The 54,992-nt window shown below is 61.3% G+C and carries 67 protein-coding genes and 5 tRNA genes (2 of these 72 only partly in view); 15 read left to right on the top strand and 57 right to left on the bottom strand.

Annotated elements, in window-relative coordinates:
- The 29 genes from rpoA to R3E49_RS08100 form a co-directional block, all read right to left on the bottom strand.
- On the bottom strand, positions 1-388 hold the 5' portion of the coding sequence (rpoA, locus tag R3E49_RS07960; RefSeq protein WP_290742660.1) for a DNA-directed RNA polymerase subunit alpha. The gene continues 617 nt to the left of window position 1, outside the view; only the first 388 of its 1,005 coding nucleotides appear in the window; the start codon lies at positions 386-388; its stop codon lies beyond the left edge, outside the window.
- A 38-nt stretch (positions 389-426) separates the two neighbouring features.
- Positions 427-1,047: a 30S ribosomal protein S4 gene (rpsD, locus tag R3E49_RS07965; RefSeq protein WP_290742657.1), complete on the bottom strand. Its 621-nt coding sequence runs from the start codon at positions 1,045-1,047 to the stop codon at positions 427-429.
- A gap of 33 nt (positions 1,048-1,080) precedes the next feature.
- Positions 1,081-1,473, bottom strand: a complete 393-nt coding sequence (rpsK, locus tag R3E49_RS07970; protein WP_027950920.1) for a 30S ribosomal protein S11 — start codon at positions 1,471-1,473, stop codon at positions 1,081-1,083.
- A gap of 75 nt (positions 1,474-1,548) precedes the next feature.
- Positions 1,549-1,905 (bottom strand): 30S ribosomal protein S13, encoded by a 357-nt coding sequence (gene rpsM / locus R3E49_RS07975; RefSeq protein WP_290742653.1) that lies wholly within the window; start codon positions 1,903-1,905, stop codon positions 1,549-1,551.
- Between the two features lie 149 nt (positions 1,906-2,054).
- The gene (rpmJ, locus tag R3E49_RS07980; RefSeq protein ID WP_084639065.1) at positions 2,055-2,171 is read right to left on the bottom strand and encodes a 50S ribosomal protein L36; all 117 of its coding nucleotides are present in this window, start codon (positions 2,169-2,171) and stop codon (positions 2,055-2,057) included.
- A gap of 32 nt (positions 2,172-2,203) precedes the next feature.
- Positions 2,204-3,526, bottom strand: coding sequence for a preprotein translocase subunit SecY (gene secY, locus R3E49_RS07985; RefSeq protein ID WP_371294566.1), 1,323 nt, complete (start codon positions 3,524-3,526; stop codon positions 2,204-2,206).
- The gene (gene rplO, locus R3E49_RS07990; protein ID WP_371294654.1) at positions 3,527-3,961 is read right to left on the bottom strand and encodes a 50S ribosomal protein L15; all 435 of its coding nucleotides are present in this window, start codon (positions 3,959-3,961) and stop codon (positions 3,527-3,529) included.
- 15 nt (positions 3,962-3,976) lie between these two features.
- Positions 3,977-4,159, bottom strand: coding sequence for a 50S ribosomal protein L30 (gene rpmD / locus R3E49_RS07995; protein ID WP_371294567.1), 183 nt, complete (start codon positions 4,157-4,159; stop codon positions 3,977-3,979).
- A gap of 18 nt (positions 4,160-4,177) precedes the next feature.
- Positions 4,178-4,690 (bottom strand): 30S ribosomal protein S5, encoded by a 513-nt coding sequence (gene rpsE / locus R3E49_RS08000; RefSeq protein WP_290742641.1) that lies wholly within the window; start codon positions 4,688-4,690, stop codon positions 4,178-4,180.
- Between the two features lie 9 nt (positions 4,691-4,699).
- Complete coding sequence (gene rplR, locus R3E49_RS08005; RefSeq protein ID WP_339637967.1) at positions 4,700-5,050, bottom strand: 50S ribosomal protein L18; 351 nt, start codon at positions 5,048-5,050, stop codon at positions 4,700-4,702.
- 10 nt (positions 5,051-5,060) lie between these two features.
- A complete protein-coding gene (gene rplF, locus R3E49_RS08010; protein ID WP_371294568.1) occupies positions 5,061-5,588 on the bottom strand; it encodes a 50S ribosomal protein L6 in 528 nt (175 codons plus the stop codon).
- Positions 5,589-5,612: 24 nt separating this feature from the next.
- Positions 5,613-6,008, bottom strand: a complete 396-nt coding sequence (gene rpsH, locus R3E49_RS08015) for a 30S ribosomal protein S8 (protein WP_371294569.1) — start codon at positions 6,006-6,008, stop codon at positions 5,613-5,615.
- A gap of 15 nt (positions 6,009-6,023) precedes the next feature.
- Positions 6,024-6,329: a 30S ribosomal protein S14 gene (gene rpsN, locus R3E49_RS08020; RefSeq protein WP_027950929.1), complete on the bottom strand. Its 306-nt coding sequence runs from the start codon at positions 6,327-6,329 to the stop codon at positions 6,024-6,026.
- 10 nt (positions 6,330-6,339) lie between these two features.
- Positions 6,340-6,879, bottom strand: coding sequence for a 50S ribosomal protein L5 (gene rplE, locus R3E49_RS08025; RefSeq protein ID WP_339637960.1), 540 nt, complete (start codon positions 6,877-6,879; stop codon positions 6,340-6,342).
- Positions 6,880-6,902: 23 nt separating this feature from the next.
- Entirely contained in the window at positions 6,903-7,217 is a 315-nt protein-coding gene (gene rplX, locus R3E49_RS08030) for a 50S ribosomal protein L24 (protein ID WP_290742625.1), read from the bottom strand.
- A 26-nt stretch (positions 7,218-7,243) separates the two neighbouring features.
- Positions 7,244-7,612, bottom strand: coding sequence for a 50S ribosomal protein L14 (rplN, locus tag R3E49_RS08035; RefSeq protein ID WP_027950932.1), 369 nt, complete (start codon positions 7,610-7,612; stop codon positions 7,244-7,246).
- A gap of 40 nt (positions 7,613-7,652) precedes the next feature.
- Complete coding sequence (gene rpsQ / locus R3E49_RS08040; protein ID WP_290742620.1) at positions 7,653-7,919, bottom strand: 30S ribosomal protein S17; 267 nt, start codon at positions 7,917-7,919, stop codon at positions 7,653-7,655.
- Positions 7,920-7,921: 2 nt separating this feature from the next.
- Positions 7,922-8,113, bottom strand: a complete 192-nt coding sequence (gene rpmC, locus R3E49_RS08045; RefSeq protein ID WP_290742617.1) for a 50S ribosomal protein L29 — start codon at positions 8,111-8,113, stop codon at positions 7,922-7,924.
- Positions 8,113-8,526: a 50S ribosomal protein L16 gene (gene rplP, locus R3E49_RS08050; protein ID WP_290742613.1), complete on the bottom strand. Its 414-nt coding sequence runs from the start codon at positions 8,524-8,526 to the stop codon at positions 8,113-8,115. The genes rpmC and rplP overlap by 1 nt, the downstream gene beginning before the upstream one ends.
- Positions 8,527-8,537: 11 nt before the next feature.
- Positions 8,538-9,209: a 30S ribosomal protein S3 gene (gene rpsC / locus R3E49_RS08055; RefSeq protein WP_290742610.1), complete on the bottom strand. Its 672-nt coding sequence runs from the start codon at positions 9,207-9,209 to the stop codon at positions 8,538-8,540.
- 17 nt (positions 9,210-9,226) lie between these two features.
- Complete coding sequence (rplV, locus tag R3E49_RS08060) at positions 9,227-9,565, bottom strand: 50S ribosomal protein L22 (RefSeq protein ID WP_290742607.1); 339 nt, start codon at positions 9,563-9,565, stop codon at positions 9,227-9,229.
- Positions 9,566-9,593: 28 nt separating this feature from the next.
- Positions 9,594-9,869 carry a 30S ribosomal protein S19 gene (rpsS, locus tag R3E49_RS08065; RefSeq protein WP_027950938.1) on the bottom strand — a complete coding sequence of 92 codons (276 nt, stop codon included), beginning with the start codon at positions 9,867-9,869 and terminating at the stop codon, positions 9,594-9,596.
- A gap of 38 nt (positions 9,870-9,907) precedes the next feature.
- Positions 9,908-10,735 (bottom strand): 50S ribosomal protein L2, encoded by an 828-nt coding sequence (rplB, locus tag R3E49_RS08070; RefSeq protein ID WP_371294570.1) that lies wholly within the window; start codon positions 10,733-10,735, stop codon positions 9,908-9,910.
- 14 nt (positions 10,736-10,749) lie between these two features.
- A complete protein-coding gene (gene rplW, locus R3E49_RS08075) occupies positions 10,750-11,046 on the bottom strand; it encodes a 50S ribosomal protein L23 (RefSeq protein ID WP_027950940.1) in 297 nt (98 codons plus the stop codon).
- On the bottom strand, positions 11,043-11,660 hold the full coding sequence (gene rplD / locus R3E49_RS08080; protein ID WP_290742598.1) for a 50S ribosomal protein L4: 618 nt from the start codon (positions 11,658-11,660) through the stop codon (positions 11,043-11,045). Before rplD ends, rplW begins: the two co-directional genes overlap by 4 nt.
- Before the next feature lie 18 nt (positions 11,661-11,678).
- Positions 11,679-12,314 (bottom strand): 50S ribosomal protein L3, encoded by a 636-nt coding sequence (gene rplC / locus R3E49_RS08085; protein WP_290742595.1) that lies wholly within the window; start codon positions 12,312-12,314, stop codon positions 11,679-11,681.
- Positions 12,315-12,436: 122 nt separating this feature from the next.
- Positions 12,437-12,748: a 30S ribosomal protein S10 gene (gene rpsJ / locus R3E49_RS08090; RefSeq protein WP_206558412.1), complete on the bottom strand. Its 312-nt coding sequence runs from the start codon at positions 12,746-12,748 to the stop codon at positions 12,437-12,439.
- A 133-nt stretch (positions 12,749-12,881) separates the two neighbouring features.
- Entirely contained in the window at positions 12,882-13,205 is a 324-nt protein-coding gene (locus R3E49_RS08095) for a TraR/DksA family transcriptional regulator (RefSeq protein WP_371294571.1), read from the bottom strand.
- 1 nt (position 13,206) lies between these two features.
- Positions 13,207-13,449 (bottom strand): YdcH family protein, encoded by a 243-nt coding sequence (locus R3E49_RS08100; RefSeq protein WP_371294572.1) that lies wholly within the window; start codon positions 13,447-13,449, stop codon positions 13,207-13,209.
- A 208-nt stretch (positions 13,450-13,657) separates the two neighbouring features.
- Between R3E49_RS08100 and R3E49_RS08105 the strand changes: the two genes are divergently transcribed.
- Positions 13,658-14,059 (top strand): TM2 domain-containing protein, encoded by a 402-nt coding sequence (locus tag R3E49_RS08105; RefSeq protein WP_371294573.1) that lies wholly within the window; start codon positions 13,658-13,660, stop codon positions 14,057-14,059.
- 47 nt (positions 14,060-14,106) lie between these two features.
- Here the strand turns inward: R3E49_RS08105 and tuf (R3E49_RS08110) are convergent, their stop codons facing one another.
- The 19 genes from tuf (R3E49_RS08110) to R3E49_RS08200 form a co-directional block, all read right to left on the bottom strand.
- A complete protein-coding gene (gene tuf / locus R3E49_RS08110; protein ID WP_371294574.1) occupies positions 14,107-15,333 on the bottom strand; it encodes an elongation factor Tu in 1,227 nt (408 codons plus the stop codon).
- A 28-nt stretch (positions 15,334-15,361) separates the two neighbouring features.
- Positions 15,362-17,473: an elongation factor G gene (fusA, locus tag R3E49_RS08115; RefSeq protein ID WP_371294575.1), complete on the bottom strand. Its 2,112-nt coding sequence runs from the start codon at positions 17,471-17,473 to the stop codon at positions 15,362-15,364.
- A gap of 36 nt (positions 17,474-17,509) precedes the next feature.
- Positions 17,510-17,980 (bottom strand): 30S ribosomal protein S7, encoded by a 471-nt coding sequence (gene rpsG, locus R3E49_RS08120; protein ID WP_290744882.1) that lies wholly within the window; start codon positions 17,978-17,980, stop codon positions 17,510-17,512.
- Positions 17,981-18,096: 116 nt separating this feature from the next.
- Positions 18,097-18,468: a 30S ribosomal protein S12 gene (gene rpsL / locus R3E49_RS08125; RefSeq protein WP_027951188.1), complete on the bottom strand. Its 372-nt coding sequence runs from the start codon at positions 18,466-18,468 to the stop codon at positions 18,097-18,099.
- 269 nt (positions 18,469-18,737) lie between these two features.
- Positions 18,738-22,955, bottom strand: coding sequence for a DNA-directed RNA polymerase subunit beta' (rpoC, locus tag R3E49_RS08130; RefSeq protein ID WP_371294576.1), 4,218 nt, complete (start codon positions 22,953-22,955; stop codon positions 18,738-18,740).
- 77 nt (positions 22,956-23,032) lie between these two features.
- Complete coding sequence (gene rpoB, locus R3E49_RS08135) at positions 23,033-27,106, bottom strand: DNA-directed RNA polymerase subunit beta (RefSeq protein WP_371294577.1); 4,074 nt, start codon at positions 27,104-27,106, stop codon at positions 23,033-23,035.
- Positions 27,107-27,292: 186 nt separating this feature from the next.
- Entirely contained in the window at positions 27,293-27,673 is a 381-nt protein-coding gene (gene rplL / locus R3E49_RS08140) for a 50S ribosomal protein L7/L12 (protein WP_290744877.1), read from the bottom strand.
- Positions 27,674-27,712: 39 nt separating this feature from the next.
- Positions 27,713-28,240, bottom strand: coding sequence for a 50S ribosomal protein L10 (gene rplJ / locus R3E49_RS08145; protein WP_371294578.1), 528 nt, complete (start codon positions 28,238-28,240; stop codon positions 27,713-27,715).
- Between the two features lie 308 nt (positions 28,241-28,548).
- The gene (gene rplA, locus R3E49_RS08150; protein ID WP_290744874.1) at positions 28,549-29,244 is read right to left on the bottom strand and encodes a 50S ribosomal protein L1; all 696 of its coding nucleotides are present in this window, start codon (positions 29,242-29,244) and stop codon (positions 28,549-28,551) included.
- A complete protein-coding gene (gene rplK, locus R3E49_RS08155) occupies positions 29,244-29,678 on the bottom strand; it encodes a 50S ribosomal protein L11 (protein WP_290744872.1) in 435 nt (144 codons plus the stop codon). Before rplK ends, rplA begins: the two co-directional genes overlap by 1 nt.
- A gap of 135 nt (positions 29,679-29,813) precedes the next feature.
- Positions 29,814-30,347, bottom strand: a complete 534-nt coding sequence (gene nusG, locus R3E49_RS08160; RefSeq protein WP_371294579.1) for a transcription termination/antitermination protein NusG — start codon at positions 30,345-30,347, stop codon at positions 29,814-29,816.
- A 24-nt stretch (positions 30,348-30,371) separates the two neighbouring features.
- Positions 30,372-30,734 (bottom strand): preprotein translocase subunit SecE, encoded by a 363-nt coding sequence (secE, locus tag R3E49_RS08165; RefSeq protein ID WP_371294580.1) that lies wholly within the window; start codon positions 30,732-30,734, stop codon positions 30,372-30,374.
- 53 nt (positions 30,735-30,787) lie between these two features.
- Positions 30,788-30,863: transfer RNA gene (locus tag R3E49_RS08170), tRNA-Trp, on the bottom strand.
- Between the two features lie 90 nt (positions 30,864-30,953).
- Positions 30,954-32,180, bottom strand: coding sequence for an elongation factor Tu (gene tuf / locus R3E49_RS08175; RefSeq protein WP_371294574.1), 1,227 nt, complete (start codon positions 32,178-32,180; stop codon positions 30,954-30,956).
- Positions 32,181-32,277: 97 nt separating this feature from the next.
- A tRNA-Thr gene (locus tag R3E49_RS08180) sits at positions 32,278-32,353 on the bottom strand.
- Between the two features lie 16 nt (positions 32,354-32,369).
- Positions 32,370-32,443: transfer RNA gene (locus R3E49_RS08185), tRNA-Gly, on the bottom strand.
- A 75-nt stretch (positions 32,444-32,518) separates the two neighbouring features.
- Positions 32,519-32,602 (bottom strand) — tRNA-Tyr (locus tag R3E49_RS08190).
- Between the two features lie 104 nt (positions 32,603-32,706).
- Positions 32,707-33,120, bottom strand: coding sequence for an acyl dehydratase (locus R3E49_RS08195; RefSeq protein WP_371294581.1), 414 nt, complete (start codon positions 33,118-33,120; stop codon positions 32,707-32,709).
- Positions 33,117-33,665 carry a MaoC family dehydratase N-terminal domain-containing protein gene (locus tag R3E49_RS08200; protein ID WP_371294582.1) on the bottom strand — a complete coding sequence of 183 codons (549 nt, stop codon included), beginning with the start codon at positions 33,663-33,665 and terminating at the stop codon, positions 33,117-33,119. Before R3E49_RS08200 ends, R3E49_RS08195 begins: the two co-directional genes overlap by 4 nt.
- A 171-nt stretch (positions 33,666-33,836) precedes the next feature.
- Here R3E49_RS08200 and R3E49_RS08205 point away from each other — a divergent pair, with 171 nt between their 5' ends.
- Both R3E49_RS08205 and R3E49_RS08210 read left to right on the top strand, forming a co-directional pair.
- Positions 33,837-34,235: a Zn-ribbon domain-containing OB-fold protein gene (locus R3E49_RS08205; RefSeq protein WP_371294583.1), complete on the top strand. Its 399-nt coding sequence runs from the start codon at positions 33,837-33,839 to the stop codon at positions 34,233-34,235.
- Entirely contained in the window at positions 34,232-35,401 is a 1,170-nt protein-coding gene (locus R3E49_RS08210) for a lipid-transfer protein (RefSeq protein ID WP_371294584.1), read from the top strand. The genes R3E49_RS08205 and R3E49_RS08210 overlap by 4 nt, the downstream gene beginning before the upstream one ends.
- Positions 35,402-35,437: 36 nt before the next feature.
- Here R3E49_RS08210 and R3E49_RS08215 read toward each other — a convergent pair whose 3' ends face one another.
- Together R3E49_RS08215 and R3E49_RS08220 are read right to left on the bottom strand one after the other, a co-directional pair.
- The gene (locus R3E49_RS08215; RefSeq protein WP_371294585.1) at positions 35,438-36,799 is read right to left on the bottom strand and encodes an MFS transporter; all 1,362 of its coding nucleotides are present in this window, start codon (positions 36,797-36,799) and stop codon (positions 35,438-35,440) included.
- A complete protein-coding gene (locus R3E49_RS08220) occupies positions 36,772-37,221 on the bottom strand; it encodes a gamma-glutamylcyclotransferase family protein (RefSeq protein ID WP_371294586.1) in 450 nt (149 codons plus the stop codon). Before R3E49_RS08220 ends, R3E49_RS08215 begins: the two co-directional genes overlap by 28 nt.
- A gap of 152 nt (positions 37,222-37,373) precedes the next feature.
- On the opposite strand from R3E49_RS08220, the gene R3E49_RS08225 reads away from it, so the two are divergent.
- Positions 37,374-38,294, top strand: coding sequence for an NAD-dependent epimerase/dehydratase family protein (locus R3E49_RS08225; RefSeq protein WP_371294587.1), 921 nt, complete (start codon positions 37,374-37,376; stop codon positions 38,292-38,294).
- 98 nt (positions 38,295-38,392) lie between these two features.
- Positions 38,393-38,914, top strand: a complete 522-nt coding sequence (locus tag R3E49_RS08230) for a uracil-DNA glycosylase family protein (RefSeq protein ID WP_371294588.1) — start codon at positions 38,393-38,395, stop codon at positions 38,912-38,914.
- Positions 38,915-39,146: 232 nt separating this feature from the next.
- On the opposite strand, the gene R3E49_RS08235 is transcribed toward R3E49_RS08230, so the two are convergent.
- From R3E49_RS08235 to birA, 4 genes are all read right to left on the bottom strand, one after another.
- Entirely contained in the window at positions 39,147-40,229 is a 1,083-nt protein-coding gene (locus R3E49_RS08235; protein ID WP_371294589.1) for a hypothetical protein, read from the bottom strand.
- A gap of 578 nt (positions 40,230-40,807) precedes the next feature.
- Positions 40,808-40,883: transfer RNA gene (locus tag R3E49_RS08240), tRNA-Thr, on the bottom strand.
- Positions 40,884-40,967: 84 nt separating this feature from the next.
- Positions 40,968-41,717, bottom strand: coding sequence for a type III pantothenate kinase (locus R3E49_RS08245; RefSeq protein WP_371294590.1), 750 nt, complete (start codon positions 41,715-41,717; stop codon positions 40,968-40,970).
- The gene (birA, locus tag R3E49_RS08250; RefSeq protein ID WP_371294591.1) at positions 41,714-42,691 is read right to left on the bottom strand and encodes a bifunctional biotin--[acetyl-CoA-carboxylase] ligase/biotin operon repressor BirA; all 978 of its coding nucleotides are present in this window, start codon (positions 42,689-42,691) and stop codon (positions 41,714-41,716) included. The genes R3E49_RS08245 and birA overlap by 4 nt, the downstream gene beginning before the upstream one ends.
- Before the next feature lie 162 nt (positions 42,692-42,853).
- Here birA and R3E49_RS08255 point away from each other — a divergent pair, with 162 nt between their 5' ends.
- The 10 genes from R3E49_RS08255 (at position 42,854) to R3E49_RS08300 (ending at position 53,425) form a co-directional block, all read left to right on the top strand.
- Entirely contained in the window at positions 42,854-43,378 is a 525-nt protein-coding gene (locus R3E49_RS08255) for a nuclear transport factor 2 family protein (protein WP_371294592.1), read from the top strand.
- Positions 43,379-43,495: 117 nt separating this feature from the next.
- Complete coding sequence (locus tag R3E49_RS08260; protein ID WP_371294593.1) at positions 43,496-43,897, top strand: MerR family DNA-binding transcriptional regulator; 402 nt, start codon at positions 43,496-43,498, stop codon at positions 43,895-43,897.
- Between the two features lie 51 nt (positions 43,898-43,948).
- On the top strand, positions 43,949-45,118 hold the full coding sequence (locus tag R3E49_RS08265) for an isovaleryl-CoA dehydrogenase (protein WP_371294594.1): 1,170 nt from the start codon (positions 43,949-43,951) through the stop codon (positions 45,116-45,118).
- Positions 45,119-45,130: 12 nt separating this feature from the next.
- A complete protein-coding gene (locus R3E49_RS08270; RefSeq protein WP_371294595.1) occupies positions 45,131-46,738 on the top strand; it encodes a carboxyl transferase domain-containing protein in 1,608 nt (535 codons plus the stop codon).
- A gap of 514 nt (positions 46,739-47,252) precedes the next feature.
- Positions 47,253-48,041 (top strand): enoyl-CoA hydratase/isomerase family protein, encoded by a 789-nt coding sequence (locus R3E49_RS08275; RefSeq protein ID WP_371294596.1) that lies wholly within the window; start codon positions 47,253-47,255, stop codon positions 48,039-48,041.
- A 2-nt stretch (positions 48,042-48,043) separates the two neighbouring features.
- A complete protein-coding gene (locus R3E49_RS08280) occupies positions 48,044-50,050 on the top strand; it encodes an acetyl-CoA carboxylase biotin carboxylase subunit (protein WP_371294597.1) in 2,007 nt (668 codons plus the stop codon).
- A complete protein-coding gene (locus tag R3E49_RS08285; RefSeq protein WP_371294598.1) occupies positions 50,047-50,952 on the top strand; it encodes a hydroxymethylglutaryl-CoA lyase in 906 nt (301 codons plus the stop codon). The genes R3E49_RS08280 and R3E49_RS08285 overlap by 4 nt, the downstream gene beginning before the upstream one ends.
- A gap of 59 nt (positions 50,953-51,011) precedes the next feature.
- The gene (locus R3E49_RS08290) at positions 51,012-51,362 is read left to right on the top strand and encodes a hypothetical protein (protein WP_290746193.1); all 351 of its coding nucleotides are present in this window, start codon (positions 51,012-51,014) and stop codon (positions 51,360-51,362) included.
- Positions 51,363-51,463: 101 nt separating this feature from the next.
- Positions 51,464-52,888, top strand: coding sequence for an AlkA N-terminal domain-containing protein (locus R3E49_RS08295; protein ID WP_371294599.1), 1,425 nt, complete (start codon positions 51,464-51,466; stop codon positions 52,886-52,888).
- Between the two features lie 51 nt (positions 52,889-52,939).
- Complete coding sequence (locus R3E49_RS08300; protein WP_371294600.1) at positions 52,940-53,425, top strand: methylated-DNA--[protein]-cysteine S-methyltransferase; 486 nt, start codon at positions 52,940-52,942, stop codon at positions 53,423-53,425.
- A 24-nt stretch (positions 53,426-53,449) separates the two neighbouring features.
- Here R3E49_RS08300 and R3E49_RS08305 read toward each other — a convergent pair whose 3' ends face one another.
- The 3 genes from R3E49_RS08305 to cysQ form a co-directional block, all read right to left on the bottom strand.
- A complete protein-coding gene (locus R3E49_RS08305; RefSeq protein ID WP_371294601.1) occupies positions 53,450-54,397 on the bottom strand; it encodes an MBL fold metallo-hydrolase in 948 nt (315 codons plus the stop codon).
- A 34-nt stretch (positions 54,398-54,431) separates the two neighbouring features.
- On the bottom strand, positions 54,432-54,686 hold the full coding sequence (locus R3E49_RS08310; RefSeq protein WP_290746205.1) for a YdcH family protein: 255 nt from the start codon (positions 54,684-54,686) through the stop codon (positions 54,432-54,434).
- 92 nt (positions 54,687-54,778) lie between these two features.
- Positions 54,779-54,992 carry the end of a 3'(2'),5'-bisphosphate nucleotidase CysQ gene (gene cysQ, locus R3E49_RS08315; protein WP_371294602.1) on the bottom strand. 656 nt of this gene lie beyond the right edge of the window, so the window shows 214 of its 870 coding nt (coding positions 657-870); its start codon lies beyond the right edge, outside the window; its stop codon occupies positions 54,779-54,781.

Here is a 54,992-nt window from a genome sequence, read left to right on the forward strand (position 1 = left end):
TCACGTGGTCAGGATTGCGGATCTCGATATCATGGTCGACCTGGATATCGCCTGCGGTGACTACACCCGGGCCCTTGCGGCTCAGGGTCAGCTCGGCTTCATCCTTGCCGTTCATGACCAGCGCAACGCCTTTGAGGTTCAGCAGGATCTCAATAACGTCCTCCTGCACACCTTCGATGGCGCTGTACTCATGCTCCACGCCGTCAATTTCGACTTCGGTAATGGCGCAGCCGGGCATGGAAGACAGCAGTATGCGACGCAGGGCGTTGCCGAGCGTATGGCCAAAGCCCCGCTCCAGCGGCTCCAGGGTGACCTGCGCACGAGTGCTCGTCTTCTCTTCGACGTTGATAACCCGCGGAGTCAAAAATTCGTTTACTGCTGTCTGCATTCTGGCACCTGTATGAGTAGGTTAGTCCTAAGTCCGGATTACTTGGAGTACAGTTCCACGATCAGGTTTTCGTTGATCTCGGAAGACAGATCCTGGCGCTCAGGGGCTGACTTGAACACTCCTTCCAGCTTATCGCTATTGAAATCGATCCACTCGGCATCACCGCGCTGGGCGGCCAGTGCCAGGGCAGACTGCACGCGCAGTTGCTTCTTTGCCTTTTCCCGCAGGGACACCACATCGCCCGCCTTGACCTGGTAGGATGCGACGTTAACCACCGCACCGTTGACCAGAATGCCTTTGTGGGAAACCAGCTGGCGCGCTTCGGCACGCGTGGAGCCGAAGCCCATGCGATAAACAACGTTGTCCAGGCGGCTTTCCAGCAACTGCAGCAGGTTTTCACCGGTGGCGCCTTTCAGACGAGCGGCTTCCTTGTAGTAGTTGCGGAACTGTTTCTCCAGGATGCCGTAGATACGACGCACTTTCTGCTTTTCACGCAGCTGTACGCCGTAATCAGACAGACGGCCACGGCGCGCGCCGTGCTGGCCGGGGGCGGATTCGGGTTTGCACTTACTTTCGAGTGCGCGCACACCGCTCTTGAGGAACAGGTCTGTTCCTTCCCGGCGGGCCAGCTTGCACTTGGGTCCAATGTATCGAGCCATGTCAGTTGTTCCTGCTAAGCGCTTGTCTTGATGTTAGACGCGACGTTTCTTGGGCGGACGGCAGCCATTGTGCGGAATCGGCGTCACGTCAGTGATGTTGGTGATCTTGTAGCCACAGGCATTGAGCGCGCGCACTGCGGACTCACGGCCGGGGCCAGGGCCTTTCACCTGAACATCAAGGTTCTTCAGCCCATACTCCTTGGCTGCTTCACCGGCGCGCTCTGCAGCTACCTGGGCTGCGAAGGGCGTGCTCTTACGTGAGCCACGGAAACCGGAACCACCAGAAGTTGCCCAGCTCAGGGTGTTACCCTGGCGGTCAGTAATAGTGATGATCGTGTTGTTGAAAGACGCGTGAACGTGCGCAATGCCGTCCACCACGGTCTTGGTAATCTTCTTGCGAGTGGTCTTGCCACCTGGCTTGGCCATACTGTATTTCCTGCTTTAATATCAACACTGCACCCGGTGCAGCTACACTAAAAAGGATTCGCGGGTACGAGTCCCTTACTTGCGAATCGGCTTGCGCGGACCCTTGCGGGTACGTGCATTGGTCTTGGTGCGTTGCCCACGCAGCGGCAGGCTGCGACGGTGACGCAGGCCGCGATTGCAGCCCAGGTCCATCAGACGCTTGATGTTCATGGACACTTCACGACGCAAGTCACCCTCGACCGTCATCTCGCCCACCTTGGTCCGAAGCGCATCCATCTGCGCCTCGTCGAGATCGCCAATCTTCACGTCCTCGGCAACACCGGCCTCGACGCACAGGCGGCGCGCCTGTGTACGACCTACGCCAAAAATGTAGGTCAGGGCGATAACGGTGTGCTTGTTATCGGGTATGTTGACGCCGGCAATACGAGCCATCCAACTTTCTCCAAATACTCAAATCGTCGCTTTGCACTGGGCAGAAACACCTGACCGCTCAACCTGCAAGGTCGAGGGTGTGTGGCGCGAAAGGCGCAGCATTCTAGCGATATGTTTACTAAAAATCAACAGTCAGTTTCCTGGGCCAATCAGCCCTGGCGCTGCTTGTGACGCGGATCGGTATTGCAGATAACGCGCACGACGCCCTTGCGACGGACCACCTTGCAGTTTCTGCAGACCTTCTTTACTGATGCACGTACTTTCATTTCACTTTTCTCCAATGACCGGCCAGCACTTTTCAGCGACCGGAAGCACCATAGTTGTTCAGCTTCGCTTTCTTCATCACCGAGTCGTACTGGTGAGACATCAGGTGGCTCTGCACCTGGGCCATAAAGTCCATGACCACGACCACCACGATCAGCAGCGACGTACCACCCAGGTAAAACGGTACATTCCACATCACCACCAGGAACTGGGGCATCAGACACACGAGCGCGATATAGGCAGAGCCGAAAACCGTCAACCGGGTCAACACGCCGTCAATGTAGTTCGCTGTCTGCTGGCCGGGGCGGATACCGGGCACAAAGGCACCAGAGCGCTTGAGGTTGTCGGCCACTTCCTGCGGATTGAACATCAACGCCGTATAGAAGAAGCAGAAGAACACCACGAACGCCGTGAACAGCAGAATGTTCAGCGGCTGCCCCGGACCAATGGCCAGCGCAAGATCCTGCAGCCAGTCCGCAGAACCGCCGGAGCCGAACCACTGCGCAATGGACGCGGGGAACAGCAGGATGCTGCTGGCGAAAATCGCCGGAATCACACCTGCCATGTTCACCTTCAGCGGCAGGTGCGAACTCTGCGCCTGCATCATCTTCCGGCCTTGCTGGCGCTTGGCGTAATTGACCGTGATCCGGCGCTGACCGCGCTCGATGAACACGATCATGTAGATGACGGCTACGGCCAGCGTCAGGATAAACAGCAGCACCAGAATGTTCAGTTCGCCCTGGCGCGCCTGCTCCAGCGACTGCCCGATCGCTGCGGGAAGGCCGGCAACGATGCCTGCGAAAATCAACAGGGATATCCCGTTACCCACGCCTTTTTCAGTGATCTGCTCACCCAGCCACATCATGAACACCGCGCCGGTTACCAGCGAGGTGATCGCGATGACGTAGAAGACCACCGACGTGTCGTAGGACATGCCCTGGTTGGCCATACCCACCGTCATACCGGTCGCCTGGATGATGGCGAGGACAACGGTCAGGTAGCGCGTGTACTGACTGATCTTGCGACGGCCCGACTCACCTTCTTTTTTCAGCGCTTCCAGCTGCGGCGTTACCGCCGACATCAACTGCATGATGATGGATGCCGAGATGTACGGCATGATCCCCAGCGCAAGAATACTCATGCGCTCCAAAGCGCCGCCGGAGAACATGTTCGCCAGGCCCAGTATCGTGCCCTGGTTCTGGTTGAACAGCGCCGCCAGCTGGGCAGGGTCTATCCCCGGAACAGGTATGTGGGTACCAATCCGGTAAACAATAATGGCCAGCAAAACAAAACGAAGGCGAGCAAAAAGCTCGCCCAGTCCTGCTTTGTTAGACCCTGTCAGCTGACCCGTCGCCATTTATTCCTCAACCTTCCCGCCGGCCTGCTCAATCGCAGTGCGAGCGCCCTTGGTCACAACCAGACCTTTGACGGTGACTGGCTTGCTCAGCTCTCCTGACAGGAACACACGCACGCGCAGCACGTCCTGACGAATAACGTCCGCGGCCTTCAGCGCGTCAATATCAACCACATCGCCGTCAACGGCATTCAGCTCGCCCAGGCGCACCTGCGCTGTCGTGCGGGACACGCGTGACGTAAAACCGTACTTGGGCAGGCGCTTCTGCAAGGGCATCTGGCCGCCTTCAAAACCAGGGCGCACTTTGCCGCCAGAGCGGGACTTCTGCCCCTTGTGCCCACGACCCGCGGTCTTGCCCAGGCCACTGCCGATACCGCGGCCAACCCGCTTGCCTTCCTTGCGCGCACCCGGGTTCGGCCCCAGGGTATTCAGTCGCATTACGTCTGACATGATTTACTCCTCGATCCGAACCATATAGTTCACTTTATTGATCATGCCGCGCACAGAGGGAGTATCTTCCACCTCTACGGTATGACCAATCCGGCGCAGACCCAGGCCCGCGACACAGGCGCGGTGGTTCTTCAACCGACCGTGGACGCTCTTGGTCTGCGTCACTTTGATAGTAGCTTTAGCCATGACTCGCCAACCCAGTAATTAGTTCAGAATTTCTTCGACAGTTTTGCCGCGCTTTGCCGCCACGTCGTCCGGTGAAGACATGTCGCGCAGGCCATTGAAGGTCGCGCGCACTACGTTGACCGGGTTAGTAGAGCCATAGCACTTGGCCAGTACGTTGTGTACGCCGGCAATTTCAAGCACCGCACGCATCGCGCCACCGGCGATGACGCCTGTACCTTCAGACGCAGGCTGCATGTACACCTTGGAGGCGCCATGGCTGGCCTTGACCGGATACTGGATAGTGCCGTGACTCAGCTCTACCTGAATCATGTTGCGGCGCGCAGCTTCCATCGCTTTCTGGATCGCAACAGGTACTTCACGTGCCTTTCCGCGCCCGAAGCCGACCTTGCCATTGCCATCGCCGACAACCGTCAACGCGGTAAAGCTGAAGATCCGGCCACCCTTGACCACTTTCGCAACACGGTTGACCTGTACCAGCTTCTCCTGGAGATCACCGTCCTGCTGCTGCTTCTTCTGATCGTTAAACGCCATAACCTTACCCTAGAATTCCAGTCCACTTTCACGGGCAGCATCGGCAAGCGCCTTGACACGTCCGTGGTACTTGTAGCCTGCGCGATCAAACGCAACCTTCTCGATTCCGGCGGCCTTGGCGCGTTCCGCCACCAGCTTGCCTACCGCTGCCGCAGCTTCCTGGTTGCCGGTGCTGCCAGCGCGCAGGCTGCTGTCCAGCGTTGAGGCGCTGGCCAGAACACGATCCCCTGCGGGCGCGATGATCTGGGCGTAGATATGCCGCGGCGTACGGTGCACGCTGAGGCGATTGACGCCCTGCTCACGCATACGGTTGCGAGCGCGACGTGCGCGACGCAGCCTTGAATCATTTTTTGCACTCATCTCAACCTACCTACTTCTTCTTGGCTTCTTTACGCCGCACGTTCTCGGTGGCGTAGCGAATACCCTTGCCCTTGTAAGGCTCTGGCGGACGGAAGCTGCGAATCTCGGCAGCCGCCTGGCCTACAGCCTGCTTGTCGATACCCTTGACCACGACCTCGGTCTGGGTCGGGGTTTCAGCGGTTACGCCCTCCGGAAGCTGATAGTCAACCGGGTGCGACAGGCCCACGGTGAGGTTCACCGACTTGCCGTCTGCCTTGGCACGGTAGCCAACGCCGTTGAGTACCAGCTTCTTTTCCCAGCCTTCGCTGACGCCGATCACCATGTTGTTCAGCAGCGCCCGCGTGGTACCGGCCAGCGCCTTGGTCTTGTCGCCGTCATAGGCGATATTGAGAGCACCATCTTCTTCGTTGATGGCAATACCCACGCCCAACTCGAGCGCCAGCGTGCCTTTGCCACCCTTGACGGTCACGTCGCGACCGCTCTGGGTTACGGTAACCCCTTTCGGCAGCTGAACCGGATTTTTTGCGACTCTAGACATGTTGAATGCCCTTCTTCAGTAATTCTAGAAAACGGTGCAGAGCACTTCGCCACCAACACCAGCAGCACGGGCTGCCCGGTCGGTCATAACGCCCTTCGACGTGGACACAATGGCCACCCCAAGTCCGTTGCGAATCGTCGGCAATTCGTCCTTGGCAGCGTAGCTACGCAGACCGGGGCGGCTTACGCGGTCAATCTCGGCGATGACGGGCTTGCCTTCGTAATACTTCAGCTCAATGCTGAGGCGCGGCTTGCCCGACTCGGCGGAGGCCGCGAAGTCATTGATGTAACCTTCCTGCTTGAGCACCTCGGCAACAGCAGCCTTGAGCTTGGAACCCGGCATTTCTACTCGGGCCTTGCCGGCCATTTGTGCGTTACGGATGCGGGTCAGCATATCTGACAGCGGATCTTGCATACTCATGATCGAATCTCTCCGTTACCAGCTGGCTTTAACCAGACCCGGTACATCACCGCGCATCGCTGCTTCACGCAGCTTGTTGCGGCACAGGCCAAATTTACGATAGACGCCGTGAGGACGACCGGTGAGCTGGCAACGACGCTGCTTGCGTACCGGGCTGGCGTCGCGGGGAAGCTTCTGCAGAGCGATCTGCGCGTCCCACTTGGCGTCATCGGATGCGTTCTGATCGTTCAGGACAGCCTTCAGCGCGGCACGCTTGCCGGCATACTTGACCACCATCTGCGCGCGCTTTTTCTCACGTGCGATCATCGATTTCTTAGCCATTACTTGCCTCTTAACCTTTCAGGGGGAAGTTGAAGGCACGCATCAGGGCGCGACCCTCATCATCCGTACGAGCTGTGGTGGTGATGGTGATGTCCATACCGCGCAGCGTGTCCACCTGGTCGTACTCGATTTCCGGGAAAATAATCTGCTCGCTGACACCCATGGCAAAGTTACCGCGGCCGTCAAACGACTTCGGGCTGATACCACGGAAGTCGCGAATCCGCGGGATCGCGATGGTGATCAAGCGCTCCAGGAACTCGTACATGCGGTCGGAACGCAGTGTGACCTTGCAGCCAATCGGCCAGCCGTCACGAATCTTGAAGCCGGCAATGGAGCGCCGCGCCAGGGTGATCACGGGCTTCTGGCCGGAGATCTTCTCCATGTCGGCGACCGCGTTTTCCAACACTTTCTTGTCGCCCACAGCCTCACCGACACCCATATTCAGGGTGATCTTGGTGATGCGGGGAATCTCCATCACATTGCTCAAACCCAGCTCTTCCCGCAGCCGAGGAGCGATTTCGCTCTTGTACCTTTCTTTCAACGTTGCCATGTCTTTTACCCTTGACCCCCGAATCAGGCGTCAATCGCCTCGCCACTGGATTTGAAGATACGCACTTTGGTATCCCCATCAACTTTGTAACCCACCCGATCGGCCTTGCTGGTCGACGGGTTGTAAATTGCCACATTGGACACCTGGATCGGCGCTTCGCGCTCGACGATGCCACCGGCGACGCCCATCTGCGGGTTCGGCCGGGTGTGCTTCTTCACCATATTGATGCCGGAGACAACCACGCGATTGTCAGCGAGCACCTTGCGAACCTTGCCGCGCTTACCCTTGTCCTTGCCGGCCAGGATAATCACTTCGTCATCGCGCTTGATCTTGGACATTACAGTTTCCTCTCCTCCTGGCCGAATCAGATTACTTCGGGAGCCAGAGAAATAATCTTCATAAACTTCTCGCCGCGCAGCTCACGAGTCACGGGGCCAAAAATACGGGTGCCGATCGGCGCCTGCTGGTTGTTCAGCAGTACGGCGGCGTTGTCGTCGAACTTGATCAGCGAGCCATCGGGACGACGCACGCCTTTGCGCGTGCGCACCACAACCGCCGTCATGACCTGGCCTTTCTTGACCTTGCCGCGCGGGATTGCTTCCTTCACCGTCACCTTGATGAGGTCACCGACGCGCGCATAGCGACGCTTGGAGCCACCCAGCACCTTGATGCACATCACCCGACGGGCACCGCTGTTGTCAGCGACTTCCAAATACGACTCTGTCTGAATCATCTCTTACTCCAAACTGCGGCGAGGCCGCAAATTACAGCGCTTAAACCTGCTGGGCGTTTTCCACTACTTCGAGCAACTTCCAGGTCTTGCTCTTGGAAATGGGCCGGGACTCGGTCACCTTCACGGTGTCACCAATGCTGCAGACGTTGTTTTCGTCATGCGCGTGGATCTTCGACGAACGGGTGATGTACTTGCCGTACACCGGGTGCTTGACCCGCCGCTCGATCAGGACCGTGATGGTCTTGTCCATTTTGTTGCTGACAACCTTGCCGGTTGCCGTCCGTATACGCTTCTCTGCACCAGACATGTTCAGTTACCCGCCTTTTCGTTCAGCACAGTCTTGACGCGTGCGATGTCGCGCTGGTTCTGCTGCAGCAGGTGTGTCTGCCCCAGCTGACCAGTGGACTTCTGCATGCGCAGCTTGAACTGCTCTTCACGCAGGGTGAGCAGCTGCTTGTTGAGGTCCTCGGGGGACTTATCACGCAATTCGCTAGCTTTCATCACATCACCGACCGTTTAACAAATGTAGTGGCTACCGGGATCTTCGCGGCTGCCAGGGCAAACGCCTCACGCGCAAGCTCCTCGGAAACGCCCTGCACTTCGTACAGAACCTTGCCCGGCTGAACCTGGGCCACCCAGTATTCTACGTTACCCTTACCTTTACCCTGACGTACTTCCAACGGCTTGCCGGTGATCGGCTTGTCGGGGAAGACCCGGATCCAGATTTTTCCGCCACGCTTGATGTGACGGGTCATCGCACGACGAGCCGCCTCGATCTGGCGCGCAGTAATGCGCCCACGACCGGTCGCCTTAAGGCCGAACTCGCCAAAGCTGACCTTGCTGCCGCGTTCTGCGAGGCCGCGGTTGCGACCCTTCATCATCTTGCGGAATTTTGTACGCTTAGGTTGAAGCATCTGCGTAACCCTTAATTAGTTGCTGTCTTCTTGGCGCTGTCGGAATGGTTTTCCGTGCCAATCACTTCACCCTTGAAGATCCACACCTTCACGCCGATGATGCCGTACGTGGTAGATGCCTCGTAGGTCGCGTAGTCGATGTCCGCGCGCAGGGTATGCAGCGGCACACGACCTTCGCGGTACCACTCGGTGCGCGCAATTTCTGCACCACCCAGACGACCACCCACCTGGATCTTGATGCCTTCAGCACCCTGGCGCATCGCGTTCTGCACCACGCGCTTCATGGCGCGACGGAACATCACACGGCGCTCGAGCTGCTGCGCCACGTTCTGGGCTACCAGCTTCGCATCCAGGTCAGGCTTGCGGATTTCCTCGATGTTGATGTGCACAGGCACACCCATCTTGTCTGCAAGTGTCTTGCGCAGGCCGTCGACATCCTCACCCTTCTTGCCGATCACGATACCGGGACGGGCTGTGTGAATGGTGATGCGTGCGGTTTGCGCCGGGCGCTCGATGACAACGCGGCTCACAGAAGCGTGCTCCAGCGTCTTCTCGATGTACTTGCGCACCTCAAGATCGGTAATCAGCGTTTTCGCATAGTTTTTGCTATCCGCATACCAGATCGAGTTGTGATCCTTGACGATACCTAAACGTATGCCGACCGGATGTACTTTCTGACCCATGTGGTCTTCTCCTGAACTTAGCCTTGGCCGTCTGCAACTTTCACTGTGATATGACAGGAGCGCTTGAAAATGCGATCCGCACGACCTTTGGCACGTGGCCGCAGACGCTTCATCGTCATACCTTCGTCGACAAAGATGCTGGACACCTTGAGCTCATCCACATCCGCGCCTTCATTGTTCTCAGCATTGGCAATCGCAGAGTCAAGAATCTTCTTGACGATGTGAGCTGCCTTTTTGGTGCTGAATTCGAGCAGGCTAAGCGCCTCCTCGACAGGCTTGCCGCGCACCTGGTCTGCAACCAGGCGGGCCTTCTGGGCCGAGATCCGCGCACCTTTCAGTCTTGCTGCAACTTCCATTTTCCTAAACCTCGCTATCGACCAGCGCTTAGCGCTTCGCCTTTTTGTCCACAATGTGCCCTTTGAACGTACGCGTTACCGCAAACTCTCCAAGCTTGTGACCAACCATGTCTTCATTGATCAGGACCGGCACATGCTGACGGCCATTGTGGATGGCGATTGTCAGACCGACCATATCCGGCGATATCATGGAACGGCGCGACCAGGTCTTGATCGGACGACGGTCGTTGCTTTCAATCGCTGCTTCAACTTTCTTCATCAAGTGAAGGTCGATAAAGGGACCTTTTTTCAGTGAACGCGGCACAGTGTCTTCCTCTAATCTCTCGGCTCTATCGACCGAACTTATTTCTTGCCACGACGGCGTACAATCAGGCCGTCAGTGCGCTTGTTCGAACGCGTCTTGTAGCCCTTGGTCGGCGTGCCCCACGGGCTCACCGGGTGACGACCACCGGAGGTGCGGCCCTCGCCACCACCATGCGGGTGATCGACCGGGTTCATTGCCACACCGCGAACGGTCGGGCGTACACCGCGCCAGCGCGAGGCACCGGCTTTACCCAGCTTGCGCAGGCTGTGCTCGGAGTTCGAGACCTCGCCGATCGTGGCGCGGCAGTCAGACAACACCTTGCGCATCTCGCCTGAGCGCAGGCGCAGGGTTGCGTACTGACCTTCGCGGGCCACCAGCTGCACCGAAGCGCCAGCTGAACGGGCGACCTGAGCACCCTTGCCAGGCTTCAGTTCAACCGCGTGGATCACCGAACCCACCGGGATATTGCGCAGGGGCAGACAGTTACCGGTCTTGATCGGTGCGGCCGAGCCAGACTGCAGGGTATCGCCAGCCTTCACACCCTTGGGCGCGATGATGTAGCGACGCTCGCCGTCGGCGAACAGCAGCAGGGCAATGTTTGCCGTACGGTTGGGGTCATATTCGAGACGCTCGACCTTGGCCGGAATACCGTCCTTCGAGCGCTTGAAGTCGATGATCCGGTAGTGCTGCTTGTGACCACCGCCAACGTGGCGCACCGTGATACGGCCATTGTTGTTACGACCACCGCGGCGGCTCTGCTTTTCCAGCAGCGGAGCGTAGGGTGCACCCTTGTGCAGATCCTCGCTCACCACGCGAACGACGTGACGGCGTCCGGGCGATGTCGGTTTACTTGTTAAAACTGCCATCTCGCACCTACTCCTTATTCAGCCACGGCAAAGTCGATGTCCTGACCCTGCTCCAGACGAACATATGCCTTCTTCCAGGTTGGACGCGCGCTAAGGCCGTACTTGTTACGTTTGACCTTACCCTTGACCTTCAGAGTCTGGACCGCATCCACCTTTACCTTGAACAGCTGCTCAACCGACTTCTTGATCTCGGCCTTGGTAGCATTCACGGCGACCTTGAATACATACTGGTTGTTGGCATCAGCCAGCACCGCCGCCTTTTCCGACACGTGCGGCGCTACCAGCACCTGGAAAATCCGCTCCTGGTTCATGCGAGCATCTCCTCAATCTTTTTCACTGCATCCACAGTGACCATCACCTTGTCGTAGGCGATCAGGCTGACCGGATCCACACCGTCCACGTCGCGCACATCGACCTTGTGCAGATTGCGCGCAGCCAGATACAGGTTTTCACCCAGTTCTGCCGTTACGATCAGCACGTTGTCCAGGCCGTATTCGCCCAGCTGCTTGACCAGCAGTTTGGTCTTGGGCGCCTCGAGATCCATGCTCTCAACCACGAGCAGGCGATCCTGGCGGGCCAACTCGGACATAATGGAGCGCATGGCCGCACGGTACATTTTGCGGTTCACTTTCTGGGAGTGATCCTGCGGACGCGCCGCGAAGGTCACGCCACCGGTGCGCCAGATCGGCGAACGGATGGTGCCCGCACGGGCGCGACCGGTACCCTTCTGACGCCAGGGCTTCTTGCCGCCGCCGCTGACATCGGAGCGCGTTTTCTGCGCGCGCGTACCCTGGCGTGCGCCGGCCAGATAAGCCGTAACCACCTGGTGCACCAGATCTTCGTTGTATTCGCGGGCAAAGGCGACATCAGACACTGAAACCGTGCCCGCTGCGGCGTTGCCTGGCTTGACTACACTCAATTCCACGTTAGAGACCCCCTAACCTTAAGCCTTGACCGCGGGACGCACGATAACGTCTCCGCCGGGTGCACCGGGGACAGCGCCCTTGATGAGAAGCAGGTTGCGCTCCGCATCAACACGCACGATCTCCAGACCCTGGGTGGTCACCGTTTCCGCGCCCATGTGCCCGGACATTTTCTTGCCCTTGAACACACGACCCGGCGTCTGACACTGGCCGATTGAACCCGGGGCGCGGTGCGACAACGAGTTGCCGTGTGTCGCGTCCTGCATGGAGAAGTTCCAGCGCTTTATCACGCCCTGGAAGCCCTTGCCCTTGGACTTACCGGCCACGTCGACCTTCTGGCCGGCGGCAAAGTGTGCCACTGTCAGCTCGGAACCCACCGCGGGGGCCTCGACGCCGTCCGCCAGGCGGAACTCCCAGAGACCCGTACCGGCTTCCACACCCGCCTTGGCGAAGTGACCCGCTGCTGATTTACTCACTTTCGAGGCCTTGCGGCTGCCCGCTGTGACCTGGATCGCACGATAGCCATCGCTATCGAGTTCTTTGATCTGAGTAACGCGGTTTGGAGTGACCTCCACTACGGTTACTGGTATGGATGCGCCGTCCTCGGTAAAAACACGAGTCATACCGGACTTACGGCCGACTAAGCCAATAGTCATCTTGCTAACCTCTCAGTGTACGGGGCTTACCCTCTATGGCCGCCCCGCCTTGCTTTAAAGAACCGGGCGTTACACACCCAAAGGCCACCGGGCCTATGGGCAGGTCTTGCTACGAATTGTCGTTAACCAAGACTGATCTGTACTTCTACACCTGCTGCCAGGTCCAGTTTCATCAGGGCGTCTACTGTTTTCTCGGTAGGCTCCACGATGTCCAACAAACGCTTGTGGGTACGAATTTCGTACTGGTCACGCGCGTCCTTATTCACGTGCGGCGAAACCAGCACGGTATACTTCTCTTTACGGGTCGGGAGCGGGATGGGCCCCCGCACCTGGGCGCCGGTGCGGCGCGCCGTTTCCACGATTTCCTGGGTAGACGTATCTATCAGGCGGTGGTCGAAAGCCTTGAGGCGAATGCGAATACGTTGGTTCTGCACCAGACCTAACTCCAATCAATAAAAAACCAGGGGTCCGCTATGGAGCCCCCCGAAAAAGGAACGCGAATTCTAAAGAGCGCCCTGCAGGCTGTCAAGCAGCGTACAGGATTATTTTGGCGGGGAAGGGCCGACTTCAGTCTGCACAATTCACACAATGAGCCGCCGTCGGCAGTACCTGCAAGCGCGCCGCGCTGATGGGCTCTCCGCAGCGCTCACAGCTACCGTAGGTGTCGGCATCCAGACGGGCGAGAGCGGCGCGGGTATCGGCAATCGACTGCCTGGTTTCCACGCCGATAGCGTCCTCCACCTCGTCATTCTCCCGCTCCTGAGCCTGCTCCGCCCAGTCACCCGAGTGGCTCCGAGTCACGTCGCGCTTGATGCTGGCCAGCCTGTGCTCCAGCTCGACCAGCATCGCATTGAGCTGCGCGCGCACTTCAGCCTTGCTCTCCACAGCCATGTCAAACCGCCGCGTTGAGCATGCAGTACAGCGCATCCTTGAGATGCAGTCGGCGCACCTTGGCCTGTTCTTCCGTGCGCGTGGCTACCGGGGTCACTTCATTTTCCATGTTTTCCACTTCCCGCGTCAGCTCGTGGTACTCATCAAACAGCTTGCGAAAGTGGGCATCGTTCATTTTCAAGGTATGGATGCGCTCACGAAACTCGGGGAATTCGTGGACGAGATCATGATGTTCTACTGACATGGTGACTCCTTGCTTATTTGAGGTGAAACCGCCGGACACCATCACGTGTCGGCAGCATACCAGCCTAGAACAGATACCGCGTGCAGCGCCATGATCCAGATCATGACAAACAGGCCGCGAGACAAATCCTGCAGACGCAGGACAGAGCTTGACGCAGGGCCGTTGAGCAGTGACGATGCCGGGACACTCGTCAAGGGGCAGAGCGGCCATGCGCAATGACAACGAAACCCATTCAGTACTTATCGGCTACCTGCTGTGGATTTTTGGCTTTATCGGCGCTCATCGCTTTTACTACGGGCGACAGATCACCGGAGTGATCTGGTTCTTCACCCTCGGGCTGCTGTTTATCGGCTGGATTATCGACCTGTTCCTGATTCCCGGGATGGCCCGCGACGCGGATCGCCGCTATGTGGAGGGCCCAACGGACTACAGCCTGGCATGGATTCTGCTCACCTTCCTCGGGGTGTTCGGTGTACACCGCTTCTATATGGGAAAGATCGTTACCGGGCTGATTTACCTGTTGACCCTGGGGCTGTTCGGCCTGGGTGTGCTGTATGACTTCCTCACCCTGAACAGCCAGATTTCCGAGAAGAACCTGCAGCGCCAGTAACGAAAAAGCCCGGCACTGGGCCGGGCTTCTCGTCGTAGCCGCTACGCTTACTCGATGATCTTGGCGACGACGCCAGCACCCACGGTGCGGCCACCTTCGCGGATCGCGAAGCGCAGACCATCTTCCATCGCGATCGGCGCAATCAACGTCACAACCATCTGCACGTTGTCGCCCGGCATCACCATCTCAACACCCTCAGGCAGCTCACACGCACCCGTAACGTCCGTGGTGCGGAAGTAGAACTGCGGGCGGTAGCCCTTGAAGAACGGCGTGTGACGGCCACCCTCGTCCTTCGACAGTACGTACACCTCTGCCTCGAACTTGGTGTGCGGCTTCACAGAACCCGGCTTCGCCAGAACCTGACCACGCTCAACGTCCTCACGCTTGGTACCGCGCAGCAGTACACCCACGTTCTCGCCCGCACGGCCTTCGTCCAGCAGCTTGCGGAACATCTCAACGCCCGTACAGGTCGTCTTCACGGTGTCGCGGATACCGACAATCTCGATCTCCTCGCCCACCTTGATCACGCCACGCTCAACACGGCCAGTCACTACCGTACCGCGACCAGAAATCGAGAACACGTCCTCAACCGGCATCAGGAACGCCTGGTCTACCGCACGCTCAGGCTCCGGAATGTAGCTGTCCAGCGTCTCAACCAGCGTCTTCACCGCCGTCACACCCAGCTCGTTCTCGTCTTCGCCGTTCAGCGCCATCAGCGCAGAACCGCAGATGATCGGCGTGTCGTCGCCCGGGAAGTCGTAGGTGTCGAGCAGCTCGCGCAGCTCCATTTCCACCAGCTCCTTCATCTCGGCGTATTCTTCGCTGTCCGCACCGCCGCAATCTTCCGCCAGCAGGTCAGCCTTGTTCAGGAACACCACAATGTACGGCACGCCTACCTGGCGCGACAGCAGGATGTGCTCGCGGGTCTGCGGCATCGGGCCGTCTGTCGCACCACACACCAGGATCGCGCCGTCCATCTGCGCCGCACCCGTGATCATGTTCTTCACATAGTCCGCGTGTCCGGGGCAATCCACGTGCGCGTAGTGACGCGTCGGTGAATCGTACTCCACGTGCGACGTCGCAATCGTGATGCCGCGCTCGCGCTCTTCCGGTGCGTTGTCAATACCGTCAAACGCAACCGCTGAACCGCTACCCCAGGTCTCAGCACAGACTTTCGTCAGCGCCGCTGTCAGCGTCGTCTTGCCATGGTCTACGTGACCAATGGTGCCCACGTTGACGTGGGGCTTCTTACGTTCAAACTTTTCCTTTGCCACTGTTAGTCACCTCTATGGGATAGCTGGGTTATTTGGTTGCGTTCTTGGAAATGATTTCCTGCGCGATGTTGTTCGGTGCCTCCGCGTAGCGGGTGAACTCCATCGTGTAGGTAGCGCGACCCTGGGTTGCTGAACGCAGGTCGGTCGCGTAGCCGAACATTTCGGCGAGCGGCACTTCCGCGTTGATCACCTTGCCAGACACGCTTTCGTCCATACCGGAAATCAGGCCACGGCGGCGGTTAAGGTCGCCGACCACGTCACCCATGTTTTCCTCGGGCGTAATCACTTCCACCTTCATGATCGGCTCAAGCAGTACCGCGCCGCCTTTTTCGGCCAGCTTCTTGGTCGCCATGCTCGCAGCGATCTTGAACGCCATTTCGTTCGAGTCCACGTCGTGGAACGAACCGTCGAACAGCGTTGCCTTCAGGCCGAGCAGTGGGTAGCCGGCGAGTACGCCGTTCTGCATCTGCTCTTCGATGCCCTTCTGCACTGCGGGTACGTATTCGCGGGGAACCGTACCGCCAACCACCTCGTTGACGAATTCCAGCCCTTCGGCGTTCTCGTCTTCACCTGGCTCGAAGCGCACCCAGACGTGACCGTACTGACCGCGACCACCGGACTGACGTACAAACTTGCCTTCGATCTCGCTCTTGTTGCGAATCGCTTCGCGGTAGGCCACCTGCGGCTTGCCGATGTTCGCCTCGACGTTGAATTCCCGGCGCATACGGTCTACCAGGATGTCGAGGTGCAGTTCACCCATACCCGAGATAATGGTCTGCCCGGTTTCCGGGTCCGTCTTGACGCGGAAAGAAGGGTCTTCCTGGGCCAGTTTACCCAGGGCAATACCCATTTTCTCCTGGTCAGGCTTCGACTTGGGCTCAACTGCCACCGAAATCACGGGCTCGGGGAACTCCATCCGCTCCAGCACGATAGGCTTGTCGGCATCACACAGGGTGTCACCCGTGGTGGTGTCCTTGAGGCCCACGGCCGCAGCGATATCGCCCGCCAGCACTTCCTTGATCTCTTCACGGCTGTTGGCGTGCATCTGCACCATACGGCCGATACGCTCTTTCTTCTCCTTGACGGAGTTGAACACGCCGGTGCCGCTTTCCAGCTTCCCGGAATACACACGGAAGAAGGTCAGCGTGCCCACAAAGGGGTCGGTGGCGATTTTGAATGCCAGGGCCGCGAAAGGCGCATTGTCATCCGCTTCACGCGTCTCGACAGTGCCATCCTTGTCCAGCAGCGTGCCTTCGATCGCGCGCACCTCTGTAGGCGAGGGCAGGTATTCAATAACCGCGTCGAGCATGGCCTGCACACCCTTGTTCTTGAACGCGGAGCCGCCCAGTACCGGCACGATCTCGTTGGCCAGGGTGCGGGCACGGATGCCTGCCTTGATCTCTTCCTCGGTCAGCTCACCGCCTTCGAGATACTTCTCCATCAGCTCTTCGGTCGCTTCAGCGGCGGATTCCACAAGGAACTCGCGCATTTCTGCCACTTCGTCCGCCATGTCAGCGGGAACGTCAGCCAGCGTGAACGTCATGCCCTGATCCTCTTCGTTCCAGAGGATGGCCTTGTTCTTGATCAGGTCGACAACGCCCTTGAACTCGTCCTCTGCACCGATGGTCATTTGCAGGGGGACGGCGTTCGCACCCAGGCGGGTCTTCAGCTGGCCGACCACGCGCATGAAATCTGCACCGGCACGGTCCATCTTGTTGACGAACACCATGCGCGGCACTTCATATTTGTTGGCCTGGCGCCAAACCGTTTCCGTCTGCGGCTGCACGCCTGAGGAGCCGCACAGCACCACCACAGCGCCGTCCAGTACACGCAGGGAGCGCTCCACCTCAATGGTGAAGTCAACGTGTCCGGGCGTATCGATGATGTTGATACGGTGCTCATCGAACTGGGCATCCATACCGCGCCAGAAACAGGTGGTCGCAGCAGAGGTGATGGTAATACCACGCTCCTGCTCCTGCTCCATCCAGTCCATGGTTGCAGCACCGTCGTGCACTTCACCAATACGGTGAGATCGGCCGGTGTAGAAAAGTACACGCTCGGTGGTCGTGGTTTTACCCGCGTCCACGTGAGCGCAGATACCGATATTGCGGTATCGCTTGATAGGAGTCTTGCGTGCCACGATAATTTCCCCTGTAACAGGTTGCCTGGCGTTAATTTAGAACCGGTAGTGCGAGAAGGCCTTGTTGGCTTCTGCCATGCGATGCACGTCTTCACGCTTCTTCACAGCATTGCCCTTGCCCTGCGACGCATCAATGATTTCGCCGGCAAGGCGCTGACGCATGGACTTCTCACCGCGGTTGCGCGCGTAATCAACCAGCCAGCGCATGGACAGAGCCACACGGCGGGCGGGACGCACTTCAACCGGCACCTGATAGGTTGCACCGCCGACCCGGCGGGACTTCACTTCGACCATCGGCGCGATGTTCTCAAGCGCTTCGTCAAAGGCCTCGAGGGGATCTTTCTTCAGGCGCTCCTGGACGATATCCAGCGCACCGTAGACGATGGTTTCCGCGACAGACTTCTTGCCGCTGATCATCACGTGGTTCATGAACTTGGCCAGCGTTACATTGCCGTATTTGGGATCCGGCAGGACTTCACGTTTGGCGACTACGCGTCTTCTTGGCATGTTTGTTGCCCTTCTCTCTTCAGGTTAATCCGAACACCGACCTGCCACACAGGCGGGGGAGGCAGAGGTTCAGCCTTACTCACTTCACTGTTGACCCGGAGCACAGCCCCGGGCGTTTATTTCGGCCGCTTGGCGCCGTACTTGGAACGGCCCTGACGACGCGCAGAAACACCGGAGGTGTCCAGGCTGCCGCGCACCGTGTGATAGCGCACACCCGGCAAATCCTTTACCCGGCCGCCGCGAATCAGCACCACACTGTGCTCCTGCAGGTTGTGACCTTCACCGCCGATGTACGAAGACACTTCGTACCCGTTGGTGAGGCGCACACGGCAGACTTTACGCAGTGCAGAGTTCGGCTTCTTGGGGGTCGTCGTGTAGACACGCGTGCACACACCGCGGCGCTGGGGACAGCTCTGCAGGGCGGGCACGTCGCTCTTGGCGACCTTGCGCTTCCTCGGCTTACGAACCAATTGGTTGATCGTTGCCATCTAGTTTGAACTCCAGATATTGTTTGAATTCATGGCCATAACAGCCATCCTCAAGCCGTTTCAGGGGCTTGCGGCGCCGCTCTGCGGGCCTGTTTACACGGCTCCGGATGCAGCACACTACCCGTTGCGCCACGCACACGGCGGAGCACCCCGGGAAAGAGGAGGCGGCATTCTATAGACGCCCCCCATGCGAGTCAAGAACAGAGTAGCGGCCGGCAACATCGCAGGCCCCAGCCGCCCGCGGCCCTCGCAGGCCCCGGGCAATACCCTTACTCGGTATCCTGCAGTGCTTCGGTGAGTGCCGCCTCGATTTCCTGGGCAGACACACTCATTTCCACATCACCACCGCGAGTCCGCTTGCGTTCCTCGTGGTAGGCCAGACCGGTACCTGCCGGTATCAGACGACCAACCACCACGTTCTCCTTGAGGCCACGCAGGTAGTCGCGCTTGCCGGTCACCGCGGCTTCGGTCAGAACCCGGGTAGTCTCCTGGAAGGAGGCTGCGGAGATAAAGCTTTCCGTGGCCAGCGACGCCTTGGTAATACCCAGCAGTTCACGCTCAGCGGAGGCTGGCACCAGCCCTTCCGCGAGGAGGCGCTCGTTCTCTTCGATGAACGTGACGTACTCGACCTGCTCACCCTTGATCAGGCTGGAATCGCCAGAGGACGTGATCACCACCTTGCGCAGCATCTGGCGAACAATCACCTCGATGTGCTTGTCGTTGATCTTCACGCCCTGCAGCCGGTAGACCTCCTGGATCTCGTTGGAGATGTACTTGGCCAGCTCTTCAACGCCCTTCAGGCGCAGGATGTCATGTGGGCTCAAGGGGCCTTCGGAAACGATTTCGCCCTTCTCCACAAACTCCCCTTCGAACACCGACATCAGGCGCCACTTGGGAATCAGCACCTCGTAGTGGTCGGAACCGTCAGGCAGGGTCTGCCCGTCCGTCGGGGTGATCACCAGACGCCGTTTGCCCTTGGTTTCCTTGCCGAAGCTCACCGCACCGGAAATCTCTGCCAGAATCGCGGGCTCTTTCGGCTTGCGCGCTTCAAACAGGTCCGCAACGCGAGGCAGACCACCGGTGATGTCACCGGTCTTGGAGCCTTCCTGGGGAATACGGGCGATAACTTCACCGGCGTCCAGGCGAGCGCCGTCCTCGAGGCTGACCAGCGCGTTGGGTGGCAGGAAGTAGTGTGCCGGCACGTTGGTGTTCGCGAGGCAGAGCTCTTCACCCTTCGCATCCACCAGGGTAATGGCCGGGCGCACATCCTTGCCCGCGGCGGGGCGTTCACCCACGTCCAGGACCTCGATGCTGGACAGACCGGTCAACTCATCGGTCTGGCGCTTGATCGTGATGCCCTCCTCCATACCGGAGAAGCGCGCAATACCCGCCACTTCGGTGATGATGGGGTGGGTGTGGGGATCCCAGTTTGCTACCACATCGCCTGCAGCCACGTCAGCGTGGTCCTGCACCTTGATGATGGCACCGTAGGGCAGTTTGTAGCGCTCGCGCTCACGGCCCATCTTGTCCAGCACCGACAGTTCGCCGGACCGCGAAGCCGCGATCAGGAAACCGTCCTTGCGCTCCACCGTCTTCACGTTGTGCAGGCGCACCTTGCCGTCGTTCATGACCTGGATGTTGTCCTGCGCGGTCTGCCGCGAAGCCGCACCACCGATGTGGAAGGTACGCATGGTCAGCTGTGTGCCCGGCTCACCGATGGACTGCGCGGCAACAACGCCGACCGCCTCACCCATGTTGACCCGATGGCCACGGGCCAGGTCGCGACCGTAGCAGGCTGAGCAGATACCGTGGCGTGTTTCGCAGGTGATCGGCGAGCGCACTTCCACTTCATCAATACCCATTTCCTCGATGCGCTTGATCCACAGCTCGTCGAGCATGGTGCCGGCGGTGATGGCGATTTCGTCATCCGTACCGGGGCGAATCACGTCGCGGGCCACGATACGGCCCAACACGCGATCACCCAGTGACTCGATGATGTCGCCGCCATCGATAACCGGGGTCATCAACAGCCCCTGATCGGTACCACAATCGACTTCCGTGACCACCAGGTCCTGGGCCACGTCGACCAGGCGCCGGGTCAGGTAACCGGAGTTGGCTGTCTTCAGTGCGGTATCCGCCAGACCTTTACGTGCACCGTGGGTCGAGATGAAGTACTGCAGTACGTTCAGGCCTTCGCGGAAGTTGGCCACGATCGGCGTCTCGATGATCGAGCCATCCGGCTTGGCCATCAGGCCGCGCATACCGGCCAGCTGGCGAATCTGCGCCGGTGAACCCCGGGCTCCGGAGTCGGCATACATGTACACGGAGTTGAAAGAGGCCTGTTGCTCCTCCTCGCCATCACGGTTGACCACGGTCTCCTTGGAGATCCCTTCCATCATCGCCTTGGACACCAGGTCATTGGCCCGGGACCAGATGTCGATAACCTTGTTGTACTTCTCGCCCTGGGTGACCAGGCCGGCGGCGTACTGGTCTTCGATTTCCTTCACCTCGCGGTCGGCACGGGCAATCAGCTCGGCCTTGGCTTCGGGAATCACGAAATCGTTAACGCCGATGGAGGCCCCTGAGCGGGTTGAGTACTCGTAGCCCGTATACATAAGCTGATCGGCGAAGATCACCGTCGCCTTCAGGCCCACCACGCGATAGCACTGGTTGATAATGCGCGAGATGGCCTTCTTGGTCATATCCTGGTTGACCATGTCGTAGGCGATGCCTTCGGGGACGATTTCCCACAGCAGCGCGCGGCCCACGGTGGTATCAACCACCACAGTGCGCTCGGAACGCTCACCCTCCTCGTTCTGCACGACCTCATGGATACGGACCTTGACCCGCGCCTGCAGGTGCACATGGCCGGCGCGGTAGGCGCGGTTCACCTCGGAGACGTTGGCAAAGATCATGCCCTCGCCCTTGGCGTTCACACGCTGACGGGTCATGTAGTACAGGCCCAGAACCACGTCCTGTGAGGGTACGATGATGGGCTCGCCGTTGGCGGGCGACAGGATGTTGTTGGTCGACATCATCAGCGCGCGCGCTTCCAGCTGCGCTTCCAGCGTCAACGGCACGTGCACCGCCATCTGGTCACCGTCGAAGTCGGCGTTGTAGGCGGCGCAGACCAGCGGGTGCAGCTGGATGGCCTTGCCTTCAATCAACACGGGCTCAAACGCCTGGATACCCAGGCGGTGCAGCGTCGGTGCACGGTTCAGGAGCACAGGGTGCTCGCGAATCACTTCAGCGAGGATGTCCCAGACTTCCGGCGGCTCACGCTCAACCATCTTCTTGGCGGCCTTGATCGTCGTGGCCAGGCCACGCGCCTCAAGCTTGCCGAAAATGAAGGGCTTGAACAGCTCCAGGGCCATCTTTTTGGGCAGACCACACTGGTGCAAACGGAGCGTGGGACCGACCACGATCACGGAACGCCCCGAGTAGTCCACGCGCTTGCCCAGCAGGTTCTGGCGGAAGCGCCCCTGCTTGCCCTTGATCATGTCGGCCAGGGATTTCAGCGGACGCTTGTTGGAACCGGTAATCGCTCGACCGCGGCGACCGTTGTCCAGCAGTGCGTCCACGGATTCCTGTAGCATGCGCTTCTCGTTGCGCACAATGATGTCAGGCGCATTCAGATCCAGCAGACGCTTGAGGCGGTTGTTGCGGTTGATCACACGCCGGTACAGGTCGTTCAGGTCTGACGTCGCGAAGCGGCCGCCATCCAGGGGCACCAGCGGACGCAGGTCCGGTGGCAGTACGGGCAGCGCGTTCAACACCATCCACTGCGGCTTGTTACCCGAGCTCGCGAAAGCCTCCATGAGCTTCAGGCGCTTGGACAACTTCTTGATCTTGGTTTCCGAGTTGGTCTGCGGAATTTCCTCGCGCAGGGTCAGAATTTCGCGCTCGAGATCGAGCTGCTTCATCAGATCCTGTACTGCCTCGGCACCCATCTTGGCGGTGAACTCGTCACCGAACTCTTCCATCGCCTCGTAGTACTCTTCATCGGTCAGCAGCTGACCGGGGTTGAGCGTTGTAAGGCCCGGATCGGTCACCACATAGGATTCGAAGTACAGCACGCGCTCGATGTCACGCAGGGTCATATCCAGCAGCAGGCCGATGCGCGAGGGCAGCGACTTCAGGAACCAGATGTGTGCCACCGGGCTGGCGAGCTCAATGTGGCCCATGCGCTCACGACGCACCTTCGCCAGCGCCACTTCCACGCCGCATTTCTCACAGATCACGCCGCGATGCTTGAGGCGCTTGTACTTGCCGCACAGGCACTCATAGTCCTTTACGGGGCCAAAGATCTTGGCACAGAACAGCCCATCGCGCTCCGGCTTGAAGGTCCGGTAGTTGATGGTTTCCGGCTTCTTCACTTCGCCGAATGACCAGGAGCGGATCATTTCGGGCGACGCCAGGCCAATGCGGATAGCGTCGAATTCTTCTGACTGTCCCTGGGACTTGAGCAAATTCAGTAAGTCTTTCAAGGTCTTTCCTCCACGAGGTTTTCCTTCCAGCTACAGCGGCAAGTGCCGCCGTAGCCCCGAGTCCGTTTTACCGCTGGTTAGTCACTCTCCAGCTCGATATCGATACCGAGGGAGCGTATTTCCTTGACCAACACGTTGAAGGACTCGGGCATGCCCGGTTCCATACGATGGTCACCATCGACGATGTTCTTGTACATCTTGGTGCGTCCCGCGACGTCATCCGACTTCACGGTGAGCATTTCCTGCAGGGTGTACGCGGCACCGTAGGCTTCCAGGGCCCACACCTCCATCTCACCGAAGCGCTGGCCACCGAACTGCGCCTTGCCGCCCAGCGGCTGCTGGGTAACGAGGCTGTAGGAGCCGGTAGAACGCGCGTGCATCTTGTCGTCTACCAGGTGGTTCAGCTTCAGCATGTACATGTAGCCCACGGTGACCGGGCGATCAAAGGCCTCGCCGGTGCGACCGTCGTACAGCGTGAACTGGCCACTTTCGGGTAAGTCAGCCAGAGACAGCAGTTCCTTGATCGACTCTTCAGCAGCGCCGTCAAACACCGGCGTCGCCATTGGAACACCTGCACGCAGGTTTTCGGCCAGTGCCAGAATTTCCTTGTCATTCAGCGACTTGAGATCTTCAGTACGGCCGGACCCGTTGTTGTAGATGCGCTCGAGGAATTCGCGGACTTCCGCAACTTTGCGCTGCTCCTGCAACATCTGGTCGATTTTTACCCCCAGCCCCTTGGCAGCCATGCCCAGGTGGGTTTCGAGGATCTGACCGACGTTCATGCGCGACGGCACGCCCAGCGGGTTGAGAACGATGTCCACCGGCTCGCCGTTCTCGTCGAAGGGCATATCTTCAACCGGCATGATGACCGAGATAACGCCCTTGTTGCCGTGGCGGCCCGCCATCTTGTCACCGGGCTGGATGCGGCGTTTGATCGCAAGATACACCTTGACGATCTTCAGAACGCCCGGGGCCAGGTCGTCGCCGCTCTGCAGCTTGCGCTTCTTGTCCTCAAACCGCTCTTCGAGCAGCTTGTTCTGCTCATCGAGCTGCTTCTTCGCCGCGGCCAGTGCGTCGTTCAGATCGCTGTCGGCCAGCTTCAACTTGAACCACTGCTCGCGATCCAGGTCAGCCAGCACCTTCGCGGTCAGCTCCGTGCCCTTGGCCAGGCCAGCGCCACTGACAGTCTTGGCGCCCTTCAACTGGTTACCCAGCAGCGAGAATGTCGCCTCTTCGAAGATCCGGTACTCTTCCTTCAGGTCCTTGCGGAACTTGTCGAGCTGGTGCTTCTCGATCTGCAGTGCACGCTGGTCCTTCTCAAGACCGTCGCGGGTAAACACCTGCACATCGATGACCGTGCCCTTGGTGCTGGAAGGCACACGCAGGGACGTATCCTTCACGTCCGAGGCCTTCTCACCGAAGATGGCACGCAACAGTTTCTCTTCCGGTGTGAGCTGCGTCTCGCCTTTCGGCGTTACCTTGCCCACCAGGATGTCGCCCGCCTCGACCTCAGCGCCGATGTAGACAATGCCGGACTCATCAAGCTTGGACAGCGCACTCTCACCGACGTTGGGAATATCCGAGGAGATTTCCTCGGAGCCCAGCTTGGTGTCACGCGCAATACAGGTGAGTTCCTGAATATGAATGGTGGTGAAACGATCTTCCTTGACCACCTTCTCGGACACCAGGATGGAGTCCTCGAAGTTGTAGCCGTTCCAGGGCATGAACGCGATACGGATATTCTGGCCCAGCGCCAGGTCGCCCATATCGACTGACGGCCCGTCCGCCAGAATGTCGCCGCGCGCAACCACATCGCCCTGTTTCACGATCGGGCGCTGGTTGATGCAGGTGTTCTGGTTGGAACGCGTGTACTTGGTCAGGTTGTAGATGTCGACCGGTGCTTCATCCCTGCCCACGTCCTTGTCGTTGACACGAACCACGATGCGGCTGGCATCGACGGAATCGATGACGCCGTCACGGCGGGCGACAACGCAGACACCGGAGTCGGCGGCAACGTAGCGCTCCATACCGGTACCGACCAGCGGCTTTTCACACTTCAGCGTGGGCACCGCCTGACGCTGCATGTTGGAACCCATCAGTGCACGGTTGGCGTCGTCGTGCTCGAGGAAGGGGATCAGCGCCGCGGCTACAGATACCACCTGCTTCGGCGAGACGTCCATGTAATCCACCTTTTCGGGCGGCATGACCGTAAATTCGTTCATGTGACGCACGGCGATCAGCTCGTCGACGAACCGGTTCTTGCTGTCGACCGCAGCCGACGCCTGCGCAATGACGTGCTCCGCCTCGTTGATCGCGGACAGGAACTCGACTTCGTCGGTCACCTGACCGTTCACCACCTTGCGGTACGGGCTTTCCAGAAAGCCGTAATCATTGGTGCGGGCGTAGGTTGCCAGCGAGTTGATCAGGCCGATGTTCGGCCCTTCCGGCGTCTCAATCGGGCACACGCGACCGTAGTGTGTCGGGTGCACGTCGCGCACTTCAAAGCCCGCGCGCTCGCGCGTCAGACCGCCCGGCCCAAGCGCAGAAACGCGGCGCTTGTGGGTCACCTCGGACAGCGGGTTGTTCTGGTCCATGAACTGGGACAGCTGGCTGGAACCAAAGAACTCCTTCACGGCTGCCGAGACAGGCTTGGCGTTGATCAGGTCCTGAGGCATCAGGCCTTCACTCTCCGCCATGGACAGACGCTCCTTGACCGCGCGCTCGACGCGCACCAGGCCCACACGGAACTGGTTTTCGGCCATTTCACCGACGCTGCGTACGCGGCGGTTGCCGAGGTGGTCGATATCGTCGGTCATGCCGCGACCGTTACGGATGGCCACCAGCGCTTTCAGCACGTCCACGATATCTTCGCGATCCAGCACACCGCTGCCGGTGACTTCTTCCCGGCCCAAACGGCGGTTGAACTTCATCCGGCCAACCGCTGAGAGGTCGTAGCGGTCGGGAGAGAAGAACAGGTTCTGGAACAGGTTCTCGGCAGATTCCTTGGTCGGCGGCTCGCCGGGACGCATCATGCGGTAGATCTCAACCAGCGCTTCCAGTTCGTTGCGCGTGCTGTCCAGACGCAGCGTATCGGAAATGTACGGGCCACAATCCAGCTCGTTGGTGTAGAGGGTATCAATGTTGTTGATACCCATCTCTTCCAGGCGTGTCAGGATCTCGTCATTCAGCTCCGCGTTACACTCGACAACCACCTCGCCGGTTTTCTCGTCGACGACGTTTTTGGCCAGCGCGCGGCCGTAGAGGTATTCGCGGGGAATCTCCAGCTCGGCCACTTCCGCCTTCTCGAGTTCGCGAATGTGGCGCGCGGTGATGCGGCGGCCCTGCTCCACAATGACCTTGCGGCCGACCTTGATGTCGAAAGACGCAACGTCACCGCGCAGGCGCGCGGGGATCAGCGCCATCTTGTAGTTGCCGTCCTTGTCGACGGTGAACGTGTTGACCTCGTAGAACATGTCGAGGATTTCTTCGGACTGGTAGCCCAGTGCACGCAGCAGGATGGTCGCAGGCAGCTTGCGACGGCGATCGATGCGCACGAACACCATGTCCTTGGGGTCGAACTCGAAGTCCAGCCAGGAGCCACGGTAAGGGATCACGCGGGCAGAGTAGAGCAACTTGCCCGAGGAGTGGGTCTTGCCCTTGTCGTGGTCGAAGAATACACCGGGCGAACGGTGCAGCTGGGATACGATAACGCGCTCGGTGCCATTGACCACGAAGGTGCCGTTGTCGGTCATCAGGGGAATCTCCCCCATGTAGACTTCCTGCTCCTTGATGTCCTTGATGGTCTTGCTGGAGGCGTCCTTGTCGTAAATGATCAGACGGACCTTGACCCGCAACGCACAGGAATAGGTAATGCCGCGCAGCTGACACTCATTGACATCGAACACCGGCGTGCCGAGCTTGTAGTCAACGTACTCCAGCGCCGCATTGCCGCTGTAGCTGACGATCGGGAACACCGATTTGAAGGCCGCGTGCAGGCCGTAGTCGCCGCGCTCCTCGAGTGGTATGCCCTGCTGGGTGAACTTCCGGTAAGAATCGAGTTGGATCGCAAGCAGGTATGGAATATCCATCATGTTCGACAGCTTGCCGAAGTCCTTGCGAATACGTTTTTTCTCAGTGTACGAGTATGCCATCAGTACTCCCCAGCGTGTTTAGCTTCCCGCCGCCCTGCCGGCGGCAAGCGAGGCTCTTGACGGATGAGCTGCGCCTGCGCAGCCCGCCCTGAAAAACTTGTGCTCATCAAGCGGGAAAAGGCCGGCAGGCAAAAGCGCCCACCAGCCTTGTCCTGGTCCAGCCAAAGCCAGACGTGAGGCAAGCGCTTACTTGACCTCGACGGTCGCGCCTGCTTCTTCCAGCTTGGCTTTCAGCGCGTCCGCATCTGCCTTGGAAACACCTTCCTTGACAGGTGACGGGGCACCGTCAACCACGGCCTTGGCTTCTTTCAGGCCCAGGCCGGTTACTTCACGTACTACTTTGATCACGTTGACTTTCTTCTCGCCAGCGCTGGCCAGAATCACGTCGAACTCGGTCTGCTCTTCAGCAGCTGCGCCGGCGTCGCCAGCAGCGGCAACCGGTGCGGCAGCAACGGCTGCAGCGGCGGTTACACCGAATTTTTCTTCCATTGCGCTGATGAGCTCAACGATATCCATTACGCTCATTTCGGCGATTGCATTCAGAATGTCATCTTTGGACAGAGCCATGACTCATATCTCCTGGTTAGCTGATAAATAAATAGCGACTTACGCCGCTTCTTTCTGATCGCGTACTGCTGCCAGTGTGCGAACCAATTTTCCAGGTACGTCGTTCATCGTCTGTACCAGCTTGGTTACCGGCGCCTTCATCACACTCATCAACATCGAGAGTGCCTGATCACGCGTCGGCATCTTGGCCAGTACATCCAGTTGATCCGCACCCAGCATTTGGCCGCTCACCGCCAATACCTTCACCTCGAAGTTTTTATTCTCCTTGGCGAAATCCTTGAACAACCGTGCCGCTGCACCCGGATCTTCCATCGAAAATCCGAACAGGGAGGGGCCCACGAGGGCGTCACTGACGCATTCGTAGTCCGTTCCCGCCAGCGCGCGCTTGGCCAGTGTGTTCCGCACGACGCGGAGGGTCACTGAGTTTTCGCGAGCACTTTTGCGCAAAGCTGTCATTCCGTCCACGGTGACGCCACGTGCATCGGCGATCACCAGGGACAGGGCATTGGTGGCAGTCTCGTTAACTTCAGCAACGATCGCTTTCTTGTCGTCGAGTCCAATTGCCACTGGTATTACTCCTGGATTTACAGTTCCGGTAGCGCCAACGCTATGGCACTACCACCTTGCGTGGTGAACACATCCACCATCTGCGTAGGTTGGGCGACCCTCGCGGGCTGCTCGATTAAGCCGGACTGTCGGGGACAGCGCAGGCGCCTACGGTCTTTGATGGCCTTCAGTTCTCAGCTAATCAGGCGTCCGCCCAAGACTGCTCCAAAGACCTCAAAGTGAGTGCTGCGACTCGGTAGAACCGCATCACCCGGGCCAACCTTCCGTGGCGGACCCTGTGGCAGCGCCCCTTGTGGGGGCGCTGCCGATCAAGCTTCGATCGACGACTGGTCGACCGTGACACCCGGGCCCATGGTGGTGGACAGGGTAATTTTCTTCATGTACACGCCTTTCGCGGCAGACGGCTTCGCCTTGCGCAGGTCGGCCAGCAGCGCCTCAAGGTTGCCCTTGATCGCGGCGGGCTCGAAGTCGATCTTGCCGATGCCACCGTGGATGATGCCATTCTTGTCAGTACGGAAACGCACCTGACCGGCTTTGGCATTCTTCACGGCAGTCAGAACGTCGGGAGTGACCGTACCGGTCTTCGGGTTCGGCATCAGGCCGCGCGGACCCAGCACCTGACCCAGCTGACCAACAACGCGCATGGCATCCGGAGAGGCCACAACCACGTCGAAGTCCATCATGCCGCCCTTGATCTGCTCTGCGAGGTCTTCCATACCCACGAACTCGGCACCGGCGGCTCTGGCCTGTTCCGCTGCATCACCCTGGGTGAAGACCGCCACGCGCACATGGCTGCCTGTACCGTGCGGCAGGGTGGTAGCACCACGTACAGCCTGGTCAGATTTACGTGCGTCCACACCGAGGTTCACCGACACTTCGACCGTCTCGTTGAATTTGGCGGTAGCAAATTCCTTGAGCAGCGCAACGGCTTCGTCGAAGGAGTAGGCTTTGCCGGGCTGGATCTTTTCCTTGAATGCGCGTACGCGCCGTGACAGCTTGGCCATTAGATCACCCCCTCAACATCGATACCGGCAGAGCGTGCGCTGCCGGCAATAGTGCGGACCGCCGCGTCCATGTCTGCCGCCGTCAGGTCCGGCCATTTCTGCGTTGCCACTTCCTCCAGCTGGGCGCGGGTCACCTTGCCCACCTTGACCGTGTTGGGCGTGCCGGAACCGGATTTGATGCCGGCGACTTTGCGCAACAGCACCGCCGCGGGCGGAGTCTTCTTGATAAAGGTGAATGAGCGGTCACCGTATACGGTGATCACCACCGGAATCGGCAGGCCGGGTTCCAGATCCTGGGTTTCGGCGTTAAACGCCTTGCAGAACTCCATGATGTTCACGCCGTGCTGACCCAGTGCCGGGCCTACCGGCGGGCTGGGGTTCGCTTTGCCAGCGCCTACCTGCAGCTTGATATAAGCCTGTACTTTCTTCGCCATGTGTTGTCTCCCGGGTGCAAGCGCCGTTGTAATCCAGAACCGAAAGGGCCGGTTTACGCGGGCTCCCCATTGAGGCGACCGAAGCCGCCGTTAACGTTGGCGGGCGCCACTTGTGTGACGCCCGCCCTACTGCAATCAGGCCTTTTCGACCTGACTGAATTCCAGCTCCACCGGAGTGGAACGCCCGAAAATGAGCACGGCCACATTCAGACGGCTCTTGTCGTAATTCACTTCTTCCACAACGCCATTGAAGTCGTTGAAGGGACCATCGATCACCCGCACCATCTCGCCGGGCTCGAACATGGTCTTGGGGCGTGGCGCCTCGACGCCTGCCTCAACGCGCTGCAGGATAGCGGCCGCTTCGGCTTCGGTAATCGGCGCAGGTGCATCCGCCTTGCCGCCGATAAAGCCCATGACCCGCGGCGTCTCTTTCACCAGGTGCCAGGTGCCATCATCCAGTTCCATCTGCACCAGCACGTAGCCAGGGAAGAACTTGCGCTCGCTGCGGCGCTTCTGCCCGGCGCGCATCTCCACCACTTCCTCGGTGGGCACCAGGATTTCACCAAAGCGATCCTGCATGCCGTGCAGTTCTATACGCTCCTTCAGGGCTGCCGCAACTTTCTTCTCAAAACCTGAGTAGGCGTGGACCACGTACCAACGCATTGCCATCGGCTATCCCTTATCCTTTTCTGACTAACCAATCACCAGCGACACAAGCCAGCCGAGCAGGGAGTCGAGTCCCCACAGCATCAGTGCCACCAGCAATACAAAGACCACAACGATCAACGTGGTCTGGACCGTCTCCTGCCGCGTGGGCCAGACGACCTTGCGAATCTCGGTGCGGGAGCTCTTCACCAGCGTCCAGAACGCGGTACCCTTGGCGGTCTGCAACGCAATCAAACCGGCCACCGCGGCGATCGCCACAATGCCCAGCACTCGATACAGCAGCGATTCCGCCGAGAAGTAACTGTTGCCGATGATGCCGACAGCCAGCAGAGCGATAACCACCGCCCACTTCACGGAATCGAAACGCCCGGCGTTCGTTTCCACACTCATTACTACAACCCTTCAGATCGGGCCACGCCTGACGCGCAACCCCCTGCCATAAATGGCAGGCCAGGAGGGAATCGAACCCCCAACCTGCGGTTTTGGAGACCGCTGCTCTGCCAATTGAGCTACTGGCCTATATCCTCTTCTTAGACGACGAAGCCGAACTGCCCGCAAGCGGTTCGGCTCGAGTCGCCGGGATGCGCCGGAGCGCCCCCTGCTTCGGTGTTACTCGATGATCTTGGCGACGACGCCAGCACCCACGGTGCGGCCACCTTCGCGGATCGCGAAGCGCAGACCATCTTCCATCGCGATCGGCGCAATCAACGTCACAACCATCTGCACGTTGTCGCCCGGCATCACCATCTCAACACCCTCAGGCAGCTCACACGCACCCGTAACGTCCGTGGTGCGGAAGTAGAACTGCGGGCGGTAGCCCTTGAAGAACGGCGTGTGACGGCCACCCTCGTCCTTCGACAGTACGTACACCTCTGCCTCGAACTTGGTGTGCGGCTTCACAGAACCCGGCTTCGCCAGAACCTGACCACGCTCAACGTCCTCACGCTTGGTACCGCGCAGCAGTACACCCACGTTCTCGCCCGCACGGCCTTCGTCCAGCAGCTTGCGGAACATCTCAACGCCCGTACAGGTCGTCTTCACGGTGTCGCGGATACCGACAATCTCGATCTCCTCGCCCACCTTGATCACGCCACGCTCAACACGGCCAGTCACTACCGTACCGCGACCAGAAATCGAGAACACGTCCTCAACCGGCATCAGGAACGCCTGGTCTACCGCACGCTCAGGCTCCGGAATGTAGCTGTCCAGCGTCTCAACCAGCGTCTTCACCGCCGTCACACCCAGCTCGTTCTCGTCTTCGCCGTTCAGCGCCATCAGCGCAGAACCGCAGATGATCGGCGTGTCGTCGCCCGGGAAGTCGTAGGTGTCGAGCAGCTCGCGCAGCTCCATTTCCACCAGCTCCTTCATCTCGGCGTATTCTTCGCTGTCCGCACCGCCGCAATCTTCCGCCAGCAGGTCAGCCTTGTTCAGGAACACCACAATGTACGGCACGCCTACCTGGCGCGACAGCAGGATGTGCTCGCGGGTCTGCGGCATCGGGCCGTCTGTCGCACCACACACCAGGATCGCGCCGTCCATCTGCGCCGCACCCGTGATCATGTTCTTCACATAGTCCGCGTGTCCGGGGCAATCCACGTGCGCGTAGTGACGCGTCGGTGAATCGTACTCCACGTGCGACGTCGCAATCGTGATGCCGCGCTCGCGCTCTTCCGGTGCGTTGTCAATACCGTCAAACGCAACCGCTGAACCGCTACCCCAGGTCTCAGCACAGACTTTCGTCAGCGCCGCTGTCAGCGTCGTCTTGCCATGGTCTACGTGACCAATGGTGCCCACGTTGACGTGGGGCTTCTTACGTTCAAACTTTTCCTTTGCCATTTCGACGGTCTCCTGTTACCGGCCTGGACTTGCAGTAATACCGCACTTTCCTGTGTCAACTTCCACCGCCCGGCACGCCGCACGGCAAACAACTGGGTGGAGCTCATAACCGGATTTGAACCGGTGACCTCTTCCTTACCAAGGAAGTGCTCTACCGACTGAGCTATATGAGCCTTGCTCGTACCCAACTGGAGCGGGTAGCGGGAATCGAACCCGCATCATCAGCTTGGAAGGCTGAGGTTCTACCTTTGAACTATACCCGCCTGACCCGCTTCTATCTGGCGGATTAGCCGCAGCTGCGACCCGCTTTGGCGCACGTTGCGCCGCGGCGTTTAGCCTGGTGGAGGGGGGTGGATTCGAACCACCGAAGCTTTCGCGTCAGATTTACAGTCTGATCCCTTTGGCCACTCGGGAACCCCTCCGAAAGGCGGCATATTGTCCAGACGGCCCTATCCTTTGTCAACCGATAAATCAAACAAAATCATCCACCTGTCAGGCGGTGCCAAACGGGAACCCGAGTAGCCGCTCAGGCCGGCAAAGCGATGGTCGCCAGAGCCCTCACATGCATGCCCCACTGGCTGTTCTGGCCCACGACCTCCACCTCAACCAGACCGTCCGCAGAGGACTTCACCTCGCCGGTCATGGTCATGGTGGTGCCGGGGATGTTGGGTGCCCCCAGGTGAATCGTCAGTTTGCGGAAGACAGCATCGCGGCCACACCAGTCGCGCAGATAGGATTCGGTAAGGCCTTGGGTGGTCAGAATGTTCATGAACACATCCGGCATACCACTGGCCTGCGCCACCGCCTTGTCGTGGTGGACCTTCTGAAAATCCCGTGTCGCCAGAGCACCGCTCACGATCAGTGACGTGGTGATGGCAATTTCACGTGGCGGCAGCGTATCACCCACCTTGACCTGCCCCTGCTTGATTTGCTCACTCATTGGGCAGCCTCCCCGCCGGCGGTGTTGGGACGGTACTTGAGCACCTTGAAGCTCTGGCGACCCAGCGGCTCTCCATCCTGGTTGGTAAATTCGGTGACCGTTTCGTAGAAGTAACCTTCGCCGAGCCCGGTCTTTTTCCGCTCGGAAATGTTATCAATCACCGTTCGCGCATGAACGACTTCGCCCAGACGCAACTCCCGATCGTATTCCTGCGTGGTATTGGTCGCGACCACGCCCACATACCCGTTCTCATCAAACAGGTCGAAAAGCTCGGTTTGCGGGTCCTGCTCACGTCCCTGGGCTGCCACCGCGTAACCGGCCTGGCCCCACGCGAACAGCATCGTTGCCGGGGCTACCAGCTCTCCCCGGGAGCCCGAAGCTGCCTCGGCCTCGTCCAGGTGGTCAGGGTTGGTGTTGCCCATGACTTCGCACCAATGGCGAATCATGGCTTTATTCACTGCGTCCTTGGCGATCGAGGATCCGCATTCGCGGCCTACGAAGGCCTTTATCTTTTCCTCGAAGGCGGCAATATCTTCGCTACTCATGGCTCTGATGGCTCCGGCTGATGGCAGGCGCTGCTGCTGCTGTTATTGGGTTGTGCGCACAACATAATTGAATTTATATTCAATTTCAATTATGTTTTACCGCGGTCAGACTTCGACCATAGACACTCACAGCAAAAAAACGGCGGTGTGCACATGGCGCAGAGTTTCAGAATGAAGCCCCCTATGGGGGAGGATAACGGCTGGTGGTGGCAGCAGGCTGCCGAGGGACATCTTGCGATTCAGCGCTGCACATCCTGCAGCACGCTGCGGCACCCCCCGAGGCCCATGTGCGGAGATTGCCATTCTCTGGACTGGGATCATGTCGTCTCTTCAGGCCGGGGTACGCTGGACAGCTTCACCATCCTCCACCACCCGCAATTCCCGGGCTTTGACTACCCGCTGATTATCGTACTGGTGCAGCTGGAAGAGGGTACGCGCTTTACGTCGCAGCTGGTCAACTGCAGCCCGGAGTCGGTCGAATTCGGCATGCCGGTGGAACTGGTGATGCATGAGGACCCGGACGGCTTCCGCCTGCCCATGTTCCAGCCCGCGAAAGGAGCCAGCGCATGAGCCACTTCCTGAAAGACAAAGCCGCCATCGCCGGTATCGGCCTCACCGGCTTCTCGAAAAAATCCGGCGTCTCGGAGCTGTCACTCGCCGCCCAGGCCACGCTCGCAGCCTGCGAGGACGCGGGCCTGCCGCCCTCGGAGATCGACGGATTTGTCAGCTATACACTGGATTCCACCGACGAAATCGAACTCGCCCGCACCGTCGGGGCCGGCGATCTGAAGCTGTTTACTAAGGTGAACTACGGCGGCGGCGCCGCCGTGGGCACCATTCTGCACGCCGTAATGGCGGTAGCCACCGGTGTGGCCGACAACGTGATCTGCTACCGGGCCATGAATGGCCGCTCGGGCCAGCGCATGGGCCAGGGCATTTCCGGGCAGATCGTCAGCTCGGACCTGGTGCACTGGTCCTGGTACATGCCCTACGGCATGCTCACACCCGGCTCCTGGATCGCCATGATCGCCAACAAGTACATGCACCACTACGGCGTGACCGCGGAGGACCTGGGACGGGTCGCCATATCCCAGCGCAATTACGCGCAGAGCAACCCGCGCTCCTTCTTCCATGGCAAGCCGCTGACGATGGAGGACTACCTGGCCTCGAAAATGATCGCGGACCCGCTGCGACTCTACGACTTCTGCCAGGAGACCGATGGTGGCTGCGCCATTCTGGTGACCAGCGCCGAGCGCGCACGCGACCTGCAGCAGAAACCGGCCATCATTCGCGGTGTGGTGCAGGCCTCCACCCGCGGACAGGAGCAGATGACCAGCTATTACCGCGACGAGTTGGACTCCCTGCCCGAAATGGAGATGGCGGCACGACTGGTGTACGACCAGAGCGGCCTGGGGCCAGAGGATATCAACGCCGCCTGCCTGTACGATGCCTTCACCTCCGAGGTCATCATGCAGCTGGAAAGCTTTGGCTTCTGCGGACGCGGCGAGGGCAAGGACATGGTGCGCGACGGCGCACTGGACATTGATGGTCGTCTGCCCAACAACACCCATGGAGGCCTGCTATCAGAGGCCTATATTCACGGCATGAACAACATTGCCGAAGGCGCGCGTCTAGTGCGCGGCACCTCGACCAGCCAGCCCAGGAACGTGGAGCACGTGCTGGTGAGCAGTGGTGTCGGGGTGCCTACCGGCGCACTGATCCTCGGCCGCGACTGACTGTCCAGCCCCGCGCTCCGCCCGGCCCGCGGGGCCTCAGTGCTCCCAGGTATCCGCCACCGCAGCACCGCGCGCCTCGTCAACGGGCAACACGGCCACCATCGCGACCAGAAACAGCAGCAGACAAAACACGATCGCATCGGCCAGCCCCAGCAACCACTGCACCAGGCCGAGGCCGAAGATACCGAATACGGCCGCCGCCTTGGTCGCCATCCCCCAGTAGCCAAAAAACTCGGCCGCCCTGGCGTGAGGTGTCAGCACACCTACCAGCGCCCGCGCCGCAGACTGCGAAGAACCCAGGCTCAGCCCGGAGAGCACGCCCGCGAACAGGAACACATGCTGGGTCTGCCAGGCCACCCCCAGTGCGGCCTGCGCCAGACGGGTCAGTGCGGGGGTCTGCCAGATTGCAAGGATGGCGAGCAGCCACAGCGCCAGCGTCAGCAGATAAACCCGGCGCGCGCCCCAGCGGCTTTGCAGATGACCGAAGAACAGTGCGCCGAGGGCCGCCGTAATCTGTACCGTGATAAACATCATGACGCGCACGGACTCATCCCAGCCAATCACCTGGGCACCGTAAATGAACGAAAAGGCGATGATGATGTAGATGCCCGCCATGGCGAAGAACACCGATACCAGCAAGGTGCGCAGGTCGCGGAACTGCGCCAGCGCGCGCTGTGTCTCCAACACCCTGGATACGCCCATACGCAGCAGTGCTGACGGGGCAAGTACCGGCCGCTGCACGCCCCGCTCCCGCAGCCAGATAAACGTCGGTATGGCCGCCAGCAGGAAAAAGCCACCGGCGAAAGGCCCGACCCAGCGAATACGGTCGTAGTTCTCAAGCGATACATCACCCAGCATAAGCAGGGTGAAGGCGGTGGCGACCAATCCGCCCACGTAGCCCAGACTCCAACCCAGGCCCGATATCCAGCCCAGTGCACTGCGCGGCCCCAGGTCGGGCAGGAAACTGGCGATGAAGCCCTCTCCGATGGCGTAGGCAAAATTCGACAGTACCAGCAGTAGCATGGCGGTCAGAATCCAGCCGGGTTCCACGAAGTACAGCAGGCCGGTGGCGACAACGGTGAGCAAATAGCTGGCAAACAGAAACCGCTTGCGGCTGCGCGAGTAATCCATGATCGCGCCGCACAGGGGGCTGGCGACCACCACCAGCACATAGCTTGCCGCCAGCGCGACACTCCATAGCAGGTTACCCAACCGGTAGTCCGGCGCGTCACCCACGATCACGCGGGTAAACAGATCGCCGAAGACCACCGTGATGATGAGCAGCGTATAGCCCTGGTTGGCGAAATCGAACATCGCCCAACCGAATATCTCACGACGGGGGGCCAGCGCGGCGGGACCGCGCGCGGAGGTCACACAGGCAACCGCCGGTAAACCCACACGGGCTCACCAGAATCCAGCGCCAGGCAGACTCGCTCGTAACGCACGCCGAGACGCTCGTACCGGTCGAGGCGCGCCAGCTCTCTGGGCGCCACAGAGAACACCTCCCCCGGCACCCGCCCGTCGGGCAAGGGCTGAATATCAAGGTGCTGCTTGTCAAAGCCGGAGACTGCGGCAGGCGCGGTCGAAATGCGTCGCCCGACAATCAGCCAGCGCACCAGGGGGTTGCGCAGGGTGCCGTACACGAACACGCGTTGATCGCAGGGACCTTCGGGGGCCTCGTAGCCTTTGGGCATGACATAGCCCCAGGGGCCCAACAGCACCCACCACAGATACATGCCCGTGGCCGAAACAACACCCAGCCCGCCGGCCGCAATGCGCCACCCCAGTGTGTTACGTGACATCTTTGCTTGTGCGCTCATGTTTGCATCATACCGTTGCAGGAGTGACAGTACAGCGCGCGAGGAGTTTCACCTCATCCGCCGGGCCACTCCGACCGCTATCGGCAGAACCTGGAGCTTTGACCTACAATGCACGAACCCGGGCACATGGCCATTTCGCAAACGAGGCACGCATGCTAGAGCACCAGAAAATCCTCCTCACCGGCGCCGCCGGTCAGATCGCCTTTCCGCTGGGCCAGTTTCTCGCCGCCAACAATGAAGTCTGGGGCGTCGCACGCTTCAGCGAGCCGGGCTCCCGGGAGCGCTGCGAGCAGGCGGGCATGATCACCCGCAGCATCGATCTCGCCAAGGGCGAGTTCGGTGATCTGCCAGAGGATTTCGACTACGTGCTGCATTTCGCGGTGTTCCAGCTTGGCGGGCAGGACTACAACCATGCACTGGAGGTGAACGCCGAGGGCACTGCGCTGCTGATGGCGCACTGTCGCAGCGCCAGGGCCTGTCTGGTCATGTCTACCTGTGCGGTGTACGCCCTGCACCCCGATCCGCGCCACGCGTTCCAGGAGGACGACCCGCTGGGGGACTCCAAACAGCCCTACTCACCCACCTACGCCATCTCCAAAATTGCCCAGGAGGCGGTTGCGCGCAGCTGCGCCCGGCTGTACCAACTGCCCACGACGATCGCGCGCATGAATGTGTCCTACTCGTCCAATGGCGGGCTGCCGGCTTATCACCTCGACGCCATCATGCGCAATGAGGAGATCGTGCTGCCCTCGGGTGGCGAGGCCTGGTATACCTGCATTCACCAGGATGACATCAATCAACAGGTGGCCCCGTTACTGGCCGCAGCAAGCGTTCCCGCCACCCTGGTCAACTGGAGCGGCGACGAGCCGGTGGACGTGCGCAGCTGGTGCGAGTACCTCGGGGAGCTTGCGGGGCGCACCCCGCGTTTCCGCGAGGACGACAGCCAGTCCATTCCCTCACGCGTGACAGATAACAGGCGCCGGCTGGAGATTATCGGCCCCTGCCGTATCGGCTGGCAGGACGGTTTTGCGGCCATGGCCCGGGAGCGCCACCCCGCACTGAAGCGCAGCTGACGACGGCCCACCCCAGTATGAGTGACTGCACACAACTCCTTGCCGATGTAAGGAGTTGCCGACTGTGCGAGGCTGCGCTGCCGCTGGGGGCGCGACCTGTGCTGCAACTGCACCCGGACGCCCGCATCCTGATCGCCGGCCAGGCACCTGGGCGCAAGGTTCACGACACCGGGATACCGTTCAACGACCCCAGCGGCATCCGCCTGAGGCAGTGGCTGGGCATTGACCGGGACACCTTTTATGACCCTCAGACGGTAGCACTGTTGCCTATGGGCTTCTGCTACCCCGGTACCGGCAAGCATGGTGATTTACCACCCCGAGCCGAGTGTGCGGCAACCTGGCGCCGGCCCCTGCTGGAACAGCTACCGCAGATTGAGCTGACTCTGGTACTGGGGCAATACGCTCAGGCCTGGCACCTTGGCGGCCCCAGAGTCGGGGTTACAGCGCGCGTACGCGACTGGCGGACGCACTGGCCCGCCCTGGTGCCGCTGCCTCACCCAAGCCCGCGCAACAACCGCTGGCTCAGTCAGAACCCCTGGTTCGAGGCCGAGCTGTTACCCGCCCTGCAGGCGCGGGTTGACCACATTCTGCGCGGCGCCGCGGAACCGGGACTTGAATAGGTGCTTGATTTTTCTGGCGTGCTTACCGACACATAGGTTCAACTTTGTTGCGCAGTACGGAGGAATTGCATCGGTCGAAAGGAGCACGCGACGTAACCTATTCGGCTCACATGGTCTCCGCAATGGGCCTACCACGCAATTGAAGGCGAACAGGAACAACACGGCGCTGTTACGAATAAGCCGCAGATCTGAAAACAGTTTGCCAAGCGCCCCCCTGAACCGGCGGCCGCGCTCAGTCGTGCCTGCGCAGCGGCAGCTCGTAACGCAGTCTGCGGTACTGCTCCTCGCTGTACAGCGTGGCTTCAACTTTTTCGATATCAGTCACCGACACCAGAGGATCGGCGAAGCAGCGAGCGCGAGGATGCATCCCTGCCATGCGTTCTTCCCGCGGCGGCAGTAACTCTTCGACTTTCAAAACGCCACCGTCGGCGAAAATGGAAACGAAATTCGCGGGCAGGGGCACCGGCGTGCGCAGTTCTCCGTTGACGTATTCCAGGACCAGTGACCGGAGCGATGCCGCATCTGTGCGCGGAAAGCGGTAATCACCACGAAACTCTACCATGGTTTCCGGGGAGCCCGCGTGGAAACGCAGGCGAACGTCGAAATGTTCGGACTCGGTCAACACAGTCGTCATGTGGTACACACCATCCGTGGCGCACGACCCCAGAGTGCCGTTAAACGATTCACTATTGCCGCTACCGTCCGTGCGCAGCGTGCGTACATCCGCGGTATGGATGCCATAACCGGGTTGAATCGCGAAAGCCAGGTGCACGAGGCGCGATCCGTCAGGTAATAAAAAGACGTCAGTGCCGGAATGACGGATCTCACCGGAGGCCCTCGGGGCGTTCTCCGCCGCATGCCGGTAGGCGATATATTCAGCGCGCTCTTCGAGGTTGCCCGTGCCCATGTTGGACACGCTGTTGAACGCCCCCGCGCCGGCAAACCAGACAACCATGAAAGTCATCACCAGCGAACCCGAGGCGCGGAGCGCATCAAGGCGCGCCACCCCCAGCATCCTCGCGACGAGCGAGATGCCCAGCGGCACAAAGAACAGCGAGACAAAAAGGCCGCTGTAGAATACCGCCAGCCCCTCCATGCCGTCGGTGTTGAACAGCGCCAGGGCGAGCAGCACAATCACCACTACGGCGGCGGGGGTCCCCAGCTTGACCGCCCACCATGCAGCGCCAGGGTAAGGCCAGTGCCGGCGGTATTCCCGGTACTGCAGGTACACTGCCAGCGCGCATACTGCCAGGTAGACGAAAGTCGAAACCAAATTACCCAACATCCCCAAGGTCAGTTCAATCCATCCGACCATTTCATTGCCTCCTCAGTTGCGCCACCAACGGTGCCATGATTTCAGCCGGCGTAGGCGCAAACGGGATATAGGATACCCCAATGCACCGTCTCTTGATGCTGCGCATCAATTCACCTTGTCCCGGGTGGCGGCCTCGTCGGTAGAACCAGCAATCACCGCGTCGGTGTGAATCGCCACCAGTTTGCTAGACACCTTTCAGACATACAAAATGGCCATCAGAGAGGTGTTTATAAGCAGCGCCCGGGCGATCTGTATACACCTTCAACAAGGGCTTACAGGCCTCCTGAAGGGCCTCAGTACCCCTGCCACGATCGCTCCGTCCATGTGACCCAGTGCGGCAGGGTCTGTTTCGGCAGACGCAAAACCAACCTGAGCACGGTTTTTGCTGAGCAAACGGTGGGAATTCGGGAAGTGGAAGACAAGATCTGGCTTGTCAGCTTCTTGAAGTATGATCTAGGATTCTTTGACGAGGATGTGGGGCGGGTAGAACCCACTACCAATCCATTTGTACCGGAACTGTAAACTATGTGCCCGGTATAATCTGTAAAGGATGTCTCCGGTACAGACCCTTGGGAATTTGGAGCTGGCGAGAGGAATCGAACCCCCGACCGGCTGATTACAAATCAGCTGCTCTACCTACTGAGCTACGCCAGCTAAGCGTTGGGGCAGACACCCCGGAAAGGCCGCCGATTCTAGACAATGCGCCGGGGCCACGCAAGCCCAATGCGCCGCAGCGTGCTATTCCGCGCGGCGCATACTCGCCAGTACTTCCAGCCCTTCGAACACCAGATCGGGGCGCAGCGTTCCCACACCACCCAGCAGAGCCTGCAGAGTAGGCGCTGCACCGCCACAGAAAAACAGTTCGGGGGCCGGGTCAGCCGCCTCGCGCAGCGCCAGCAGCACCGCACCGGCCTGGGCAAGCGCAATACCATGGCGCACCGCCTCGGCCGTGGACTGGCCCGGCGGCAGGGCGTAGACGGGCTGTTCGGCAAACCGCACGCGGTCGGTGTCCAGCAGCAGGGCACGCTCCATCAGCGCTGCCCCGGGGATAATGTAACCGCCCTCGTGGCGACCGTCCGCGGCGACCAGATCAATGGTCAGCGCTGACCCGGCATCTACGACCACGAACCGCTCCGCGCACTGTTGACGGGTACCCAACATTGCCAACCAGCGGTCCACCCCCATGCGCAGGGGCTGGGCGTAGCTGTTCTGCAGGTCACCACTGCGCGCTTCGCTGCGAGCAAACCAGATTGCCGCGCTCGGCCAGCGCTGTTCCAGCAGGCGTCGCACGGCATCTTCCGTCGCCTCGCTGGAGACGCTGGCGATCCAGATCTGCGCAGGGTGTGCCGGCTGCTCCAGCAAAGCGTCAAGCGTTTGCGGGGCATCGTGGCGAAACTGGCCCCGTGCAATCACCTGCGCGCCCTGCAGGAGCCGCCATTTGGCGCTGCTGTTACCCATATCCAGCTGCAGGCACTGCAGGGCGCTCACGGGGCCGCCCGCAGGGAGATTTCACCCCCATAAACAGATTGCAGCCCCAGCGTAGTTTCCAACTGCAGGGCACCCCGTGCGTCGACACCGCGCGCCACGCCGGCCTGCCGCTGCTCACCACTGTGCAAGACCACGGGCTTGTCCGCGAAGGCATCCAGCGTCATCCACGAGTCACGCCAGGGCGTGAACCCGGTATCACCGAAGGTGGACGCCAGTGGCAGCAGTTCGTTGAGCAGCGCGGCCAGCAGGGCATTGCGCCCAGGAGGCTTGCCCCCACTGAGGTGGGTCAGGTCGGTCCAGGCCTGGTCGATTCCTTCGGCGGCAGCGGCGGGCATGGCCACGTTGATCCCCACTCCCACCACCACCTGGCAGCGCCCAGCGGCATCGCCCGCCATTTCCAGCAGGACGCCGCCGAGTTTCGCGCCGTTCGCGAGCAGGTCGTTGGGCCACTTCAACTGCAGCCATGGAACACCCAGCCCGTTCAGGGCACGCACCACAGCGACACCTACCGCCAGGCTCAGCCCCTCCAGCGCCGCTGCACCTTGGTGGTACTCCCAGGAAAACGACAGGTAAATGTTGCGCGCGTAGGGGCTTACCCACTCCCGCCCCCGGCGACCGCGACCGGCAGTCTGCTGCTCCGCACTGCAGGCCTGCCCCGGCCCACAGCCCGCCGCGATGCCCCGCAGCATTTCGGCATTCGTGGAATCCACCGTCTCCAACAACTGTAGCCCCCCCAGCAGACTGCGGGCGGGCGCCGTCAGCCCGGCCCGCACCTGGCGCTCGTCCAGCAACTCGACGCCGCCCGGGATGCGGTAGCCGCGACCCTTGACCGATTCCACCTGCAGCCCCAGCGACTGCAGGCGATTGAGCTGCTTCCAGATCGCGGTTCGGCTCACGCCCAGCGCATCGGCCAGCGCCTGGCCAGAGTGAAACTCGCCGTCCGCGAGCAGGGGCACAAGGGTGGTGTTGGGCATCGGCGGGTAATCAGTCAGCAAAACATGCGGCGAATCATAGCAAACCCGGCGCCGGTTCAACTCACTAAACAGCCCGATTGGCCCTGCGGCGGAAATCCGGCCAGAGTAACGTGACTCAGCGCGTGTTTGCCGGTCGAACGGGCGCCCACCAGGAGAGCCACCATGCCACACCTTGACGATGTCACGCTACGGGCCGCCGCCGACAGGCTGATTCGCGCCCATGAACAGGCGTCCCGCGATAACGAATGGACGTTTTTCGTGGACCAGATTTACGCCCGCGACTGCGTGTACACCTGCGAATATGCCGGCGTCATGGAGGTCACCGCCAGAGGTGTTGCAGAAATCAAGGCCACGCACTACGGCCGCGACATGCAGGTGGGCTGGGAAGGCTGGACCTTTCCCTACCTCGGCGTCTATACCGGCGGCGACAACCGACTTATTACCCACTGGATGAACCGCGGCCCGGGCCGACGCAGCGACGGCGGCTATTACGAAACGCCCGGGGTGTCCTTCATCACCCTGGATGCCGATGCCAGGATCATTCGCCAGTTCGACCTGTTTGATCTCGCTCACCAGATGCGCCTCTGTGATGAACTGGATGCCGCGGGCCTGCTGTCACCCGAACTGAAGGAAAACTGGGTAGGGCCCATGAAAGCCCGCCTGCAGGCACAGCTGGCCGCTTCCTGAGTCAGGCAGAAACCGGATTGCTCAGGCAGCAGACGTCGTGGCCCTGCTCGCCGCAATTTAGTTTACGTTAACGTAAACGTAGGCTATATTTCCACCACTACCCCATAGGCAGGTGCCGTGACAGATCGCAGCTACAGCATCTCGGAGTTGGCGACGGAGTTCGGTGTGACCACCCGGACGATACGCTTTTACGAGGAAAAAGGGCTCATACACCCGCGGCGGGTCGGGCAGAAGCGTCTGTACAGCCCCAGCGACAGGGTGCGTATCAAGCTGATCCTGCGCGGCAAGCGCATCGGCATGAGCCTGCAGGAAAGCGTGGAAGTGATCGATCTGTACGACCCCGCCCATAACAACCGCAGCCAGCTACACTCATTGATACGCACGGTGCAGGAGAAGCGTGAGCGATTGCTGCGCCAGAAGCGGGACATCGAAGACATGCTCGCGGGCCTGGACGAAGTACAGACCCTGTGTGAACAGGGGCTGAAAGATGCCGACCGAAAACCGACAGCGGCGCAGTAACCAGGCGGCCCGCGGGCCACACAATGACCATGGACAGAGGCAGGATCGACCATGAATACCGGCTACCCCACGCTTAACTTTGGCCTCGGCGAGGAGCTGGACATGCTCCGCGACGCCGTCTACCAGATGTGCCAAAAGGAGATCGCACCGCGCGCCGCGCAAATCGACCGCGATAACGCCTTCCCCATGGACCTGTGGCGCAAGTTTGGTGACATGGGACTGCTCGGCATTACCGTTGAAGAGCAGTACGGGGGCTCCAACATGGGCTATCTCGCACACAGCATCGTGATGGAGGAGATCAGCCGGGCATCCGCGTCGGTAGGGCTGTCCTACGGCGCCATGTCCAACCTGTGCCTGAACCAGATCCAGAAGAACGGCAGCGAAGCCCAGAAACAGAAGTATCTGCCCAGGCTATGCAGCGGAGAGCACGTGGGGGCGCTGGCCATGTCCGAGCCCAACGCCGGCTCGGATGTGGTCAGCATGAAGCTGCAGGCGCGCAAGGAGGGCGACACCTATTACCTGAACGGCAGCAAAATGTGGATTACCAATGGCCCGGACGCGGACGTCTACGTGATCTACGCCAAAACCGACCCCCAGGCCGGCTCCAAAGGCATCACCGCCTTTCTCGTGGAGCGGGATTTCCCCGGCTTTTCGCGCTCGCCCAAGCTGGACAAGCTGGGCATGCGCGGCTCCAACACCTGTGAGCTGGTTTTTTACAACACACCGGTCCCCGCCGCGAATATTCTGCGCGGCGAGGGCCAGGGTGTAAAAGTATTGATGTCGGGCCTCGACTACGAGCGCACCGTGCTTTCGGGCGGGCCGGTCGGCATCATGCAGGCCTGCCTCGACGAAGTTGTGCCGTATCTCCATACGCGGGAACAGTTTGGCCAGAGCATCGGCCAGTTCCAGCTCATGCAGGGCAAGCTCGCGGACATGTACGCAGACCTCTCCGCCTGCCGGGCCTACCTGTATGCCGTGGCTGCGGCCTGCGACCGTGGCGAGGAAACCCGCAAGGACTGCGCCGCCGTCATCCTCTACACCGCAGAAAAGGCGACACAGATGGCCCTGCAGGCCATCCAGGCGCTGGGCGGCTATGGCTATACCAACGATGCCAACGCCGGTCGCCTGCTGCGCGATGCCAAACTGTACGAGATTGGCGCCGGCACCTCGGAGATCCGCCGTATGCTGATCGGTCGTGAACTGTTCAACGAAACCGTCTGACGGAGTACCGCCATGACCGTGCTGCAATCCCGGCTGAACCCGCGCGACGAAGCCTTCCAGGCCAACCGCGACCATATGCAGGCTCAGGTGGATGACCTGCGCGACAAGGTCGCCGCACTGCGCGAGGGTGGCGGTAAGAAGGCGCAGGAACGCCACCTCGAACGCGGCAAACTGCTGCCCCGGCAACGCCTGCAGGCACTGCTGGACCCGGGGTCACCGTTTCTCGAGTTGTCCCAACTGGCGGCCCTGGATGTCTACGATGACCCCGTACCCGGCGCAGGCATCATCACCGGCATCGGCCGCGTGGCCGGCCAGGAATGCATGATCTTTGTGAACGATGCCACCGTGAAAGGCGGCACCTATTATCCGATGACCGTGAAAAAGCAGGGCCGCGCGCAGACCATTGCCGAAGAAAACCACCTGCCGTGCCTCTACCTGGTGGACTCCGGCGGCGCCTTCCTGCCCCTGCAGGACGAAGTGTTTCCCGACCGTGAGCACTTCGGCCATGCCTTTTACAATCAGGCGCGCATGTCCGCGAAGGGCATCCCGCAGATCGCCGCGGTACTCGGTTCCTGTACTGCCGGCGGTGCCTATCTGCCGGCGATGGCCGATGAGTCCATCATCGTCAAAAACCAGGGCACTATCTTCCTCGGCGGTCCGCCGCTGGTGAAGGCGGCCACCGGCGAGGTGGTTACGGCCGAAGAGCTGGGTGGAGCCGATGTGCACTGCCGCACCTCTGGCGTCACCGACCATTACGCCAACAATGACCACCACGCGCTGGAGCTCATGCGCCGCGCCGTGGCACGCCTGAATCGCGTGAAGCCCGTGCAACTGGACATCCGTGAGCCGCAGGACCCGCTCTACGACACCCGCGAGGTCTACGGCGTGATACCCGCTGACAGCCGGCAGCCCTACGATGTGCGCGAGATCATCATGCGCCTTGTCGATGGCTCGGAGTTCGACGAATTCAAGGCGCTGTACGGTGAAAGCCTGGTCTGCGGCTTCGCCCGCATTCACGGCTACCCGGTTGGCATCGTGGCCAACAATGGCATTCTGTTTGGCGAATCTGCGGTGAAGGGAGCGCACTTTGTGGAACTCTGCGCCCAGCGCAAGACCCCCCTGGTGTTCCTGCAGAACATCACCGGCTTTATGGTCGGCAAACAGTACGAGGCCGGGGGTATCGCGCGCCACGGCGCCAAGATGGTACACGCCGTGGCCTGTGCCAACGTGCCCAAATTCACCGTCATGATCGGCGGCTCCTTTGGTGCCGGCAACTACGCCATGTGCGGCCGTGCCTACGAGCCGCGCTTCCTCTTCATGTGGCCCAACGCGCGTATCTCCGTCATGGGTGGGGAGCAGGCGGCAGGGGTGCTGGCGACCGTAAAGCAGGACCAGCTGGCCCGCGATGGCAAGGCGAAGACGGCGGAAGAGGAGCGCGCCTTCAAGCAACCGATTCTGGACTTGTACGAAAAGCAGAGCCACCCCTACTACGCCTCCGCGCGATTGTGGGACGACGGGGTAATTGATCCCGCAGACACGCGGACGGTGTTGGGTTTGGCGATTTCCGCGGCGCTGAATGCGCCGGTAGAGGAGACGCGGTTTGGGGTGTTCCGGATGTGAGCGAAGCGTTAGACGCCAGTGTGATTGGACGCGGCCTTGCGGGTGGGCGCGTGGGAGCTTCGCTTCCGGGCGAGCGTGTGGGAGCTTCGTTTGCGGGCGGGCCCGTGGGAGCTTCGTTTGCGGGCGGGCCGACGGGGAGGCGCTGGCCGGAAACGCTACGAGCACATCCATGTGCGCTCGATGGCGGCCATCCATGGCCGCCAACGTTCCGGCCAGCGCCTCCCCGCCACCCCGCCCTGAATGTGGTAGTGAACTCGGACTTTTGGCGCGGCGCCCGCCTCAGGGGAAAAGATAAAAGATTATTACTGAGCCCCCTACAACGTGCGGCAGTCGAGGCAGTGTGGGGGTGGGGCCGGAGCTGCGGGACCGTCGGCGGCCATGGATGGCCGCCGCCGAGCCTACATGGACGTACTCGCGGCGGGTCCCGCAGCTCCGGTCCCGCCGCCACGCTGCCAGAGCCACACGAGTGCACAACCACCAACCGCGCCCACAGAACCGCAGTAAGGAACAACCGATGACCACCACCGTCCTCACCACCACAGACTACCGCGGCGTTGCCACTGTTACCCTCAACAACCCCGCCAAGCACAACGCCTTCGACGACAGCATGATCAGCGCACTGCGACTGGCTTTTGACCGACTGCGCGAGCGCGATGATGTGCGCGCGGTAGTACTGCGCTCCGAGGGCAAGCACTTCTCAGCCGGCGCCGATCTGGACTACATGAAGCGCATGGCCACCTACGACTACGGCCACAACCTGCACGACGCGGAAATGCTCGCGGGCATGCTGCGCGCGCTCTACGAATTGCCCCAGCCGACCATTGCCCGCATCCAGGGAGCAGCATTGGGCGGCGCCGTGGGGCTGGTGAGCTGCTGCGACATGGCGGTGGCCACGCGTGGCGCCAGTTTTGCCCTGTCAGAAGTGAAGATCGGTCTGGTGCCCGCAACCATCAGCCCCTATGTCATACGTGCCATCGGTGAGCGCGCGGCTCGTCGCTATTTCCTTACCGGCGAGCGCTTCGATGCCCACCGGGCGCTGGAGCTGGGCCTGATCAGTGAGGTTGCCGACGAGGAATCGCTGGATGCCGATGTAACGCGGCTGGTTGACGCACTCCTCGGCAACGGGCCCGAGGCTGTGCGCGCCGCGAAGGACCTGATCGCCAGCGTTGCGGGGGAGCCGCTGAGCACAGCACTGGTTGAAGACACCTGCGCCAGGATTGCCCACATTCGGGTTTCAAGGGAAGGCCAGGAAGGCCTCAGCGCCTTTCTGGAAAAACGCCCCCCCAATTGGCAGGAGACCTAGCCATGTTCGACAAGCTGTTGATCGCCAATCGCGGAGAAATCGCCTGCCGCATCATCCGCACCGCGCGTCGGCTGGGCATCGCCACGGTGGCCGTCTACTCGGACGCGGATCGCAACGCGCTGCACGTGCGCATGGCGGATGAAGCGGTACACATCGGCCCGGCCCCCGCGCGAGAAAGCTACCTGCAGGCGGAGCACATCATTGCTGCGGCGCTTGCCACGCAGGCGCAGGCCATACATCCCGGCTATGGGTTTTTGTCCGAGAACGCTGGCTTCGCCCGCGCCTGTGTGGAGCGGGGGCTGGTGTTCGTCGGCCCGCCGGGTGCAGCCATCGAGGCGATGGGCTCCAAGGCTGCCGCCAAGCACATCATGGGCGAAGCGGGCGTGCCGCTGGTGCCGGGCTACCACGGTGCGAACCAGGAGCCGGCCCTGCTGCGACAGGAAGCGGAGCGCATGGGCTACCCGGTATTGCTGAAGGCGACCGCCGGTGGCGGCGGCAAGGGCATGCGCCAGGTGTGGTCGGGAGATGAGTTCGACGCGGCACTGGCCGCGGCCCAGCGCGAGGCCAGTGCCAGCTTTGGCGATGCCACCATGCTGGTGGAGAAATACCTGACCAAGCCGCGCCACGTGGAAGTGCAGGTGTTCTGCGACAACCACGGCAACGCCATTTACCTGGCCGAACGCGACTGCTCAGTGCAGCGCCGGCATCAGAAAGTCATCGAGGAGGCCCCCGCCCCCGGCATGACAACGGCGCTGCGCGACGCGATGGGCACCGCCGCCGTGCAGGCTGCACGCGCCATTGACTACCGCGGTGCCGGTACCGTGGAGTTACTGCTCGACGAAGACGGCAGCTACTACTTCATGGAGATGAACACGCGCCTGCAGGTCGAACACCCGGTGACCGAAATGATCACCGGGCAGGATCTGGTGGAGTGGCAGCTGCGGGTGGCCGCCGGCGAGGAGCTGCCGCTGCAGCAGCAGGACCTGACGCTGCGCGGCCACGCCTTCGAGGCGCGCATCTACGCCGAGGACCCGGACAACGACTTCCTCCCGGTGACCGGTACCCTTGCTTATCTGCGGGCGCCGGATGAGTCCAGCCATGTACGCGTGGATACCGGCGTGCAGCAGGGTGATGAAATCAGCGTGCACTACGACCCGATGATCGCCAAGCTGATTGTCTGGGATGAATCCCGCGAGCGGGCGCTGCAGCGTCTGTCGACCGCCCTCCGCGACTACCGCATCGGCGGGACCGTTACCAACCTCGATTTTCTCTACAACCTGGCCACCGCTGACCCTTTCCAGCGCGCCGAGTTGGACACCGGGTTCATCGAACGCCACCAGGCCCTGATTTTCCGCCAACGGCAGCAGGATCTGCAGCGGGACCTGCCCATGGCTGCCCTCGCCCTGTTCCTGCATCGCCAGCAGCAGGCGGCGCCGCCCGGCTGCCTTGACCCGTGGTCGCCCTGGGGCAGCGGCACAGGCTGGCGCCTCAATGAACCGCACCTGCACCACGTCATGCTGCACTGCCACCAGCACGACGTGAACGCCACACTGGAACCCCTAGCCGGCGGCGGTTTTAGCATCTCCATCGAAGGGCAGCACACCGAACTGCGCGGCGAGTTGCGGGGCGACGAACTGGTCTTCGAGCAGGACGGCCACCGCAGGCGCGCTACCCTGGCATGCACTACGGAGGGTTTTACACTGTACCTGGCCGACGGTGCCTGCCACTTCCGTGAACTGCGGCCGGACACCGGAGAAACTGCGCAGAACGCGGCGGCGGGCGGCCTGAACGCCCCCATGAACGGAACGGTGGTCAGCCTGTTGGTCGAACCCGGCAGCGATGTGCGGGCCGGCGCTCCCCTCATGATCATGGAAGCCATGAAAATGGAGCACACCATTCGCGCGCCCGGTGACGGCACCGTGAGCCGGTTCTACTTCGCTCCGGGCGATCTCGTCGACGGCGGCGCTCCGTTGCTGGCCTTCACCGCAAGCGAGGACGCCAGCGCATGACCCTGCCCACCTCTGTCACCCTCGTCGAAATGGGACCGCGCGACGGCCTGCAAAACGAATCTGCCCGGATTTCCGTGGCGACCAAGCTGCAACTGATTGACGACCTCGCGGCCGCCGGCATCAGGGTGATCGAAACCGGCAGCTTCGTGAATCCCAAGTGGATACCGCAGATGGCGGACAGTGCCGAGGTTTTCCAGAGCCTGCAAAGGCGTCCCGGGGTGCGTTACACGGCGCTCACGCCCAACCTGCAGGGCCTGGAACGGGCACTGGACGCAGGGGCTGATGAAGTGGCCGTCTTTGGCGCCGCCTCGGAGGCGTTCTCACGCAAAAACATCAACTGTGGTATCGCCGAGAGCCTGCAGCGCTTTGAGCCAGTGATGGCGCGTGCGCAGGCCGCGAATGTTGCCGTGCGCGGCTATATTTCCTGCGTGCTTGGCTGCCCCTACGAGGGTGCTATCGCGCCCCAGGCGGTGCTGGAGGTGGCGCGCGCGCTGCTCGCCATGGGCTGCTACGAGGTATCGCTGGGCGACACCATCGGCACCGGCACTGCGGGCAGTACCCAGCGCCTGCTGGAGACCCTGCTGGCACACATACCGGCGCGGCAACTCGCGCTGCACTGCCACGACACTTACGGCCAGGCCCTGGCGAACATCCTGGTAGGGCTGCAACACGGCATCGCAACCATCGATGCCTCAGTGGCCGGTCTTGGTGGCTGCCCTTATGCACGCGGGGCAACAGGCAACGTGGCAACGGAAGATGTGGTGTACATGCTCAACGGCATGGGTATCGATACCGGCATCGACCTGAACGCGCTGGTCGGCGCCGGTGCACGCATATCGGAGGCCCTGGGACGCCGCAACAGCTCGCGGGCGGCAAACGCCCTGCTGGCCTCCGCGGGCTGATATACACGGGGCCCTGCCGGGCGTGATAAAGTGCGGCGCAAACCGCAGCGGAACGCTCCATGCCCGTCTCCTCCGTCACCCTGCAGCGACAGCTCGCCGCCACCACCGTGGCGGTCAGCGGGGTGCTGCAGATCGCTGCCCTGTGGCAAAACCGGTTGAGTGAAGATCTGCTGGTGACGGCACTGATTGGCAGTATCTACCTGCTGGTTGCGCTGGGCCTGTTCGGCCGCTCACGCTTTGCGCTGGTTGTCGCGGTTGCCACCTGCGGCAGCAGCGCGCTGCTTCTCGCCCCCGACCTGCCGCTCGCGAACTGGTCTCCTCTGCAACAGCTGCGCATTGCGGGCGATGCCATCGTCGCGGTGGTGTGCCTGAACGTGCTCTGGTCGGTGCGCCACTTGCCCAGCATCTAGACCACCGGCCGCGGCTGCCGCAGGGCAACCCGGCGTGCCTTGCACCAGGTCGGGGCCGATTCTGGCTAGTCAGCACCGCAAGCAGGCGCTAGAGTGCCGCGATGGACACACTCTCCACAGCATTCCCCAGCGAAGGACTCGACCCCGAGACCTGCCGCCGGGCGCGCCTGTCGCGGGATCCGCGCTTCGACGGCGAGTTCTTCCTCGGGGTGCGCAGCACCGGCATCTACTGCCGGCCCATCTGCCCCGCGCGCGCAGCGGCCGAACACAATGTGGTGTACTTCCGGGAGGCCAGCCAGGCTGCCGAGGCGGGCTTTCGCCCCTGCCTGCGCTGCCGCCCGGAGGCGGCACCCGGCAGCGCCGCCTGGCAGGGCAGCTCCGTGACCGTGCAGCGGGCGCTGCGCCTGATTCGTGAGGGCGCCCTGAACACAGCCACGCTGGCCGCGCTGTGTGAGCGCCTGGGCGTCGGCGAGCGGTACCTGCGCAAGCTGTTCCAGCGCGAACTCGGCGTTTCGCCGAATGCCGTCGCGCAGAACCAGCGGCTGCTTTTCGCCCGCCAGCTGTTGCAGGAAACCGCCCTGCCCGTCACCGATATCGCCTTTGCCGCAGGTTTTGGCAGCGTACGGCGCTGCAACAGCGCGTTCCGCGCCAGTTTCGGCAAACCACCCAGTGCCATGCGTCGGGGGCGGGACCCGGCGACACCGGGCCAATCGATCAGGCTGCAGCTGCGCTACCGCCCGCCCTACGACTGGGAGGGTGTTCTGGACTTTTTCCAGCGGCATGCGGTGAGTGGCGTGGAATCAGTGCAGGACGGCGGGTATCACCGTCAACTGCGCTGGCCCGGGAACAGCGGCACGATCACCGTGCGGCACCAGCCCGCAGACCACGCTATTGCGCTCGAGCTGCGGCTTGACCACCTCGCGGACATGATGGCCGTGGTGCAGCGTGTGCGGCGCATGTTCGACCTTGACGCCAATCCCGAGGTTATCGCCGAAAGCCTCGCTAAGGATCCCGCGCTGGCAGCGCTTCTGGATCGCTTTCCCGGGATACGCTCCCCTCTGTGCTGGAGTGCCGAAGAGGCCACCGTGCGGGCAATCGTGGGCCAGCAGGTCAGCATCGGCGCGGCGCGCAGCGTCTGCGCCCGCCTCGCCGATGCCACACGGGAGCCAGGACAGGGTGCCGGCTTTCCCACCGCAGCGGCCATTGCGGCGCTGGACGACAGCCACTTTGCCATGCCCACACGGCGTCGCGACACGCTGCGCACCGTGTGCCGTCGCCTGGCCAGCGGCGAACCCACGAGCGCGCAGGCGCTGCTGGCAGAGCCGGGTATCGGCCCCTGGACCGTCGCCATGATCGAGATGCGTGGCGAAGGGCGGCCAGATGCCTTTCCGCCGCGGGATCTGGGCCTGATGCGCGCCTGGGAGGCGCTGCCCGACGCCGAGGCTCCGCTGGAACATGCCTGCGAGCGCTGGCGCCCATGGCGAGCCTATGCCGCCAACCTGCTGTGGCGCAGCCTCGGTGTCTAGCCGGCCGACGGCGCACATACCCCCGAGCAACCAAACCAGGACACCTCCACCATGCCCACCACCACAGCACGCGTGATCGGAAGCCCCCTTGGGCCACTGCAACTGGTCGCAACGGGGTCACACCTGAGCGCCATACATTTTTCCGACCGACACAGGTCGTATGCGCAGGACAACGGCGCCAGCGCTGTCCTGGAGCGGGCCAGCCTGCAGTTGGCAGAGTATTTTGCCGGTCAGCGGCGCACATTCGACCTGCCGCTCGCGGCGTGGGGCACGGCGTTCCAGCAGGCGGTCTGGCAGACCTTGCGCGAGATTCCCTGGGGCGAACTGCGCAGTTACCGGGACATTGCCTGCGCGCTACAGAACCCACGCGCGGTGCGCGCTGTCGGCGCCGCCAACGGCCGCAACCCGCTGCCGATCGTGGTGCCCTGCCACCGGGTGATAGGCGCCAACGGCAGCCTCACCGGGTTTGCCGGCGGGCTGGAGGCAAAGAGACTGTTGCTGGAACTGGAGGGCAGCCTACCGACCCATGGCCGTTAAAGCAGCCTGCCCCCGGCTTGCGGCTCAGGGGCTGTTGGCGATGAAGCTGATCCAGGTGGCTTCGTTGATGAACCCGCCACCCCAGCTGGCCCACACCTCACCCAGGCCGGCTTCGGTGATCGACTCCACGGATTCACCCGCCGCGAACTTGTCGGCGACATAGGTGGAGGTCAGCTGCAGCATATCGAGGTAGCGCTCCAGATCCGCCTTCGTGGCCAGGCTGCCGTGGCCGGGAACAATGACCGTGCTACCGTCAACACGCTCAAGCACCGCCTTTACCGCGGCAATATAGCCGGGCACCGTACCGCCGGAGCCGATATCCACAAAGGGGAAACGATCCTTGAAGAACAGGTCCCCCATGTGCACCACGTTCTCCGCGGTAAAGTAGACCACGCTGTCGCCATCGGTGTGGGCCGCGGCATAGTGCTGCACGTCCAGATCGTCACCATTGAAGTGCACGGCCAGGGAATCTCCGTAGGTAACCACCGGCAAAGCACCCTTGGGGCTGGGTTCCACCACGCGGTTCATTGCCGGCATGTCCTGCCGTGTCGCCATACGCTCACGCACCCGGGTGTGCGCGACCACAACGGCCCCGCGATCTGCCCAGAACAGGTTGCCACCCGTGTGGTCGGAGTGCCAGTGGGTGTTCAAGACAAACCGCGGGTTGGCATCCGCGCCGGCGAGGTCGATCAGGGCCGCTTCATAGGCCGGCACCATGTTCGCGTAATCGTCGTCGATGATCAGCAGCCCGTCCTCACCCACCGAAGCGACAACATTGCCGCCACGCCCCTGCAACAGGTGCAGCGTGCCAGTCAGCGGCGTGGAGGTCACCTCCGGCAGGGGTTCATGGTTGTCTGCCTGCGCTGGCACAGCAGCGGCCAATGACAGGGCTGCGCCCAACAGCACAGCCGGCAGCGATAGGCGGTACCCGGCGGGCAACAAGGGGATAATCGGCTTTCGTTTCAAGGGCATGGGACGTCCTTCTTTGCGGGTACGACGATGACCCCTACGCATTGAGGTCGGGAATAAGATCATCCTTGAGGTGTTCAATGGCGTCCTTCAGACGCAGTTTTTCCTTTTTCAGGCGCTGCAGCAGAATCTGGTTTTTATAGGGGAACTCATAGAGCTCTTCGATCTTTTCATCCAGCGCACGGTGCCGCGCCATCAGCTCCATCAGCCGCATGGCGGGCGTCGGTTCCTCGTTGGCGGCGTCGGTTTCAACGTGGCCGCGTCCAAATGGGATGCGCGGTGGCTCGTTCATTGTGGGGCTGGCTCCTGCACTCGCCGTGTCCTGATCGTGTTCAACTCTATACCTTCCGGGTTTGTCGGCACAAGCACCCCGTTAGTCCTCGCTCACCGAGAGGCGTCGCTGGCAACCTGCCGCTGATGCTCCAGCAGCGCCGGCCAGAGCGCGTTGTGCGCCTCCCCCACCGCCAGGAAATGTGGGCTCAGCAGCGAATCCCGGCAGTTGTAACGCAGGGGCAGGCCGTCCATACCGAGCACACTGCCACCGGCCGCCTCCACCACCGCCTGGCCGGCCGCAACATCCCATTCACAGCAGGGCGAA

Origin of the sequence: Haliea sp. (assembly GCF_041395985.1) — a bacterium.
GTDB lineage: Bacteria > Pseudomonadota > Gammaproteobacteria > Pseudomonadales > Halieaceae > Haliea.

Bases quoted from the DNA above. Each gene is read 5' to 3' on its own strand.
- rpsN (WP_027950929.1), bottom strand. From the start codon at position 6,329: ATGGCTAAGAAATCGATGATCGCACGTGAGAAAAAGCGCGCGCAGATG.
- R3E49_RS08105 (WP_371294573.1), top strand. From the start codon at position 13,658: ATGCGCAATGACAACGAAACCCATTCAGTACTTATCGGCTACCTGCTG.
- R3E49_RS08310 (WP_290746205.1), bottom strand. From the start codon at position 54,686: ATGAACGAGCCACCGCGCATCCCATTTGGACGCGGCCACGTTGAAACC.
- nusG (WP_371294579.1), bottom strand. From the start codon at position 30,347: ATGGCAATGCGTTGGTACGTGGTCCACGCCTACTCAGGTTTTGAGAAG.
- R3E49_RS08200 (WP_371294582.1), bottom strand. From the start codon at position 33,665: ATGAGTAGCGAAGATATTGCCGCCTTCGAGGAAAAGATAAAGGCCTTC.
- R3E49_RS08220 (WP_371294586.1), bottom strand. From the start codon at position 37,221: ATGAGCGCACAAGCAAAGATGTCACGTAACACACTGGGGTGGCGCATT.
- R3E49_RS08275 (WP_371294596.1), top strand. From the start codon at position 47,253: ATGACCACCACCGTCCTCACCACCACAGACTACCGCGGCGTTGCCACT.
- rplK (WP_290744872.1), bottom strand. From the start codon at position 29,678: ATGGCGAAGAAAGTACAGGCTTATATCAAGCTGCAGGTAGGCGCTGGC.
- rpsQ (WP_290742620.1), bottom strand. From the start codon at position 7,919: ATGTCTGGTGCAGAGAAGCGTATACGGACGGCAACCGGCAAGGTTGTC.
- R3E49_RS08280 (WP_371294597.1), top strand. From the start codon at position 48,044: ATGTTCGACAAGCTGTTGATCGCCAATCGCGGAGAAATCGCCTGCCGC.
- rpmC (WP_290742617.1), bottom strand. From the start codon at position 8,113: ATGAAAGCTAGCGAATTGCGTGATAAGTCCCCCGAGGACCTCAACAAG.
- R3E49_RS08100 (WP_371294572.1), bottom strand. From the start codon at position 13,449: ATGTCAGTAGAACATCATGATCTCGTCCACGAATTCCCCGAGTTTCGT.
- rplB (WP_371294570.1), bottom strand. From the start codon at position 10,735: ATGGCAGTTTTAACAAGTAAACCGACATCGCCCGGACGCCGTCACGTC.
- R3E49_RS08290 (WP_290746193.1), top strand. From the start codon at position 51,012: ATGCCCGTCTCCTCCGTCACCCTGCAGCGACAGCTCGCCGCCACCACC.
- rpoB (WP_371294577.1), bottom strand. From the start codon at position 27,106: ATGGCATACTCGTACACTGAGAAAAAACGTATTCGCAAGGACTTCGGC.
- R3E49_RS08265 (WP_371294594.1), top strand. From the start codon at position 43,949: ATGAATACCGGCTACCCCACGCTTAACTTTGGCCTCGGCGAGGAGCTG.
- rplP (WP_290742613.1), bottom strand. From the start codon at position 8,526: ATGCTTCAACCTAAGCGTACAAAATTCCGCAAGATGATGAAGGGTCGC.
- rpmD (WP_371294567.1), bottom strand. From the start codon at position 4,159: ATGGCTAAAGCTACTATCAAAGTGACGCAGACCAAGAGCGTCCACGGT.
- rplV (WP_290742607.1), bottom strand. From the start codon at position 9,565: ATGGAAGTTGCAGCAAGACTGAAAGGTGCGCGGATCTCGGCCCAGAAG.
- rplX (WP_290742625.1), bottom strand. From the start codon at position 7,217: ATGTCCAAGATCAAGCGCGATGACGAAGTGATTATCCTGGCCGGCAAG.
- birA (WP_371294591.1), bottom strand. From the start codon at position 42,691: ATGCCCAACACCACCCTTGTGCCCCTGCTCGCGGACGGCGAGTTTCAC.
- R3E49_RS08205 (WP_371294583.1), top strand. From the start codon at position 33,837: ATGAAGCCCCCTATGGGGGAGGATAACGGCTGGTGGTGGCAGCAGGCT.
- R3E49_RS08295 (WP_371294599.1), top strand. From the start codon at position 51,464: ATGGACACACTCTCCACAGCATTCCCCAGCGAAGGACTCGACCCCGAG.
- R3E49_RS08270 (WP_371294595.1), top strand. From the start codon at position 45,131: ATGACCGTGCTGCAATCCCGGCTGAACCCGCGCGACGAAGCCTTCCAG.
- rpsM (WP_290742653.1), bottom strand. From the start codon at position 1,905: ATGGCTCGTATTGCCGGCGTCAACATACCCGATAACAAGCACACCGTT.
- R3E49_RS08305 (WP_371294601.1), bottom strand. From the start codon at position 54,397: ATGCCCTTGAAACGAAAGCCGATTATCCCCTTGTTGCCCGCCGGGTAC.
- R3E49_RS08195 (WP_371294581.1), bottom strand. From the start codon at position 33,120: ATGAGTGAGCAAATCAAGCAGGGGCAGGTCAAGGTGGGTGATACGCTG.
- rpsD (WP_290742657.1), bottom strand. From the start codon at position 1,047: ATGGCTCGATACATTGGACCCAAGTGCAAGCTGGCCCGCCGGGAAGGA.
- rplN (WP_027950932.1), bottom strand. From the start codon at position 7,612: ATGATTCAGACAGAGTCGTATTTGGAAGTCGCTGACAACAGCGGTGCC.
- secE (WP_371294580.1), bottom strand. From the start codon at position 30,734: ATGAGTGTGGAAACGAACGCCGGGCGTTTCGATTCCGTGAAGTGGGCG.
- rpsE (WP_290742641.1), bottom strand. From the start codon at position 4,690: ATGGCGTTTAACGATCAGAAGAAGCAGCAGCAGGACGGTGATCTCCAG.
- secY (WP_371294566.1), bottom strand. From the start codon at position 3,526: ATGGCGACGGGTCAGCTGACAGGGTCTAACAAAGCAGGACTGGGCGAG.
- rplA (WP_290744874.1), bottom strand. From the start codon at position 29,244: ATGGCCAAGCTGTCACGGCGCGTACGCGCATTCAAGGAAAAGATCCAG.
- rplO (WP_371294654.1), bottom strand. From the start codon at position 3,961: ATGCGACTGAATACCCTGGGGCCGAACCCGGGTGCGCGCAAGGAAGGC.
- R3E49_RS08210 (WP_371294584.1), top strand. From the start codon at position 34,232: ATGAGCCACTTCCTGAAAGACAAAGCCGCCATCGCCGGTATCGGCCTC.
- rplR (WP_339637967.1), bottom strand. From the start codon at position 5,050: ATGAGTGCAAAAAATGATTCAAGGCTGCGTCGCGCACGTCGCGCTCGC.
- R3E49_RS08095 (WP_371294571.1), bottom strand. From the start codon at position 13,205: ATGGCTGTGGAGAGCAAGGCTGAAGTGCGCGCGCAGCTCAATGCGATG.
- tuf (WP_371294574.1), bottom strand. From the start codon at position 32,180: ATGGCAAAGGAAAAGTTTGAACGTAAGAAGCCCCACGTCAACGTGGGC.
- rplE (WP_339637960.1), bottom strand. From the start codon at position 6,879: ATGGCAACGTTGAAAGAAAGGTACAAGAGCGAAATCGCTCCTCGGCTG.
- rpsK (WP_027950920.1), bottom strand. From the start codon at position 1,473: ATGGCCAAGCCAGGTGGCAAGACCACTCGCAAGAAGATTACCAAGACC.
- R3E49_RS08255 (WP_371294592.1), top strand. From the start codon at position 42,854: ATGCCACACCTTGACGATGTCACGCTACGGGCCGCCGCCGACAGGCTG.
- rpsC (WP_290742610.1), bottom strand. From the start codon at position 9,209: ATGGGTCAGAAAGTACATCCGGTCGGCATACGTTTAGGTATCGTCAAG.
- R3E49_RS08300 (WP_371294600.1), top strand. From the start codon at position 52,940: ATGCCCACCACCACAGCACGCGTGATCGGAAGCCCCCTTGGGCCACTG.
- rplW (WP_027950940.1), bottom strand. From the start codon at position 11,046: ATGAACCAGGAGCGGATTTTCCAGGTGCTGGTAGCGCCGCACGTGTCG.
- R3E49_RS08225 (WP_371294587.1), top strand. From the start codon at position 37,374: ATGCTAGAGCACCAGAAAATCCTCCTCACCGGCGCCGCCGGTCAGATC.
- rplL (WP_290744877.1), bottom strand. From the start codon at position 27,673: ATGGCTCTGTCCAAAGATGACATTCTGAATGCAATCGCCGAAATGAGC.
- R3E49_RS08285 (WP_371294598.1), top strand. From the start codon at position 50,047: ATGACCCTGCCCACCTCTGTCACCCTCGTCGAAATGGGACCGCGCGAC.
- rpsG (WP_290744882.1), bottom strand. From the start codon at position 17,980: ATGCCAAGAAGACGCGTAGTCGCCAAACGTGAAGTCCTGCCGGATCCC.
- rpsH (WP_371294569.1), bottom strand. From the start codon at position 6,008: ATGAGTATGCAAGATCCGCTGTCAGATATGCTGACCCGCATCCGTAAC.
- rplC (WP_290742595.1), bottom strand. From the start codon at position 12,314: ATGACTATTGGCTTAGTCGGCCGTAAGTCCGGTATGACTCGTGTTTTT.
- R3E49_RS08235 (WP_371294589.1), bottom strand. From the start codon at position 40,229: ATGGTCGGATGGATTGAACTGACCTTGGGGATGTTGGGTAATTTGGTT.
- rpmJ (WP_084639065.1), bottom strand. From the start codon at position 2,171: ATGAAAGTACGTGCATCAGTAAAGAAGGTCTGCAGAAACTGCAAGGTG.
- rplF (WP_371294568.1), bottom strand. From the start codon at position 5,588: ATGTCTAGAGTCGCAAAAAATCCGGTTCAGCTGCCGAAAGGGGTTACC.
- rpsL (WP_027951188.1), bottom strand. From the start codon at position 18,468: ATGGCAACGATCAACCAATTGGTTCGTAAGCCGAGGAAGCGCAAGGTC.